The sequence below is a fragment of the Acerihabitans sp. TG2 genome, from assembly GCF_035013185.1.
GTDB lineage: Bacteria > Pseudomonadota > Gammaproteobacteria > Enterobacterales > Enterobacteriaceae > Acerihabitans.
On the sequence record NZ_JAYGJO010000019.1, the window covers coordinates 1 to 57,671 of the forward strand.

General features: G+C 48.7%; 48 protein-coding genes and 2 pseudogenes (1 of these 50 running past the window's edge). 18 read left to right on the forward strand and 32 right to left on the reverse strand.

What is annotated here, in order from left to right:
* Both SJI19_RS16110 and yecR read left to right on the forward strand, forming a co-directional pair.
* Positions 1-181: hypothetical protein (locus SJI19_RS16110; RefSeq protein ID WP_323479291.1), on the forward strand; the 181-nt coding region annotated here is incomplete at its 5' end.
* A gap of 82 nt (positions 182-263) precedes the next feature.
* On the forward strand, positions 264-509 hold the full coding sequence (gene yecR / locus SJI19_RS24875; protein ID WP_416347556.1) for a YecR family lipoprotein: 246 nt from the start codon (positions 264-266) through the stop codon (positions 507-509).
* 112 nt (positions 510-621) lie between these two features.
* Here yecR and SJI19_RS16115 read toward each other — a convergent pair whose 3' ends face one another.
* Positions 622-1,689 (reverse strand): glycosyltransferase family 9 protein, encoded by a 1,068-nt coding sequence (locus tag SJI19_RS16115; protein WP_323479292.1) that lies wholly within the window; start codon positions 1,687-1,689, stop codon positions 622-624.
* A gap of 850 nt (positions 1,690-2,539) precedes the next feature.
* On the opposite strand from SJI19_RS16115, the gene SJI19_RS16120 reads away from it, so the two are divergent.
* Entirely contained in the window at positions 2,540-3,514 is a 975-nt protein-coding gene (locus SJI19_RS16120) for a chemotaxis protein (RefSeq protein WP_323479293.1), read from the forward strand.
* A 111-nt stretch (positions 3,515-3,625) separates the two neighbouring features.
* Here the strand turns inward: SJI19_RS16120 and SJI19_RS16125 are convergent, their stop codons facing one another.
* The gene (locus SJI19_RS16125; protein ID WP_323479294.1) at positions 3,626-4,732 is read right to left on the reverse strand and encodes an iron-containing alcohol dehydrogenase family protein; all 1,107 of its coding nucleotides are present in this window, start codon (positions 4,730-4,732) and stop codon (positions 3,626-3,628) included.
* A gap of 137 nt (positions 4,733-4,869) precedes the next feature.
* Positions 4,870-5,943 carry a LacI family DNA-binding transcriptional regulator gene (locus SJI19_RS16130; RefSeq protein WP_323479295.1) on the reverse strand — a complete coding sequence of 358 codons (1,074 nt, stop codon included), beginning with the start codon at positions 5,941-5,943 and terminating at the stop codon, positions 4,870-4,872.
* A 340-nt stretch (positions 5,944-6,283) separates the two neighbouring features.
* On the opposite strand from SJI19_RS16130, the gene SJI19_RS16135 reads away from it, so the two are divergent.
* The 7 genes from SJI19_RS16135 (at position 6,284) to SJI19_RS16165 (ending at position 16,166) form a co-directional block, all read left to right on the forward strand.
* Positions 6,284-7,591, forward strand: coding sequence for an MFS transporter (locus SJI19_RS16135; RefSeq protein WP_323479296.1), 1,308 nt, complete (start codon positions 6,284-6,286; stop codon positions 7,589-7,591).
* 70 nt (positions 7,592-7,661) lie between these two features.
* The gene (locus SJI19_RS16140) at positions 7,662-10,034 is read left to right on the forward strand and encodes a glycoside hydrolase family 31 protein (RefSeq protein ID WP_323479297.1); all 2,373 of its coding nucleotides are present in this window, start codon (positions 7,662-7,664) and stop codon (positions 10,032-10,034) included.
* 924 nt (positions 10,035-10,958) lie between these two features.
* A complete protein-coding gene (locus SJI19_RS16145; protein WP_323479298.1) occupies positions 10,959-11,849 on the forward strand; it encodes a sugar ABC transporter permease in 891 nt (296 codons plus the stop codon).
* On the forward strand, positions 11,842-12,759 hold the full coding sequence (locus SJI19_RS16150; RefSeq protein WP_323479299.1) for a carbohydrate ABC transporter permease: 918 nt from the start codon (positions 11,842-11,844) through the stop codon (positions 12,757-12,759). The genes SJI19_RS16145 and SJI19_RS16150 overlap by 8 nt, the downstream gene beginning before the upstream one ends.
* 13 nt (positions 12,760-12,772) lie before the next feature.
* A complete protein-coding gene (locus tag SJI19_RS16155; RefSeq protein WP_323479300.1) occupies positions 12,773-13,900 on the forward strand; it encodes an ABC transporter ATP-binding protein in 1,128 nt (375 codons plus the stop codon).
* Between the two features lie 14 nt (positions 13,901-13,914).
* Complete coding sequence (locus SJI19_RS16160; protein WP_323479301.1) at positions 13,915-15,201, forward strand: ABC transporter substrate-binding protein; 1,287 nt, start codon at positions 13,915-13,917, stop codon at positions 15,199-15,201.
* Between the two features lie 266 nt (positions 15,202-15,467).
* The gene (locus SJI19_RS16165) at positions 15,468-16,166 is read left to right on the forward strand and encodes an oligogalacturonate-specific porin KdgM family protein (protein WP_323479302.1); all 699 of its coding nucleotides are present in this window, start codon (positions 15,468-15,470) and stop codon (positions 16,164-16,166) included.
* Positions 16,167-16,450: 284 nt separating this feature from the next.
* Here SJI19_RS16165 and SJI19_RS16170 read toward each other — a convergent pair whose 3' ends face one another.
* The 7 genes and pseudogenes from SJI19_RS16170 to SJI19_RS16195 all read right to left on the reverse strand — a co-directional run bounded on the left by SJI19_RS16170 (position 16,451) and on the right by SJI19_RS16195 (position 23,540).
* Positions 16,451-17,617: an oligogalacturonate lyase family protein gene (locus SJI19_RS16170; RefSeq protein WP_323479303.1), complete on the reverse strand. Its 1,167-nt coding sequence runs from the start codon at positions 17,615-17,617 to the stop codon at positions 16,451-16,453.
* A gap of 299 nt (positions 17,618-17,916) precedes the next feature.
* Complete coding sequence (locus tag SJI19_RS16175) at positions 17,917-18,411, reverse strand: DUF1198 family protein (RefSeq protein ID WP_323479304.1); 495 nt, start codon at positions 18,409-18,411, stop codon at positions 17,917-17,919.
* Between the two features lie 137 nt (positions 18,412-18,548).
* Positions 18,549-18,974: an aldo/keto reductase gene (locus tag SJI19_RS16180; protein WP_323479305.1), complete on the reverse strand. Its 426-nt coding sequence runs from the start codon at positions 18,972-18,974 to the stop codon at positions 18,549-18,551.
* A gap of 29 nt (positions 18,975-19,003) precedes the next feature.
* A pseudogene (locus SJI19_RS24880) lies at positions 19,004-19,201 on the reverse strand (oligogalacturonate-specific porin KdgM family protein); the annotation flags it as partial.
* 57 nt (positions 19,202-19,258) lie between these two features.
* Complete coding sequence (locus SJI19_RS16185; protein WP_323479306.1) at positions 19,259-20,515, reverse strand: oligosaccharide MFS transporter; 1,257 nt, start codon at positions 20,513-20,515, stop codon at positions 19,259-19,261.
* 43 nt (positions 20,516-20,558) lie between these two features.
* A complete protein-coding gene (locus SJI19_RS16190; RefSeq protein WP_323479307.1) occupies positions 20,559-22,391 on the reverse strand; it encodes a DUF2264 domain-containing protein in 1,833 nt (610 codons plus the stop codon).
* A gap of 300 nt (positions 22,392-22,691) precedes the next feature.
* Positions 22,692-23,540, reverse strand: a complete 849-nt coding sequence (locus tag SJI19_RS16195; RefSeq protein WP_323479308.1) for an AraC family transcriptional regulator — start codon at positions 23,538-23,540, stop codon at positions 22,692-22,694.
* A gap of 245 nt (positions 23,541-23,785) precedes the next feature.
* Between SJI19_RS16195 and SJI19_RS16200 the strand changes: the two genes are divergently transcribed.
* Positions 23,786-24,976, forward strand: coding sequence for a glycoside hydrolase family 88 protein (locus SJI19_RS16200; RefSeq protein ID WP_323479309.1), 1,191 nt, complete (start codon positions 23,786-23,788; stop codon positions 24,974-24,976).
* 156 nt (positions 24,977-25,132) lie between these two features.
* Here the strand turns inward: SJI19_RS16200 and SJI19_RS16205 are convergent, their stop codons facing one another.
* The 7 genes from SJI19_RS16205 to SJI19_RS16235 all read right to left on the reverse strand — a co-directional run bounded on the left by SJI19_RS16205 (position 25,133) and on the right by SJI19_RS16235 (position 32,856).
* Entirely contained in the window at positions 25,133-26,269 is a 1,137-nt protein-coding gene (locus SJI19_RS16205) for a sn-glycerol-3-phosphate ABC transporter ATP-binding protein UgpC (RefSeq protein ID WP_323479310.1), read from the reverse strand.
* 128 nt (positions 26,270-26,397) lie between these two features.
* Entirely contained in the window at positions 26,398-27,120 is a 723-nt protein-coding gene (locus SJI19_RS16210) for an HAD family hydrolase (RefSeq protein WP_323479311.1), read from the reverse strand.
* Positions 27,110-28,600 (reverse strand): CehA/McbA family metallohydrolase, encoded by a 1,491-nt coding sequence (locus tag SJI19_RS16215; protein WP_323479312.1) that lies wholly within the window; start codon positions 28,598-28,600, stop codon positions 27,110-27,112. The genes SJI19_RS16210 and SJI19_RS16215 overlap by 11 nt, the downstream gene beginning before the upstream one ends.
* A gap of 96 nt (positions 28,601-28,696) precedes the next feature.
* Positions 28,697-29,980, reverse strand: a complete 1,284-nt coding sequence (locus tag SJI19_RS16220) for an extracellular solute-binding protein (protein WP_323479313.1) — start codon at positions 29,978-29,980, stop codon at positions 28,697-28,699.
* A 6-nt stretch (positions 29,981-29,986) separates the two neighbouring features.
* On the reverse strand, positions 29,987-30,946 hold the full coding sequence (locus tag SJI19_RS16225; protein WP_323479314.1) for a carbohydrate ABC transporter permease: 960 nt from the start codon (positions 30,944-30,946) through the stop codon (positions 29,987-29,989).
* Between the two features lie 10 nt (positions 30,947-30,956).
* Complete coding sequence (locus SJI19_RS16230; protein WP_323479315.1) at positions 30,957-31,841, reverse strand: sugar ABC transporter permease; 885 nt, start codon at positions 31,839-31,841, stop codon at positions 30,957-30,959.
* Between the two features lie 133 nt (positions 31,842-31,974).
* Positions 31,975-32,856: a LysR substrate-binding domain-containing protein gene (locus SJI19_RS16235; protein ID WP_323479316.1), complete on the reverse strand. Its 882-nt coding sequence runs from the start codon at positions 32,854-32,856 to the stop codon at positions 31,975-31,977.
* A 414-nt stretch (positions 32,857-33,270) separates the two neighbouring features.
* Between SJI19_RS16235 and SJI19_RS16240 the strand changes: the two genes are divergently transcribed.
* From SJI19_RS16240 to SJI19_RS16255, 4 genes are all read left to right on the forward strand, one after another.
* Complete coding sequence (locus SJI19_RS16240) at positions 33,271-33,624, forward strand: type II toxin-antitoxin system RelE/ParE family toxin (protein ID WP_323479317.1); 354 nt, start codon at positions 33,271-33,273, stop codon at positions 33,622-33,624.
* Positions 33,625-33,628: 4 nt separating this feature from the next.
* On the forward strand, positions 33,629-33,931 hold the full coding sequence (locus SJI19_RS16245; RefSeq protein ID WP_323479318.1) for a helix-turn-helix domain-containing protein: 303 nt from the start codon (positions 33,629-33,631) through the stop codon (positions 33,929-33,931).
* A gap of 193 nt (positions 33,932-34,124) precedes the next feature.
* A complete protein-coding gene (hemB, locus tag SJI19_RS16250) occupies positions 34,125-35,105 on the forward strand; it encodes a porphobilinogen synthase (RefSeq protein ID WP_323479319.1) in 981 nt (326 codons plus the stop codon).
* A 230-nt stretch (positions 35,106-35,335) separates the two neighbouring features.
* Positions 35,336-36,901, forward strand: coding sequence for a methyl-accepting chemotaxis protein (locus tag SJI19_RS16255; RefSeq protein ID WP_323479320.1), 1,566 nt, complete (start codon positions 35,336-35,338; stop codon positions 36,899-36,901).
* Positions 36,902-37,096: 195 nt separating this feature from the next.
* Here SJI19_RS16255 and betA read toward each other — a convergent pair whose 3' ends face one another.
* From betA to betI, 3 genes are read right to left on the reverse strand one after another with little or no spacing between them, the layout of a single operon-like run.
* A complete protein-coding gene (gene betA / locus SJI19_RS16260) occupies positions 37,097-38,782 on the reverse strand; it encodes a choline dehydrogenase (protein ID WP_323479321.1) in 1,686 nt (561 codons plus the stop codon).
* A 23-nt stretch (positions 38,783-38,805) separates the two neighbouring features.
* Positions 38,806-40,278 (reverse strand): betaine-aldehyde dehydrogenase, encoded by a 1,473-nt coding sequence (gene betB, locus SJI19_RS16265; RefSeq protein ID WP_323479322.1) that lies wholly within the window; start codon positions 40,276-40,278, stop codon positions 38,806-38,808.
* 26 nt (positions 40,279-40,304) lie between these two features.
* On the reverse strand, positions 40,305-40,892 hold the full coding sequence (betI, locus tag SJI19_RS16270; protein ID WP_323479365.1) for a transcriptional regulator BetI: 588 nt from the start codon (positions 40,890-40,892) through the stop codon (positions 40,305-40,307).
* Between the two features lie 368 nt (positions 40,893-41,260).
* On the opposite strand from betI, the gene SJI19_RS16275 reads away from it, so the two are divergent.
* Positions 41,261-43,297 (forward strand): choline transporter, encoded by a 2,037-nt coding sequence (locus tag SJI19_RS16275; protein WP_323479323.1) that lies wholly within the window; start codon positions 41,261-41,263, stop codon positions 43,295-43,297.
* Positions 43,298-43,544: 247 nt separating this feature from the next.
* On the opposite strand, the pseudogene SJI19_RS16280 reads toward SJI19_RS16275, so the two are convergent.
* The 3 genes and pseudogenes from SJI19_RS16280 to SJI19_RS16290 all read right to left on the reverse strand — a co-directional run.
* A pseudogene (locus tag SJI19_RS16280) lies at positions 43,545-43,717 on the reverse strand (transposase); the annotation flags it as partial.
* A 194-nt stretch (positions 43,718-43,911) separates the two neighbouring features.
* On the reverse strand, positions 43,912-44,427 hold the full coding sequence (locus SJI19_RS16285) for a hypothetical protein (protein ID WP_323479324.1): 516 nt from the start codon (positions 44,425-44,427) through the stop codon (positions 43,912-43,914).
* A 513-nt stretch (positions 44,428-44,940) separates the two neighbouring features.
* Complete coding sequence (locus SJI19_RS16290; protein ID WP_323479325.1) at positions 44,941-45,612, reverse strand: class I SAM-dependent methyltransferase; 672 nt, start codon at positions 45,610-45,612, stop codon at positions 44,941-44,943.
* Between the two features lie 328 nt (positions 45,613-45,940).
* On the opposite strand from SJI19_RS16290, the gene SJI19_RS16295 reads away from it, so the two are divergent.
* Complete coding sequence (locus tag SJI19_RS16295) at positions 45,941-46,438, forward strand: Lrp/AsnC family transcriptional regulator (protein WP_323479326.1); 498 nt, start codon at positions 45,941-45,943, stop codon at positions 46,436-46,438.
* Positions 46,439-46,954: 516 nt separating this feature from the next.
* The gene (locus SJI19_RS16300) at positions 46,955-47,971 is read left to right on the forward strand and encodes a 1-aminocyclopropane-1-carboxylate deaminase (protein WP_323479366.1); all 1,017 of its coding nucleotides are present in this window, start codon (positions 46,955-46,957) and stop codon (positions 47,969-47,971) included.
* A gap of 62 nt (positions 47,972-48,033) precedes the next feature.
* Here SJI19_RS16300 and SJI19_RS16305 read toward each other — a convergent pair whose 3' ends face one another.
* The 9 genes from SJI19_RS16305 to SJI19_RS16345 all read right to left on the reverse strand — a co-directional run.
* Entirely contained in the window at positions 48,034-48,966 is a 933-nt protein-coding gene (locus SJI19_RS16305) for a LysR family transcriptional regulator (protein WP_323479327.1), read from the reverse strand.
* Between the two features lie 15 nt (positions 48,967-48,981).
* Positions 48,982-50,388 carry a M20 family metallopeptidase gene (locus SJI19_RS16310; protein ID WP_323479328.1) on the reverse strand — a complete coding sequence of 469 codons (1,407 nt, stop codon included), beginning with the start codon at positions 50,386-50,388 and terminating at the stop codon, positions 48,982-48,984.
* Positions 50,389-50,407: 19 nt separating this feature from the next.
* Positions 50,408-51,271 carry an ATP-binding cassette domain-containing protein gene (locus tag SJI19_RS16315; protein WP_323479329.1) on the reverse strand — a complete coding sequence of 288 codons (864 nt, stop codon included), beginning with the start codon at positions 51,269-51,271 and terminating at the stop codon, positions 50,408-50,410.
* The gene (locus tag SJI19_RS16320; protein ID WP_323479330.1) at positions 51,268-52,275 is read right to left on the reverse strand and encodes an ABC transporter ATP-binding protein; all 1,008 of its coding nucleotides are present in this window, start codon (positions 52,273-52,275) and stop codon (positions 51,268-51,270) included. Before SJI19_RS16320 ends, SJI19_RS16315 begins: the two co-directional genes overlap by 4 nt.
* A gap of 10 nt (positions 52,276-52,285) precedes the next feature.
* A complete protein-coding gene (locus SJI19_RS16325) occupies positions 52,286-53,209 on the reverse strand; it encodes an ABC transporter permease (RefSeq protein ID WP_323479331.1) in 924 nt (307 codons plus the stop codon).
* Between the two features lie 9 nt (positions 53,210-53,218).
* The gene (locus tag SJI19_RS16330) at positions 53,219-54,136 is read right to left on the reverse strand and encodes an ABC transporter permease (protein WP_323479332.1); all 918 of its coding nucleotides are present in this window, start codon (positions 54,134-54,136) and stop codon (positions 53,219-53,221) included.
* Between the two features lie 60 nt (positions 54,137-54,196).
* Complete coding sequence (locus tag SJI19_RS16335; protein ID WP_416347555.1) at positions 54,197-55,729, reverse strand: ABC transporter substrate-binding protein; 1,533 nt, start codon at positions 55,727-55,729, stop codon at positions 54,197-54,199.
* 562 nt (positions 55,730-56,291) lie between these two features.
* A complete protein-coding gene (locus SJI19_RS16340; protein ID WP_323479334.1) occupies positions 56,292-56,723 on the reverse strand; it encodes a PTS sugar transporter subunit IIA in 432 nt (143 codons plus the stop codon).
* Between the two features lie 55 nt (positions 56,724-56,778).
* Positions 56,779-57,671, reverse strand: partial view of a sugar porter family MFS transporter gene (locus SJI19_RS16345; protein WP_323479335.1) — the 3' portion only. Its footprint extends 505 nt past the window's final position; 893 of the gene's 1,398 nt are visible here — the last part of the coding sequence; its start codon lies beyond the right edge, outside the window — the gene reads right to left on this strand; it ends in the stop codon at positions 56,779-56,781.

Below are 57,671 nucleotides of genomic sequence, written 5' to 3' on the forward strand. Positions count from 1 at the left end.
ACGCAAAGTACGACTCTTGCAGTCGTGTACCACATTAACAACCGTCACCATGACCGTCAATGAACAACGCGTGCTGAAAAAAAAGTGTCTTGCTCCGATTGGGCTGAGATATGTCATGACAGCACAGACTATCCGCTTTTTTAAATCAAAATCGATTATTATAATGCGCAGTCTAGCTTAAGAATGAGAAAAAAATGATATTAAAACCAACCTTATTGCTTTTGTTCGTCGCGCTTTTGGCCGGATGTGTAAGCCATAAAAAAATGACTTTTGTCGGAGGGGATAAGACCGATGGTGTGGTCAAAGTAGCGTACGGATATCGGGTTTATGAAAAACCGATAGTCAATTTAACCGCTGGCAGACACATAGCGTTGGCTAAGTGCAATTCCTGGGGATATAGCGGGGTCAGTCAAGCAGACAAGACCATACCGGAATGCATTAGGCAGTCGGAAATAGCCTGCAACATCACCTATGTCACGGTTGAGTTTCAATGTAGTGGGAAAAAATAAGCTATTTGTTGTCTCGTTTTCATATGCTGGCAACAACATTATAGCCAGCAGATCTCTAATTGCAGGAATTAAGTCAACGCAACTGTAGTTCTACAGATGACCAGCATTTAGCCTAAATAATTCGCGCAGTAGGTCGATGGGTATCAATACAATCTAACGCGGGTTGTGCTTCAGTACGTTGTTTCAAACGCTGGACCGCAGCGAAAACAGTATCGACATCAAGCGATCCAACATCATGGTTTTCTGCCTGTAAAATTTCATGGGTCACTTTCCATGGTGCCCAAACTTCCGGGTCGCTATTACCAAATAGCGCAACGATAGGTTTGCCAAGTCCGGCGGCAATGTGCATGGCACCCCCATCGCTGGTAATGAAATAATCACATAACGAGACAGCGGCCATCAAATCTTCCAAGGTACTGGTTTGTATGGGAACCATTGGCAAATCCTGGCACAAAGAAGTGATGAGCAGCGCATTGGCATCATCCCCCGGATGCCTGGGATTATTGGCTACACCGGGTGACCACAATAATATCAACTTACAGGAATAGGCCGCAGCAATGCGATGAGCCAAAGAAACAAAGTGTGCGGCTTGCCAGCGTTGCAATATTTTTCTTGAACTAATTTGTAGAGCAAAAATGGTAGGGTTACGATCAATTTCATATAACGTACGCATCTCACGTACTTTTATCGGGTTGGCATAAAGGCACAGTTTTCCCGGTAAGCTATTGATACATAAAGGGCTAAGCAAACGATGAAATCGTTTGACTAAATGTTCAGTCACGTCCTTAGGTACAGTGACGAGATCGGTAATGTGGGGGTTTTTCTTGTCGCCTAAGGCAATGACTTTTTTCGCCTTGGCCAATCTGATCCATTGTAATATGCGTTTATCCCACTGACCTTTACCAATAATGATGACATCGTAGCGTTCTTTGCGTACTGACCAAATGACCTTTAACCGTTGTATGATAAGCGTCATTACTGATTCATTCGCCAAACGATGGTGCAATTTGCTGTAAATATAAACTTTTGAAACATTGTAATTGCCTTCAAGCGCTGCTGCATTGTAACTATTGGCTAAAACATCGACTTGATAATGTAGCTCTTCGGCTAAGGTTGTTATTAAAGGCGTAGCTAAAATCAGATCACCGATATTGTCTCGACAGATAACAATTGCTTTCATTTTTTCACCTGGAAACGTAAGGGTTTGTTTCTCATCAACGCATTGGCGCGTAATAGCAATCCATTGCTCAGGGATAGCTAAGTATTATTGATACAATTTAGTCAATCCCACGATAATCATGCCAATCAAACCTGTGCAGATCAAATGTTTTGTCATGGGTTCAGGCGAGAATTTCTTGGGCTACAGCTTACTATTTTATATGAGCATGAACTGTTAGTAATTGAAGGTGAAATTGAAGGATTTGCGTTAAAACAGTGTCCATTGGTGAATCTAGTTGTTAACGTGCTGGACATGAGATAACGACCTCCCGGGACGGGATTGTTTTGGCCGCATTCTCCACCAGATTTGTCTTTTGTCTTCGAGAGATCTGCCGGATCCAATTTCCGCGCAGCCGGGGTTGAGCGACTTCCAGCCAAGGGTGGTGCGGCCACAGCAGGGGTACGCGTGCCAGTGGTGATATGCCGATGTACCTAGGGTGGCAGGTCACCAGAATTTGGTTGATTGAACCGCGGGTTGTGGGGATGGGTGTTACTCAACCCGGTTAGACCGTGTTTCCAATAGTATCCTGATGATAAATTATCCGTTGATAATACGATGAACGTCTAAGTATTTTCGACCGGCGGCCGATAACAGTGTCAGTAGTGCTTATACCCTAAATAATTCGAGTGGCAGGATGGCGGCGGTAAAGTCAACCTCCAAGCGCTTACTGAGTCGTTGGGGTGAACGAGGAAAGCCAACACACCTGTAACTGAGAGCATGTCGGGGATAGTAGGATCGTATTCCTTATTTTCCGAATCATTAACAACGCCTTGTTACCGTACATCAATCAGTATTCGTATTTGGGGAAAGCATGGACAATTTTCAAAAAGAGATTGATGAGAGAACAAATCTTACTTCATCGAACAGGTTAGAGCTGTTGTTGTTCCGTTTGGGCACACCTCCGTCAGAACAACAATCCGAGTTGTACGGCATCAACGTATTTAAGCTTCGTGAAATTGTGCCAATGCCTTCGTTAACCAAAGTCGCTGGCATGGTGTCACCAATGATGGGCATGGCCAATATCCGCGGGGAAATCATCGCCGTAATCGATCTGCCAGCGGTGGTAGGTTGTGTGCCAAAAACCGGCTTAAATATTCTGCTGGTAACCGAATATGCACGCAGTACCCAAGCCTTTGCCGTCGAATCCGTTGACGATATCGTTCGTCTCGAATGGAGCCAGGTACTGGCCGCTGAATCTGGCGTGAAAAGTCGCAATATCACCAGTATTGCCCGTCTGGATAATGATAAAGCCAGTAACCGATTGGCACTGGTGCTGGACGTTGAACAAATTTTATATGACATCATTCCTGCCAATAGTCTTGTCCAAATGGATGAAGAGAAATCGAGAGCCTTCAATCTGAAACCGGGTACGGTGGCCATCGTGGCTGAAGATTCCAAGGTTGCCCGTTTGATGCTCGAACAAGGGCTGGAAATTATGAAAATTCCTGCTTCGATGCATGTTACCGGGCTGCAGGCGTGGAAAAAAATCTGTGAATTGGCGGAAGAAGCCAAAGCTGAGGGTAAGCCTATTTCGGATAAAATCTCGTTTGTGTTAACCGATTTGGAAATGCCGGAGATGGATGGTTTTACCTTGACGTTGAATATCAAACGCGATGAATTCTTGAAAAATATCCCGGTGATTATCCATTCTTCATTATCCGGTAGCGCGAATGAGGATCATGTCCGCAAGGTTGGCGCTGATGCTTATGTGGCTAAATTCGAAATTAACGAATTGGAAGCGGCTATCCATAGCGTGATGGAAGTGAAGGCGGTTGTGCGTTCGTAACCGGCATGATGCTGTAAGACATAGGATTGGCTGGATCTATCAGCTAATGTTGCGTTAACCCTGACATAGCCAATACTGTGACAGGGTTAATGCGATCAAATGTTATATTTGCTACTCGGTGCGGGTGTTGGTGAGGTGTTCCAGCGTGCTAATGGCAATGGCTATTTGTTCAGCCTGGACGTTAGGCACCGCCAGTCGGAAGGTTTCGCTATCGCGCGCAGCAAACTCGGCCAGGCCGCGGGCTGCTTGACTTGCGTCCGTGGTAATACCCAACGAACTGAAGCTGTAGGGAAAACCATTGTTTTTATAAAACGGCATGAGTTTTGCCACTTCCTCCATATCCCCGGTGGCCACCAATTGCACCAAAATACCGTAAGCCACTTTGACCCCATGCAACACGTCATGGGTTTCCGGCAGATAACTCATGGCGTTATGAATTGCGTGTGCGCCCGCCATGCGGCCATATTCTCCACCACATCCCCCCACCATACCGGCAACCGCGATCACCGCTTCGGCCACCCGCTGGAAGGCGGGTGTTACCGTCGCGGCATCCATGTCCACCAGTGCCGCTTTGGTATCGTCAAGTAAGGTATCCCGGGTTTCTTTCGCCGCTGACAGCCCCATTCTGACCATAATGGATAGCTGCTGGCTGTCGTAATGGCGGGTGATGGCTTCAGCTTCATACCATTTGGCCAACGTGTCGCCAATACCGCCCACAAAATAGTCTCTTGGTGAAGCGACAAGCAAGGACAAATCCAATAACACCAGATACGCCGACCGGTGATAGTAATCCACCGATTTAAACTGATGATTGGGATAATATACGGCGGAAAGCGGGGTATAGGCCGAGCAAGTCCCCATGATGGTCGGAATGGTAATGTATTCCACGTTCAGCAACTCGGCGGTGCCTTTAGCCGTATCCAACGCCCGACCGCCGCCAACGCCGATAATCACATCTGCAGTTTTTGCCAGCCCGGCCAGTCGTTGCATATCCTCATGACTGGCAGTACCGTCATACATCAGCACTGGAATATCCAACGAGGTTGGCATAAATGACCGCAGGGCGGCCAGAGAGTGCTCACCCCCGATGATGTAAGGTTGACTAAAAACGGTTAATTTTTCCGGTAAATAACGCAGGGCGCCCGCTTCACAAATATACTGACCTGGACCACTTCGCACTACCTGACTTAAACGCATTCTACCGCCCACTGTTTTCATACCAAAAAATCATCATATACCCACTATTTTATGCTATGGAAGTCTTTATCATGCAGTCGGCACAATTTCAGTTCATGAAGCAGTGTTGTTGAATACGTCAGACTCAGGTATCCGGGGGAGGATCCATTCGTGCCGCCTCACTCATCATATAACCCGAATTCTCGCGTAACGGGCGTTATTTTGTGGGTATTAATTCGTCGAACAGAGTTCCGCAGGATCAACCCGCCGTTAAGTAAAAGCGTTCTTGATATCATATTTGGCCGCATCAGCCTTTGTTGTAATAGTCTAACCGCCTCCATGCCCAACTCGCAGCAGGGAACTTGAACCGAGGTGAAGGGAACCTGATGGTCGGCAGTGGCATCGAAACCATCCATACTCATGATCGAGATGTCATGGGGAACCTGTAAACCGAACCTGGTTAGGGCGTTAACTGCGCCTTGGGCCATATAATCTCCGCCCGCAAGAATGGCCGTGGGCCGCTTGTGTTCCGGGCATTGCCTTAAATACCCAGCCAGACATTGTTCCGTCTCGGTCGTGCCAAAACCCTGAGTGGTGATGAGATGCAGTGACTCATCAAATTCCAGATTACATTCTTGCCAGGCTTCGCGGATACCGTTAAGGCGTAGTTCCATGGTGTAGCGACGCAGACACAGGATGGAAAGTATTCTACGATGACCTTGCTCAAATAAATACTGTGCCGAGAACCGTCCAATAAGTTGATGATCAGGCAAAACACCCGGCAATTGCATTCGTCGATCGCGACAATTGATAAGGATACAAGGCTTGCCGATATTTGCCGCTAATCTATAGATCTGGGGATCGTCAATGCCCACTAGCATCGCCGCCTCGGTGGCGGGATCGTTCATTTTTTCCATAAACAGAGTTGTATTGCTGTTCTCTTCCTCGATAGCACAATAACGCAATCGCACCTCATGGGGAGACAGGGCCTGCGCTATGCCCTGGATGACCTTGAAATAAAAAATATCGGAACGTGCGTCAAAGGCTCGCTGTGGGGCAAAGACCACTAGACTATTGAGTAACAGACGGCCGGTGGACATATGTTCCAATATCCCCTCCTGACGGGCGCAGTCCAGAATTTTCTGTTTTGCCCGTTCACTGGTGTTGGCTTTACCCGCCAATACACGGGAAACCGTACTGATGGAAAGCCCCGTTTGCAGCGCAATTTCGCGGATTTTTAACTTTCCATTCATTTTGTGATCTCCTTCAAATTTACCGATGAAAAAATTCTCATGGCGCTAACTTGACCTATTTCGCTGTCTCAAAAACAAATTTAACACGGTAATCCACATGGCGTGAAAATTTTTGCAACAAAGGGGATTCCATTACATCTTAATTCGTTTAGTCTACAAAAAGTGCCACGGAGCATTTAATAACAGGCCAATTATCTATCAAAAATAAATGACTTAATAATTTTTATTAAAAAATAAATTCGCAGTAAAACTTCGAGTATGGATAACCTGTGCCGATCAGTATGGCTATGAGGTTAACCTTTTCTTAAGTTTATTCGGCGATTTCCCTTGTGGAGGAAATATGAGTCTGGAATTGAATCAACTGCCTGAGCGGGTAAATGGAAAGCGTAAAGTAAAATATCTGCGTTGGTGGATGCTGGCATTATTTTTATTGGGTGTTACGGTAAATTATATTACTCGAAATTCACTGGGTATTCTTGCACCTGAATTAAAAACCAGTTTATCTATGACCACTGAACAATATTCATGGATTGTGGGTGCTTTTCAATTAGCTTATACCCTTTTTCAACCTCTTTGCGGTTGGCTTATTGATGTCATTGGTTTGAAGATGGGTGTTCTGATCTGCGCAGGGCTCTGGGCATTGATGTGTATGCTGCATGCTGGTGCCGCCAATTGGATCCAATTAGCCGTATTGCGTTTTTTTATGGGTGGGGCGGAAGCGGTCGCTACGCCCGCCACGGCTAAAACGCTGGGAGAATGGTTTCCCAAAAAAGAACGTCCGATCGCCGCCGGTTGGGCCGGTGTGGGTTTTTCAATCGGTGCGATGTTGGCACCGCCCATCATCGTGGTGGCGCACAGTTATTTGGGTTGGCAAGGCGCGTTTATCTTTTCCGGTGGGTTGGCAATGATCTGGGTTCTGCTATGGTGGTTATTATTTCAGACACCGGAAAAACATCCAAACCTCAGCAAAAATGAGTTGAGGTTAATTAAACAGGACCATGAGCCGGACGTTGCCAAACAACCTTTTTTTAAGACGCTACTTACGATTGGCCGTAATAAACGATTTTACGGTATTGCTATTCCGGCGTTTATGGCCGAACCCGCCTGGGCGGTTCTGAGTTTTTGGGTACCGCTCTATCTGGCAACTGAACGCGGCATGGACCTGAAACATATTGCCATGTTTGCCTGGTTACCCTTTTTTGCCGCTGATCTGGGCAGTATTGCCAGCGGTTATTTAGCTCGCCTCTATGGCCACCTATTTGGCTCTAGTCGTATAAATTCAGTGATAGCCAGTTCGGTAACCGGCGCTTTTATGATGCTTTCGTTAGCATTAGTGACGATTACCCCCAATCCCTATCTGGCGATTGCCTTGATTTCCGTGGGCGGCTTTGGTCATCAGATGATTTCTTGCATGCTCAGCGCACTGGTGGTGGAGTCATTTGAAAAAAATAACATGGCGACGGTTAACGGCATGCGGGGCTCTGCAGCCTGGATCGCTAGTTTCCTGTTTTCAATATTAATTGGTCTCACCGCTGACAAAATTGGCTATAACCCGCTGTTTATTGCCATGGCCTGTTTTGACCTTATTGGTGCCCTATTTATGGTGGCCTTTATTGCCGAGCGCAGCGGCTCTCGGGTCACTAAATAATGAAAAAACACTATCATCAGCGGCAACGAATTGGACGATGCTCGCAGATATTAAAGGAAATAGATGCGCTATGAAAACTTTAAAAAATTGGGTCTTGCAGCAACAAACGGCCAACTACATTGAACTGTTGGTGGATAATCATCATATCTTGCGATTGTATGTTCTGGAACCTACGCTGTTTCGTGTGTTGATTAAACGAAACGGTAAATTGGCGCTCAATCGCACCTGGAGCATTGCGCCGCAGCAAGACGTGCCCTGGCAAGGGCGTGAACGTGAAAGCGTTGCAGGATTCAGCCTGCCGGACTTTCAACTTGAACAACACACGCAAGGGTTGACCTTGAGCACTGATCTGCTGAGAGTCACGGTACATCAGCCCCTGTGGTTAGAGTGGGAATACCGTGATGCGCAGGGGCAATGGTGCATGTTAGCCTCGGACCGGCCGACTAGCGCCTATTTGCTTAGCGGCAAAGGTGAAAGTATCGCCCATTATCAGCGCCGGTTTGCCGGTGAGCATTACTACGGGCTGGGTGAAAAAACCGGCGATCTCAATCGCAGCGGCCGGCGTTTTGAGATGCGTAATCTCGATGCGATGGGGTACAACGCCGCGTCAACCGATCCGCTTTACAAACACATTCCTTTCACTATTACCCACAGTTCGTCGGTCAGCTTTGGCCTGTTTTATGACAACCTGAGCAACTGTTGGTTGGATCTGGGCAATGAAATTGATAATTACCACCTTCCTTACCGACGCTATCAAGCTGAAGCCGGAGATGTAGATTATTACCTGTTTTTAGGCCCCCGGATTCTCGATGTAACCAAAACAATGGTGCGCCTCACTGGGAAAACCCTGTTTGGTCCAAAATGGAGTCTAGGTTATAGCGGTTCCACTATGCATTACACCGATGCGCCTGACGCGCAGCTGCAGTTGATGAAGTTTATTGCGCTGTGCCGACAACATGAAATTCCCTGTGATTCCTTCCAACTGTCATCAGGCTATACGTCCATCAACGATAAACGTTACGTTTTTAACTGGAATTACGACAAAATACCGCAACCACAAGCTCTGTCTCGCGCTTTTCATGCTGCCGGAATAAAACTGGCTGCCAATGTTAAGCCCTGTTTATTACAGGATCATCCGCGTTATTCGCAGGTTGCGGAACAAGGATTGTTTATCCGTAATTCAGAGGGTAATGGTCCTGAACGTTCCTGCTTTTGGGACGACGAAGGTTCACATCTGGACTTTACTAATCCTGCCGCCATTCAATGGTGGCAGGATAATGTTACCGTGCAATTACTGGAAATGGGTATTGATGCTACCTGGAATGATAATAACGAATATGAAATTTGGGACGATGATGCTCTCTGCCATGGTTTTGGCGAAGATATCCCCATTAAATATATTCGTCCAGTGATGCCATTATTAATGATGCGTGCGTCAATGGAGGCTCAGCGGCGCTTCGCACCGCAACTACGCCCCTATCTGATATCACGTTCCGGGTGCGCAGGCATGCAACGCTACGCGCAAACATGGAGTGGGGATAATCGCACCAACTGGCAAACGCTGCGCTATAACATACGCATGGGTTTGGGAATGAGTTTGTCAGGGTTGTTCAATGTCGGCCATGACACCGGGGGATTTTCCGGCGTTAAGCCTGATGCCGAGCTTTTTGTCCGCTGGGTGCAGAACGGGGCAATGCATCCGCGTTTTACCATTCATTCATGGAATGATGATAACACGGTAAATGAGCCGTGGATGTATCCAGCGACAACGGCGGCGATCCGGGATGTTATCGCGTTGCGCTACCGGCTATTACCCTATTTTTATACGCTCTTATGGCAGGCATGTGCTGATGATGAACCTATGCTGCGCCCAACGTTCCTCGATCATGAGCACGATGAAACCACCTTCACAGAAACTGATGATTTTATGTTAGGGCGCGACCTGCTGGTTGCCAGTGTGGTCGAACCGGGAGAACGACGGCGGCAGGTTTATTTACCTCAAAATAGTTACGGCTGGTACGACTTTTATGACGGTAAATGGTACCAGGGGGGGCAGACCATTGTGCTGGACGCGCCGTTGGAACGACTGCCCTTATTGGTCCGCGCTGGCGCCGCACTACCGTTGTCTCAGCGTCTCAATTATGTTGATGCCGCACAGGATGATCAACGTGAATTAAAGCTTTTTCCGCCTAAAGGGCGTGGTGAGAGTACGGGTATGTTGTTTGACGATGATGGCGAGACATCAGGTTGGAAGAACGATGATGCTCTTTGGTTGCACTGGGATTTGCAGTGCGATGATGAACGTATTGATATCGTTTTTACCGTCTGCGGAAAATACCGGCCGGCGTGGAAAACCTTGGCGCTGACGCTGCCTGTGGGAGAGTGCCGGCGGTTGTTTATCAATAAGATAGAGGCGAATATCTATCCGTTGATCACAGTATAACATCGGCCACATTGGTCTAAATTGCAAAGAAGTCAGCCCAGGTTGTCTGCGGCCCATGGTCATAACCCATGGGCCGCGTTCTTGGGCAAGTCAAAGATTCAGGTGGTACTTTGCCAATAATACCCCAAGGCTAACACGAGCATTTTTATTCCATATCCTGCGTCACAAGCCATGCCATGGTGATATTATCGTTCCTTATGGTTTACTCCGATATCCCTATTTTGTTTCAATCATGCTGTCCGTTGTCTCCCATGGTTGTCGGCACCACGTTAAGACCGGCTGGACGACAGTAAGCAGGTGCAGCGCTGAGTGCAGCAAAATAGCGTTAGAATTGCGTAAAAAATATGCAACAAAATATGACTAACAACACATCATGTCATATTATTATCTGTTGTTACGCCGGTGAATGAGGCTTCTCATACCAAATCTAACGCCTCACGAACACATGTAGTTAACCCAGCTTCAATTTTCTTCCGCACTATGCATAAAAAAAACACAAATAATTGAGATCCAAATCATAAACTTATGAAAATTTTGCTGCAAAACGCAAACTGACCTGTTTATTTAAAAAAATTAAAACAACGTTTCTATCTTGATCACACTTTTATCAAGTGGTCGATGACGGATGCTAAAATAAAACTTATATTGAAACAATATTCCATTTGCTTGAAGTCGGAAGTGAGTTTTGGTCAGCACACTGGTGGCAACGACAGGCGATCCGGCCAGCAGGTTCGAGTAAGTGCTACTCCCGGGTAAATCGGTGGGTTACTTAAGCGAAGGGCTGAAATCACAAGGGTCTGGGTGGGGGTAGAACCCACTAAAAGTGCTGGCACGGTGGTGGGATGTTAAGTGTAGCAATGCTGTTAATGAGTTTTTTATTTGTGTAAACGAGTTCATTTCATGTAGTTAAAATAGGTAAGCGTGATGAATGAGAATCGAATGTTGGGGTTAGCCTATATATCACCCTATATCATAGGGCTGCTAGTGTTTACGGCTTTCCCTTTTGTATCATCGTTTTTTCTGAGTTTTACCGACTATGACCTAATGAATCCGCCGGTATTCAACGGGATAGAAAATTATCGTCATATGTTGTTAGAAGATGACCTGTTCTGGACATCAATGTGGGTAACGTTTGCCTATGTTTTCCTGACAATTCCGCTAAAGCTGGCCTTTGCCCTGGGTATAGCTTTTGTGCTTAATTTTAAATTGCGCGGTATCGGTCTTTTCCGCACGGCTTTTTATATCCCTTCAATACTAGGCAGTAGCGTGGCGATTGCCGTGTTATGGCGTGCCTTGTTTGCCATTGATGGGTTGTTAAATGGCTTTATTGGCGTATTAGGTTTTGACCCGGTTAATTGGCTTGGCGAGCCAGCTCTGGCGTTGACCTCTGTGACGTTGCTTCGAGTATGGCAGTTTGGTTCCGCCATGGTCATTTTTTTGGCAGCATTGCAAAATGTGCCGCAATCGCAATATGAAGCGGCGATGATCGATGGTGCCTCCAAATGGCAAATGTTTATGAAGGTCACGGTTCCACTGATTACCCCGGTGATTTTCTTTAACTTTATCATGCAGACTACACAAGCGTTTCAGGAATTTACGGCACCCTATGTGATTACCGGTGGTGGGCCGACGCACTATACTTATCTCTTCTCGTTATATATATACGATACGGCGTTTAAGTACTTCGATATGGGTTATGGTGCCGCGCTGGCGTGGATATTATTCTTGGTGGTTGCGGTGTTTGCCTCTGTTGCTTTTAAATCCTCCAAATACTGGGTTTTCTACTCTGCCGATAAGGGAGGGAAAAATGAGTGATATACAACATAATATAAATAATAAAGCAGCCAGGGTGGATGGCGACGCGGAAATGGAAATCAAACGTACGCTGCGCAAAGAAAAAATCAATGCGTTGATACGCTATATTATACTGATTGTTGTCGGGTTGATGATGCTTTATCCATTGTTGTGGATGTTCTCAGCAGCATTTAAACCTAATAACGAAATTTTTACTACTCTAGGATTGTGGCCTCAGCATGGTACTCGCGAAGGTTTTGTGAACGGTTGGAAGACCGGTACCGAATACAATTTCGGCCACTATATGGTAAATACGTTTAAATACGTCATACCCAAGGTATTGCTGACCATTATTTCCTCTACCATAGTGGCTTATGGTTTTGCGCGGTTTGAAATTCCCTGGAAGAAATTCTGGTTTACTACGCTGATTACCACCATGCTATTACCCAGTACGGTATTGCTTATCCCGCAGTACATTATGTTCCGGGAAATGGGAATGCTTAATAGCTATCTGCCGCTGTATTTGCCATTAGCATTTGCTACTCAGGGGTTCTTTGTCTTTATGCTGATTCAGTTTTTACGCGGTGTACCTCGGGATATGGAGGAAGCAGCACAAATCGATGGTTGTAATTCATTTCAGGTATTGTGGTATGTGGTCGTGCCAATTTTAAAACCGGCGATTATTTCAGTAGCGTTATTCCAGTTTATGTGGTCCATGAACGACTTTATCGGGCCGCTGATCTATGTTTACAGCGTCGATAAATATCCCATCGCACTGGCCCTTAAAATGTCAATCGATGTCACTGAAGGGGCTCCTTGGAATGAAATTCTGGCGATGGCCAGCATCTCAATCATGCCATCTATCATTGTTTTCTTCCTGGCCCAGCGCTACTTCGTACAGGGTGTCACCAGCAGCGGAATTAAAGGTTAATTGAGGTTATATCATGGCTGAGGTTATTTTTAGTAAATTAGGAAAAGTGTACTCCAACGGATTCAGGGCAGTACATGGCATCGATTTGACCATTCGCGATGGTGAGTTCATGGTGATCGTAGGCCCGTCTGGCTGCGCTAAGTCCACCACGTTACGTATGTTGGCCGGTCTTGAAACCATCAGTGACGGTGAAGTGCGTATCGGTGAGCGGGTCGTGAATAACCTGGCGCCAAAATCTCGTGGCATCGCGATGGTATTTCAAAATTATGCTTTATACCCTCATATGACGGTGCGAGAAAATTTGGCGTTCGGCCTTAAATTAAGTCGCTTGCCCAAAAAAGAGATTGAAGAACAGGTCGCTGAGGCGGCGAAAATACTCGAACTCGACGATCTGCTCGATCGTTTACCGCGTCAGCTTTCCGGCGGTCAGGCTCAGCGTGTCGCGGTTGGCCGTGCCATTGTAAAAAAACCCGATGTTTTTCTTTTTGACGAACCCTTGTCCAATTTGGATGCCAAGCTGCGTGCCTCAATGCGGATCCGCATTTCTGATTTGCATAAACATCTGAAAAGCAGCGGCAAGGCGGCGACCACCGTATATGTCACTCACGATCAGACGGAAGCCATGACCATGGGGGATCGTATCTGCGTGATGAAACTGGGCCATATCATGCAGGTTGATACGCCGGATAATCTTTATCACTATCCGGCCAATATGTTTGTCGCCGGATTTATCGGTTCACCGGAAATGAATATCAAACCCAGCACACTTAAGAAAACCGCAGGGCAAATCGGCCTGACGGTAGGGCACTATGTGTTGATATTAAGCCCAGAACAGCAAACCAAAGTGGAGTCCTATTGCGGACAGCAGGTCTTCTTTGGTGTGCGGCCGGAGTTTATTCATGTGTCGTTGACGCCGTTTGCCGAAAATCATTCTCAAGGTGAACTCGTCCGCATGGAGAATATGGGACATGAGTTCTTCTTGTACATTAAAGTTGATGATTTTGAATTGACCTGCCGTTTGCCGTCCGATGAAGCGCAGGCCATCATCAGCGAAGGTTTACACCAGACGGTGTATTTCCAGTTCGATATGGATAAATGCCATATTTTTGATGCAAAAACAGAAAAAAATATCTCTCTCTAACAGGAGTAGTACTAATGAAAAAAGCAATCCTAACGACACTGATTGCCTCTGCGATGGTTTTCTCGTGTCAGTCCATGGCACAGGATCAGGTCAATCTGCGCATGTCATGGTGGGGAGGCAATGGTCGCCACCAAGTGACACTGAAAGCGCTTGATGAATTCCACAAGCTTTATCCTAATATCAATGTTAAAGCCGAGTATACCGGCTGGGATGGGCATCTTTCCCGCCTGACCACACAGATTGCAGGCAATACCGAGCCAGATGTGATGCAAACCAACTGGAATTGGTTGCCGATTTTTTCCAAAGATGGGAATGGGTTCTATGATCTTTATAAGGTCAAGGATAGCCTGGACCTAGGGCAGTTTGCTCCTAAAGAATTGCAGCAAACTACGGTAAATGGCAAATTGAATGGTATTCCTATTTCGGTGACCGCTCGGGTATTTTATTTTAATGACCAGACCTGGGCCAAGTCAGGATTAAGTTATCCCAATACCTGGGACCAGTTGATTTCCGCCGGTGACGTGTTTAAGAAAAAACTGGGTGAAGAATACTATCCTATTATTCTTGAGCATCAAGATACCTTGGCACTATTGCGCTCTTATATGACACAGAAATATAATACGCAGGCGGTTGATGAAAAACATAAAAAATTCGCCTACAGCGAGAAACAATGGGTAGAGCTTTTTACCTTGTATAAAAAAATGGTTGACAGTCATGTGATGCCGTCTACCAAATATTATGCCTCATTTGGCAAAAGCAATATGTATGAAATGAAACCCTGGATCAATGGTGAGTGGGGGGGAACTTATATGTGGAATTCCACCATCACCAAGTATTCGGATAATTTGACCAAACCCGCCAAGCTGGTGCTCGGGCCTTATCCGATGTTGCCGGGTGCGAAAGATGCTGGACTGTTTTTCAAACCAGCACAAATGCTATCAATTGGGAAATCTACCAAACACCCGAAAGAAAGTGCCATGCTGATTAACTTTTTGCTAAACAGCAAAGAAGGTATCGATGCACTTGGCCTGGAACGTGGCGTACCTTTAAGCGCTGCAGCGGTTAAGCAGTTGCGGGCCAGTGGGGTTATCAAAGATGAAGATCCCGCAGTGTCTGGGCTGAACCTTGCATTAAGTTTGCCACATGAAATGAAAACATCACCTTATTTTGACGATCCACAAATCGTGTCATTATTCGGAGACGTGTTGCAATCAATCGATTATGGACAAAAAAGTGTTGCCGAGGCGGCAGAATATTTCAATAAACAGGGGGACCGTATACTCAAACGCGCAATGAGATGATGAAGTAAAACGAAAAATGTATATTATATTGTATGAACCTATGTTGCCATTAGCGCAATAGTGGGAAAATACAGGGTGATGATAAAATTATTTTATGTTTGTTTAATTTATTCAATGCCAGATATATACTTCATGAAAAATTTTATTGAATAATAACGTCCTTATAAAGAGACGTTCAATAAAGCAACAGGACGCTATAGTCATATCTATGGCGTACCTGAATGCACATAGTTTTTTTGACCAATTAATAACTCTGGGATATCAAAATGAAATTAAAAGTTACGATTCTGGCCGTGGCCTGTGCCATGAGTTTTAGTGCCGCTGCAACCACAATTGATTATCGGCATGAGATGAAGGATACCAGTAAGTCAGATCATAAAGATCGTTTGTCGATTTCCAATCGATTTGCCAATGGTTTTGGCTTGTCACTGGAAGGTAAATGGCGCCAACACAGTTCTGACTCTACACCTAATAAACCCTACCATGAACAGACCAGTGACGGTACGGAAGTCGTGGCCAGTTATGTGTATAAATTCAACGACACCTTCCAACTGGAACCCGGCTTTTCGTTAGAATCTTCCTCTGAATCCAATAATTATCGACCTTATTTACGAGGCAAGGTTAATATTACCAACGATCTTTCTGCCTCATTACGTTATCGCCCCTATTTTAAACGCAACCAGCCTAGTGAAACTAAAACTGATGAAAAGGGTTATGCACTGACTGCGGACCTTGGTTATAAATTCTTAAAAAATTATTCAGTGACCTATGAAGTGGAATATAAACGTTCAGAGGACGAAATTTTATCCAATAAAGAAAAGTATGACTGGACCCACGATGTCAAACTAGCCTATAAGTGGGATAAAAATTGGACACCTTATGTTCAGGTCGGTAATGTTTCCGGCAGTAAAACCACGGATGAACGCCAGACTCGTTTCCGGGCAGGTGTACAATATAGTTTCTAATGGAATAAACCTAATCGGGTATTAACTGAATCTTAATTGTCAATATACCAGGGAAACGGCTGTCATCGGTGCAGCCTTTCCCTTTTTTACTATTTCGAGGTACTGCTTTTTTTCGCGCAGTGATGTGAAGCATAATAATGAGCAGAGCATGACAACGGGTGTTGTATGGACCTGGATTGTGGGTACGTTACCCAGCGGTATGCGGTATGCGGTATGCGGTATGCGGTATTGTATCGAGCCTGCCGGACACTATCGTCGCCGGCAGGCCTGTTTAACGTGGGGGATTAAGCGTTGTTGCCATCCTGCAAACTCGCCAGATAGAGAGCCGGTTTGCCGTGCATATCAGAGGTAAATAACACTTGCCGATCGTCCGGAGTAAAAGACGGATGAGGATGGGTCACCTGCCGGTCACCGTCAAGTACAGCCCAAGACGTGTCATGTCGGGCAATCGGCCGTTGTGTCCCGTTCTTAATATCAAATAAATATAAAAACGGATCATTGGCAATGTCATAACCACCATTGTCCTGCACGTCCACCGGAGCATTGGACCCATCACCAACCATCAGTGAGCCGTCGTAATTGCTCATCAGATGAGAGCAGGCAGGCATCACGGTAATCCGCTGATTTTCCAAGGTTAACGGATCGGCACGACAAATATAACGTTCGGTACTGCCCTTCATATAAGAGACATAGACCAATGCCGAGCCGTCTGGCACCCAGAATTCATGGGTACAGCTTTCGCCGGCGGCGTGGGTTTTCACCTTGCGCAATTGACTGCCGTCGGCATTAATAAGCCACATCCGTGCATCCACCAGATCATGGGGCCCCTCATGGCAAAAGGCCACGGTATTATCATCAAAGGGGCGGTACAGCGGATGACCCAGCCAGCGATTCTCCTGCAGAATGGTGGTCGCCTGTCCGTTGGTCAGGTTAACTTTGACTAACCGGCAGCAGGGTTCGGTAAAGTAAAAATCGTGGAATTTTTGCCAGTCAGTTAGCGGCTGCCAATCTTGCTGTTTGATTTCGATGCCGACCATATGATCGCAGGTGGAATTTGCCACCCAGGTACCATAACCGACCCATTCGTCCGGTACCTGGTATACTACCGTTTCGTTCAAGGTCAGTAGATCGACTCGCACCAGCTTACGTCCGTCCTTCACATAAAATAGGGCGCTATCGTCTGGCGACAGGAAACCGCCAAAGGTATTGTCACCAAGCCCCTCGGTTAACTGTGTTGCTTCTCGCCGAGGAATATCCAGCAGATAATAGTTCCACGGCCCATCAAAGGACCCGCTAAATAGCAGCTTACTCCCGTCACGGCTAAAACATTTTTGGTAAAAGTAGTTGCGATGGCAGGTGATATCCGGCGGCGTTAGCCTGGTCACTTGTGCACCAGTAGTGGTATCAATATAGGTATAATACGACAGGGTAATGACTTGACCTTTTGCCATTGACCAGATCCTTTTCATAAAAAAGTGGAATTCATTTGCCTGAGTTTTGTGCTTCAGCAAATACGCAGTCATTATTATAGAAACATTGTTTCAATTTAACGTGATCATCGTTCTGTTTATTATTTTTTGTGCAAAATAAAGCGCCATTTTGCACGGGAGGACAGAGGAACACTGCCGAATCGCGAGCCATGTTTGAAAATCAACTCGCGCAGATTCAGGCAGTTTATGGTAGGGCAGGGTTGCCCTGATCAGGGGGCGTAGTTCACTGGTCTCACATGATGCGGCACAGAATGGGTGACTTAATTTTTCGGCGTAAAACCATCCAGATAATACACATTGCTTTTGGGGACAGGGGCTAGTTCAGGTTCAACGGTAAATAACGCATTATAACGTTGTCGAAAAGCGCTGAGTTCTTCAGCTTCCGGTTCTAGTTCACGTAAAAATGACAAGGCCATACGTGTATGTGTTGGCGTCAACTCACTGGGTAGCCGGGCCTTCCGCAGTAAAGATTGCCAAAACACCAGGTTCTGTTCCTCATCGTCAATAATAAAGGTTTGATAGATCAGCAGCACGCTGGCCGCGTTACCAATATGTGATTCGCTGTTATGCAACAAATAATTGACAAACTCACCACCTGGGATTTTTCCCATTTGGCTTAACATGGATTCCACATAAAGCGGCTCGATGTTCAGCCGATGGGTCAGCGCCTGAGACGCTCGGCGGGCGTCGGAATTCAATATACGAAAACCGATAATAAATACGACAACCAATGTCGCCAGTATGAGCCAGATCATGTGGCGTCCTTTAAAAACTAATGCCTATAACAGCAGTAAAGCATTTCTCTGGGCTGCAAACAATACTCTGGCGACATCACTGCCTGGTGCTGACACCGTTGGGCTGGCAATAAGTTCACATCGCCTGGTGATTAACCTCAACGCGTAAGACGCCCTTCAACCGGATAGTTCGGGTCGGTGTACCCCGGTGTTGAGCTATGACCTGGTATCACCAGTTGGTTGATAAACTGCTCGTCTTCAGGTGTTATCTTATAACTCAGCGCGTCGATATAGCCGTCCCATTGCTGCTCGGTCCGAGGCCCGGCGATGGTTGCGGTGATAAAACGATTATTCAATACCCATGACAGGGCAAAAGCAATGGAGGTGGTACCTCGACTGGCCGCATGGGCAGCAATTTTGTGGGCAATGCCGATGGACTCTTTGCGCCATTCGGTTTGTTGAATACGTTTGTCGCCACGGCCGGCGCGGCTTTCCGCTGGTGGTGGCGCATCAATGGAATATTTACCACTGAGCACCCCTCGCGCCAAGGGGCTATAGGGTACGATCCCGTCTTGATCACCCAAAAAAAATGCGTTTCATTTGGTTTAACGGTAATGGTAACATTAAAATCAGGGGTAAACTTATAATTAAAGTCAACATAAGGAGACACACTCGAACCTGCATTCATTGAGGTAACAATAAAAGCAGGAAGAATAGTAAATGCAGGAGTGACATGGAAAAAAGGATACCACCCTTCTAATTCATTGTAACTGTGTTTTAATTGATCAAGCGTTCCCCTGTGTACTATTATCTTATCATCAAATAATTCTTATCCAGATAGTTGTTTGCCTGTGCGTAGGTTTTCGACTTAACTATTATTCGCAACATTATTAATGGTCGGATGCCTAGTGCTGTGACACGCAGAGAGCGTAAATACTGATATCAGTGTGAACGTCAAGGCAATAACACCCATGATAATATAAGTATGTTCAAAGCCGATGCGATCATACAAATAGCCTGCTGGTGACGAGATGACGATAGAACCCACATAAATCATCGCTTGGTATCCGAGCAGATACATCGTCGAGTTGACCTTTTTATTAAAATGCTCAGCAATATATTTAAATACTGAAACCAGTAGTAAAGATTGTTCCAGTCCATACAGTGGTTTGATTACAGAGATAATGAGATGGCTATCGCACAACCCCGAAGCAATCAGGCGTAGACCCACCAATAGGCCGACAAACAGCAATCCTTTTTTTGCGCCAATGGTGTTAACGATAAAAGGAATTATCATATACATCAGGAACTCAAGTCCCGACTGTACGGTACTGAGATAGCCATAGACGGCATTTCCCTGTTCCTTAGTGGGAAAAAAGGTCACAAAAAAACGTGAAAATTGCTGTTCAGCAATAAACATCATCCAGGCAACGCCAGCCACATAGAGACAGAATGCCCAAAATTTGGGGTTTTTCAGCAGCGCGATGACATCGGCAAAGACGATTTTATCTTGAGCAATAACCTGGCTGGCCTCGGTGGTAGCGGTATTCACCTTCAGGCTTAGCAAAACCACCAACATAATGACCGATGCGCCGCTTCCCAATATAAAATTATAAGCGGGTGAAATATTGAATAGTACGCCGGAGAATGCGGCGGCGACAGCCCAACCCAAAGAGCCCCACATGCGCACCTGGCCGAATTCCAGGCCGTTAATACGGCTGAAACGGTCGGCGTAGGATTCGCAGGCGGCCACGCCAGCATACCAGGCAAAACTTAAATAAATGGCCCCTACAATAATTCCCAGCATGAGATGGCTTAATAACAGCGGTTGATAGACATAAATAAAAAAAGGTGCCATCAGGGCCGACATGACAACAATAAAATAGAGCAATGCTTTATTCATGCCAATTTTATCCATGATGTAGCCGTATATCGGTTTCATCATGACGGCAAAAATACCATTTACAGCAAAGACGGTGCCGATAACCGATCCTGATAGCCCTGATTTTTCCCCCAGCCATAAGGCCAGCAAGCCGACGCTGGCTGACCAGGTGAAAAAATAGAGAAAAATAATTGAACTCATTTTGTAATAACTCACTTTGTTTTCAGCAGTGATCGTTTTCATTTACACCTCGACGCTATAGATCATAATTATCCGCATGCTGCTACTAACGGATGAGTAGTGTTATTTCCCGGTGCTGCTGAATCAGTCGCACACTGTCACCTGATATGATGAATTCAGGTAGTGGGGCTTCTTGGTTTGATGGGGGAATAAGCGCCGTCACTGCACAACACAGCCAGTGGGTGCCCGTTTCCAGCCGACGTGTCAGCACCGGAATGGTGGCGCACTCGGCAAACATAATATTGCTGTTTGGCGGAGTAATGATTTTATCCGCGTTGCGTATTGTCTCAGTGCTGAGATCCACTATCACGCTGGTGCCGTTGTTTGCCTCCAGGCGGCAGCGGCGCTGTTGTGTTTTCTCGATGGTTTGTGGTCCATGCATAACGGCAAAACCACCCTCAACGGTGTCCAGCGTTCGGTCAGTCTTTATGCGATGAACCCGAATATGCCAACCATCCCAAGGAACAAGCCAGGTGGCGATGTTGACATCTGTCCAAGGGGCCCAACGCGAAAAGATAGCGTCCTCTTCGGTGATGACGTCGGTGCACTCTCTGCGCCCGCGATAGTAGTCGTCGCCTTCGCTTAGCAGCAGCATGGAATCGCATGCGGCATGTTTTAGACCGAAACGACCTCGTTCAAGGGTAAAACCCAAATGGCTGGAATAGGCAAATTTGGTGTATTTTGCTTCCGTATTGACATAGTTATTCAATTCTATTTGGCCGGAAGTCAGCATATAGGCATGGACCGTTCCTTGCTCGTGGCATAAAATCTGATTGGCTTCGGCCACCTTGCGCCGGGGGAGTAAAGACGGCAGAGCTGCTTCCTCCGCTTGCCAAAACGGGTGGGTATCCGGCAACGCCAGTATAAGAAAGAGTTTGAAGGCCCAATAGGGTGAACCTGGGGAGTTATAGTCCTCCGCCATAATCAAATTGGGGTAGGCGTAGCCGATAGTCAGAATACCATCACGATCGAATATAGGCTGTTTAAGCCACCAACGCAGATGGCGCAAAACGATACCTTTCATTTCTCCCGGAGATAATATATCCAAACCGGCAAAGGCCGCGGCGCTCCAAAATGCTGACTCGGCAAAACGGTAGGTCAGGCTGCGGCCAAAAGGAATGGCCGGTCCCTCACTGGAAAACATATAAATAAAATCTTCGGCAAAGCGTTTGGCCCGGTTACGCAGTTCTAGAGAGCGCTGTGGATCCTCTTGAGCCATCAGCGTTGCGTAGATCAAACCGTAGTAATGAAAAGCCATTGAGATATAATAATCTTTCGGCCGACCCAGACCATCTGAGTACCAGCCGTTGCCCAAGTAATAGGCTTCCATTTTGTTAAAACGCATATTTATTATTTCTGGATCGTAGGGTAGTCCGGCCTGCTTAAATCCGACTTGAACCAAAATGGCAAAATAATTCCAGTTGCTATCCGGCATTTCCGCCGTGCTGATTTGATTCAGCCAGTGATGTAGATTGAGTTTTTCTGTTTCGGTGAATTGGTCTGTTAATCGGTTCTTCATTAATGCAAGTCCCAAACCATAAACCGCCATTTCAACCAGTCGCTGGTCGTAAGGGCCGGTTTCACCCCAATAGCCCGCATGCGAGGCGTCCGTGCCGTGACGAATGGCATTAAGGTATTTAGGCCAAAAAGGGCAATCTTCGCCTGATGCCAGTAGTGGAAATAATCCCCAGAGAATACGAGAAAGACCTTCCATCTCGGCGATGTTACGGTCGTAGTGCGCGCACGTTTGTCCAAAGGAAATTCCACTGTCACCCTCGGTAAAACACACGTCTATCGATGCCAACATGGCATTTAAGCAATTAACAACCTGCTGACGTTGTGAAATAGCACAGTCTGGTGCGAGATAGTCTGAAAACATAAAACGCCTCTGGTATATGCTGAACATCAGGCGTTGTAATTATAACGCCTTATTTTTTAGCATATTGCTAAGTAAAAAGTAGGTTTGATTGCAAGTTGATTGGCATAGATAAAACTAAAAGAATGATTGGTTTTGTTAACAAGCTCTCATTTTTCATCTAATCGGTGATGACAACAGAAAAAGAATTACGGTAAGGACAATGATTCATAATAAAAAAGGATAAAACAACAAAATATTGTCCTGTAAGGTTTTAGCTATCATAAGGGTGAACGTAAGTGTTACCTCTGTGCCAGACACACATTACTTGTATCCTTTACGGTATTGCAATGGGGTTTTGCCAATTCTTCTTTTAAAGGAGCTGATAAAATAGGCAGTATCCGAAAATCCTGATTCAGCTGATATGCCCTGTATACTTAGCCTGCTGTCCCGTAATAATTCACAGGCCAGTCGGATGCGCCTGGTTAAGAGATATTCAGTGATAAGTTCGCCGGTCTCTTTATGAAAACGTCGGGATACATAGCTTTTGGAGAGTCCTAAATGCAGTGAAAGCGTGTCCAGATTAAATTTTTCCTGATAATTAACTTCAATCCATTGCATCACTTTTGCGGAGAGGGAGCTATCAAGCACCTCACTATTGGCGTTTTGGGTCGGTAAAAAGGTCAATAGCTGGATCAGTAGACAGGAGATATTTTCCGGATTGCAGCTATCGAAATTAAGAATGTCATTGTATTTAGTGAAAATAGCGTCGATGACAGGATGCAACTCGGCGATATCGTACACCGCCGCCTCACTTTGTCTATGGCTTAACTGCAACAGTTGAGTCTGATGACGAGGGAAATCCCTGAGATAATGGGCGATAACGACGTTATCTACATGGATGATGGTACGCTGATAGCGGTCGTTTTGGTCTTCGGCGACCATGACTTTATGCAATTTGAACGGTGGAAAAATAAACAATCTTCCGGGGCGCATCGTGTATTGCTGGTTATTAACCGCAATAATACCATAGCCCTGTTCGATGTATAAAATCTCCAGACACTGATGCCAGTGGTGATAGCGCAACGAATTGGCCCGTAAACGGCTAAAGGTTGCAGCGCGTTCATTAAGTGAAACCAGTTCCAGAAAGTCGTTTGGGCTTGAGTCTTTCATAGGACAATATTTTATAATATTTTGGAAGGATTTTTATAACGTAAACCACCATTTCATATAAATTCAAACAAACTTTTTAATATCATAAATTAGTGTGACATGGTTAACGTTTTCCCTAATTCTGATACGGGTAGTCTCGTTGCATGCTTCTCGATTCAATCACATATTATTGTCTTTACCCATAGGAAATGGCAAAAAAAATTGTGGAAAATTAATGAACTGATCTTTACCCAAAGGAAAGAAGTATGTTGAATACCGTAAAAAAAGAATTATTGCAGGACAGAAATACGACGCCTTTCGATCGTGAAAGAATCAATCGCCTTCTGCAGTTTGCCAGCACCCGCATTACGACAATTATCGATCGTAATTTGGCTGAATTTGGCGATTCTTTTCCTGGAGAAACCTGTGTTAACGGATTTTATCCTCTCACCGAAAATGTGGAATGGACGACAAGCTTTTGGACCGGCCAGCTTTGGTTAGCGTGGGAAATGACCGGCGCGGAAAAATATCGCATTGCGGCACAAAAACAGGTTCGTTCTTTTGGTCTGCGCATCGCCGGGCGGCAGGATACACAAACGCATGATCTCGGTTTTCTGTATACGCTTTCTTGTGTCGCTGCCTGGCGCCTGACCGGAAACCACGAGGCGCGTGGGTTTGCCTTGTTGGCTGCCGACGCGCTGATGGAGCGTTTTCATGCCAAAGCTAACATCATCCAGGCTTGGGGTGATCTGAGCGAGCCGGGACAGGCTGGCAGAATGATTATTGACTGCAATATGAATTTGCCACTGTTGTTCTGGGCCAGTGAACAGACCGGCAATCCCCGCTTTGCTGACGTGGCCAAGGCTCATGTCCGTCAGGCGGCTCGCTACCTCGTGAGGCCGGATGCGTCAACGTGGCATACCTATTATATGGACACCGTCACCGGCGCGGCGCGTTATGGCAATACGCAACAGGGCTACGCCGATGATTCATGCTGGGCGCGAGGGCAGGCATGGGGTATTTATGGTTTTGCGCTGAGTTACGCGTATACCGGCGATCGTGAGTTTGTCGATTTGTCAGCCAAGCTGGCAAACTACTTTCTTAATCGACTGCCGGAAGATGAGGTATGCCACTGGGATTTGGCGTTGCTGGGAACGGACGCTTATCGCGACAGTTCGGGTGCGGCCATCGCAGTGTGCGGATTGTTGGAACTAGCAAAACACCTGCCGGTGACTGATCCGGATCGCGCGACCTATGAACAAAGGGCGCTGTCCATCATGCTGTCGTTGACGGAACATTACCTATCTGAGGAAAAGGATGCAGGTAACGGGCTGCTAAAACATGCTGTTTATCATTTGGACGGTGGCAAGGGTGTTGACGAATGTTGCAGTTGGGGCGACTACTTTTATGTGGAAGCGCTAATGCGCCTGACCAAAGTGTGGAAATTGTATTGGTAATGGTGTGCTACGAACCCATTATGACGAATGGGCTGCCGAGATTATTATGTGTAATGGATGATGGCTTATTATTATGATCGGTGTCCATTCCGACGTTCCAGACTGTAATTGATGCCCTGTTTTGTGACGGAATGGGAAGGTCACATCATCAAAAGTTTATTTAATCAGTAGCGATTCCCCGGTCTCAATATCAAACAGGTGGCAATGGGACATATCAAAATGGAGCGGTTTATTTTCACCTCGGGTGACCATGCGCTGAGGGTCAAACGCGATACGTGATACGAGCTTATCCTTGCCGAGCGTAAAGTACAGATAGAGCTCATTGCCCATAGCCTCGACCAAGGTGATGGTGTGCATATCGATATTTTGTTGTAAGGCATCATCGTATTGGTTATCTGCCACACTGATGTGTTCTGGACGCAAGCCCAACCATAGGCGCCGGCCGATGTAGTCCTGTACTTTTGCTGCTTTATCCGCAGGCAGCAACAGTCTGCAACCATTTTCAAGCGCCATGCAGGTGGCGCTACCCATTAGCTCAACCGTGGCTTCAACCATGTTCATTGCCGGCGAACCAATAAACCCCGCCACGAATTTATTGGCCGGGTACTGATAAAGATTCATCGGCGTATCAACCTGAACGATGTGTCCATGGTCAAGCACACAGATGCGATCACCGAGTGTCATCGCTTCCACCTGATCATGCGTCACATAGATCATGGTTGCCGTCTGTCCTTCGGCCTTTAGATTGTGGTGCAACTGTGCAATGCTCACGCGGGTTGATACCCGTAATTTGGCATCCAGGTTTGATAAGGGCTCATCAAACAGAAAAACTTCGGGCTTGCGCACCATGGCCCGACCCAGCGCAACACGCTGACGCTGTCCCCCCGACATTTCACCTGGCTTGTTTTTGAGCAGATGCGTAATCTCTAGCGTTTCAGCGGCTTCTTTGATTCGACAGGCAATTTCATGGGTGCTCAGCTTCTGTTGCTTAAGGCCAAATGCCATATTCTCGTAAGCCGACATATGCGGGTAAAGGGCATAGTTTTGAAATACCATGGCAATACCACGATCTTTAGGCGGCAGGTCATTGACCCGTTTGGCGCCAATCATAATATCGCCATGGGTTATCTCTTCCAGACCGGCAATCATGCGTAATGTTGTTGATTTGGCACAGCCTGAAGGGCCAACAAAAACCATAAATTCACCTTCTTTGATGGTCAGGTTAATCCCTTTTACTGCGTTAAATCCGTTCGGATAGACTTTCTCTACATTGCGAAGTACAACGTCTGCCATGGTGGTTTTCCATTATGACGGCGGCTTTTGGCCGGTTTAATTCGGTGTCGCTGATCCCACCATCAGCGTCAGCATTGATGATTATAGTGGGATCACCGGGTGGTTGTTGAACTGCGTCGCCCGCAAACTTATATTCTGTCCAATAGGCCGGGCGTAAAGTCTGCCACCGATGAGATAACCATCCGGGCATGCGGAGCCAGTTCAGCGTGGGTTGCCGTTCCCGTGAGCACGCCGACACTGGTTGCCCCGGCATTTTGCCCAAATTTCATGTCAGAAACGGTATCGCCAAACATCACCACTTGCCGGGCCATCAATCCACAGGTGTTACAGAAGGCTTCCATCAGATCCGGGGCGGGTTTTGGTTCAATATCGCCATCTGAATAACCAATAAAATCAAAATAATCAAGTAACCCTGCTTGTTCCAATGAGTAAAGCGTTGCCGACTTGCTGTCAGCCGTGGCAATGCCCAGTTTTAAGCCACATTGTTTCAGTGTGATGAGCACTGCCTCAATACCTGGCAGGGACTTAATCAACCCCGGATTTTCCTTAACCGTTTGATTAAACAACGCCTTCACGTCGTCGATAAAATCGGCTTTCGAACAACCCGGCATCAGCATCTCAAACCAGGTTAATGCAATATCTTCAACGGGGTTGGATGCCAGCAAACCGCGGTTATCAACCCGGTCGCCATAGACACCAATGGCGGTCAGCAGGCTCTCGGCACTGGTCATCGCCGGTGTTGAATAGCGTGCTAACAACACCCCGACCACCGACTGTGAGACCGAGATCCACATTTGATGAAACTCCAGCAGAGTGCCATCTTTGTCGAACAACACACCTTTAATGTCCATTTCTGTTCATCGCTGCTTGCAGTTCGCCCCAGGTATTTATTTTGGGTTGAGCAAAATGCCCGCGTTGGCCATTAAACACCGGGTTGACCATTGCTTCGAATTCGCCGCCCACTTGTCCAGGAGCGTGGGGCAGGTCGCCACGGCGAATATCAATCCTTACCCAAGCGTAGTGCCGCATATCAGTTTTAAAATCAATGCCTTCTGTCATTATCTGACCACATGAGATCACCTTGCCGTCGGCAACACATTCGGCATAGTAGAGTGCAGTACGGTCAGTGACGGCGACATGTATATTCACTTCACGGTCTCCGACATCCTGGCCCGGCAGCACATGGCCCTGGTTGATATTGACCATGAGTCCACAACGCCGCTCAATATAGACATGGCCTTGACGAAGCCCGGTCAGGATGCCCTCGCCGCACAATCCGTGTGAAAAGACAAAGGTTGCAGGATCGCCGTAAATTGAGGGTTCGGTTGCTTGCGGATTACGCTCTTGGGGCGTGAGGTGGCTGTCGCTGCCACCCACGGCATAAATCCTCTGTCCGTTGTTCCACAGGGTACTCAGTACGTTAAGCGCAGATTCTGTCGCAGCGGGGGACGTAGACCAGGTAGGGTCACAGCAAATTTCCATTGTATGGACGTGTGACAGCGGCATTGATGCATATTGCCAATGCCAGGGTTTCATCATGGGATGATTGATACTGATATTGCCGTTCACCGCGTTTTGCATAGTACCCGGCTGCTGTGTGCTGTTGGCAATCGCCAATCCCTGATGGATCAATGCCTCACTGGAACAATCAGCATCACACATTGCCAATCCCTTCTGCGGGCCATGGACATTAAAATGACCTTTATCAGTGGTGATTTCTATCCCCGGTAACACCAGCGTATCCGCGCAGTCCGGCAGTGCAGGATGACAGATGTTATGCTCAGTCAGAAAGATAAAATCCAACTGCTGGCGCTTTATGATGGCTACCGCGGCCTCCAGCGTATTATGCCCATCAGAAAGCACCGTATGGGCATGCATATCCCCACGGTACCAACCGGAAGCCGGATTTTTTATCGCCCGGTAGTCAAAAATAATCTCGTTATCCGCATTCAGATTAGGTACCGTCGGTATAAGGATCCGGTCGAGTTCATCACCCGCGAGGTGCTCGGTTGTCACCTCAATGCGATAAAGCATGGGGTTGTGGTTGCGATCTTCGCCCTCAAGGTTGTAGATATGTACGGTCCAACGCCCAGGCGGGATCTCGCCGGCAATACCGCCCAACGACGCATTTTTATGGCCGATCACCACTGTTTTTTCTGGTTTTTGTAACAGTATGCTGGCCCTTAATTGTTGCCTGGCATCATAAAGGTAGACATACAAAAAACCTGGTTTAAGGGTGGTGCCTGAAAGGCACAACCTTTGGGTCCCCGTAGACACTTCAAACGTTTTAAACTGATGACCGTGAGTCAGTTCACCGGAAAACGTCAGCATGTGGGCCTCTCTTATACATGGAAATCGAGACAATCAGTTCAGCAGGCTCAGGATATTGGGAAAAACCCGCCATCCTGAAGCCTGCGTTTTGCCTGGTTAAGGTCGGTTAACGTGGTCCAGTGCACGTTGTGCACGTATGGCCGCCTGTTTAAGTGCTTTTTCGGCGGGGATGTTTTCGATTTCGACCTGATCTGCAGCGATAGACAACGCATCAACAATTTGGCCATTGGTCGGATCAAGGAAATTTTTGCTGGCGATCGAGGCCTGTTTCAACGGGATTAAGGCCTGTGGGTTATGCTGGGTGTAATTTTGATATTCAGCCACATCTTTCACACTTTGCCGCACCGGAATATATCCGGTAAACATTGACCAACGCGCCGTATTTACCGGGTTGGTGTAGAACGTCATAAATTTGAAGGCCCCCTTGGCGGCGTTATCGTCAGTGCCTTTTGGCATCACAAAAACCAGGGCGCCGGCCTGAGGCGCCGCAGGGTGATTACCCCAGCCGGGCTGTGTGGCCGCGGCAAGTTTGGTAAAGTCCAGATCACCCTGATCGCCAGATGATCCGGTATAACCCAGCGCGCGATCTTTCATCACATCATCAATGGTCTTGTACCAGTACTCCCAACCCTGGCCACCGTGGTGGATACGCATGGTCTTATCTTTATGCAGCCACGTGCGGAAATTTTCCCATACGCTCACCCATTGCGCAGAATCGATCAGCACGGTTTTGCCATCATCACTCAACACTTTAGCCCCGTTAGACAGCGCGGCGTCCACCAGATTGTCTTCGCCCCACATAGGCTCCCAGCCGTAATAGAGGGTGTTGCCCTTGGCGTCTTTTTGGGTCACTTTGGCCGCGACGTTGGCGACACCCTGCCAGGTGGCCAGATCGGCTGGGGTGAAGCCGTATTCGGCCAACTTCGCCTTGTTGTAGTAGAAAATCTGTGTGGTTCCGTAGGCGGGCATGCCATAGATGTCACCCCCTGGGGAAGTGACCTGCTGACGGAAAGCACTGATGAAATCAGCAAAATTAAAGGTCTTATCCATGTAAGGTCGAAGACCGCGCACCAATCCCCGGTCTGCCATAGCGTTAGCCTGATTCGCGTCCAGCAGGGCAAATGCCGGTGCCGTTTTTGACGCCATACCCGCCTGCAGTTTTTGGTAAGTCTCTGCGTAACTGCCCTGAAGTGCCCCTTTAATGACATAGTCATGCTGACTGTTGTTAAATTCTTCAATCAGTTTGGTCATCATTTGTTGAGGTTTGGTACCGCCTGAGTACCAAAAATCGACTTCAGTTTGGGCGTTTGCCTTTCCTGCCATAGCCAGTGAACCCATAGCAAAACCGGTAAATACTATTGCAAGTTTTTTCAGTTTCATCTTCATTCACTCTTTTACACCGTTATCGGCGATGCCGGATAAGATCGTTTTTTGACATACCATGAAAATGATCAGCAGAGGTATGACGGCAATACTGCTAGCGGCCATAATTTGCGACCAGTTAAGACCATAGTTACCCTGTGCAATAAAGAACTGGCGTATTCCTGTGGCGATGAGCGCCCGCTGCTGAGTGGTGATCACCAGATTCGGCCACAAGTAGCTGTTGTACTCCGTAATGAAGGTGATCAGGGACAGGGTGGTGATGGAGGCTTTGCATTGTGGCAGGACGATTGCCCAGAGGATTTTCAACTCACTGGCGCCATCAATGCGCGCAGCCTCCACCAGTGATGGATGGATTTGTAAAAATACCTGACGCAGGTAGAACACGCCGAAGACACTGGCGGCGCTGGAAATAATCAGTCCGGTGTGACTGTCGAGCAACCCCATTTTGGCCAGGATGATATACGACGGGATGTAGGTCACTGCACCGGGTAGCATGTAACATGCCATGACCAGCAAATAGAGCAATGTGCGTGAGCGAAAGCGCAACTGAGTGATGGCATACGCAAACATTGCCGAATTAATAATAACCAGCAACGTGGTGAAGAAGGCGACGGTAAAACTGTTGAAAATATACAGGCCAAAAGGGGCCAGTTGGAACGTTTTGATCACGTTTTCCCAGTAGAAATGTTCCGGAAGAATGTCCAATGGATTGCTGAATATTTCATCATTGGACTTCATCGATCCTAACAACATCCAAATAAACGGGAATACCATGATCAAACCTGAGAAAATAAGTGCTACGTGTTTGGCCATGGCCGTTTTTCGCAGCGGTTTGCGCGTGGCGGCTTTTCTTTCCTGATCCACGGGTCCTGCTGTTGCGGCGTTTTGTCCTTGATTATCTGACCTTACATCCGCCTTGCGCTGGCGATGTCCAACCAACATATCACTAGATTGCATCGTCATAATGTGGCCTTTAGAAAAATACCCAACGTTTCCCCATCAGGGTATTGAGCAGGGTGAGCACCCCGGTGATCAGCAATATAATCAGCGAGGTCGCTGCGGCTGGTCCCATGTTGTATTGCTCGAATGCCTGCTGATAAAACAGATAAAGCAAGGTTCGGGTGGTCCCACCTGGACCGCCTTGAGTTAACATCTGGAATTGATCAAATGCCTGTACAGCCGTGACCATATTAACGATCACCAAGAAAAAGCTGGTGGGCGAAATAAGCGGCAAGGTTATTTTAAAAAAACGTGTCAGCGGGCTGCAGCCATCAATCAATGATGCTTCAAACAGTGACACCGGGATCTTATTCAGTGCGCTGATATAAAACAGCATGGTCCAGCCAATGGCCTGCCAGACCGTAACAATGATCACCGCGACCATCGCGCTATTACCGTTTTCCAGCCAAGGCACCGGGGCAATATGCAACGCCGTCAGCAACCCATTAAGCAAACCACCCTTGGTTTCGAAGACCCAGGACCAAACGATAGACACCGCCACTGTGGGCGTGATCCACGGGGAGAAAATAACCGCGCGGTAAAACTGGCTACCGGAAAAATTCTTGTGAAGCAATAGGGCAAAGATCAATCCCAGTCCCACTGTTGGGATCACCACCCCGAGCGAGAACCAGAAGGTATTAAATAATGCTTGGTGAAAATCACTGTCTTCCAGCATGTACTGATAATTTTCAAAACCGACAAAATGGTAGCTTGGCGAAATATAATCCCAATCGGTAAAGCTGATATAAACACTACAGATAAACGGAATCACCCAGAATGTGATAAGCGGCAGCATCAAAGGCATGATAAACAGCAAGACCTTACCTTTTGACATGAGCGATTGAACACGTATTTTCATGATCCCGGCCGCAGCGTGATGTGTTTGCGCTACTCTATGAAACGCGTATGACAAGTTTGGTGGTTACAACGTCATATTTTCCGATGCCTGCCATAACATTTTCTTGGGTCTGCGGGTGCGAGCGTTAGCTCGTTTAAGGGAGGTCAACGGTGTTTTGTTGGTGCAGCCAGTCACAGAAAAAGTTAACTTTGGCATCCCGTTTATTGGTCGTGATCAGATAATGGCCGGATTCGGCAGGCATCGAACCTGGCAGTGCTTGTACGACACTACCTGCCTGAATGTCCCGTGCTGCAACCAGCGAACGTACCAACATTATTCCCATGCCCTGTTTAACAGCTTCCAGGCCATGCAGGGAGTTACTCAATGCCAGTTGAACATTGGGGGCAACCGGCACCCGTTGGTTATGGGTTAGCCATTGCATCCAGCTCTCTTCGTAGCCTTTAACCTGAATTGCCGGTAACGCTGACAACTCGCCTTTTAATAACGCGCTTGCATGCTGGTGTTTAAAGCCAGGTGAACACACCATTAACCACTGTTCCTGCAATAATCGCTCTGCATGCGTGTTTTCGCTTTCGATAAAACCGTTAGTGATTTCGACATCGGCATCAGCACAGGGCTCACGGGAGGGCCAGTCTACCGAGGTGAGATCGAGGCGAATAAACGGGAATCGGGCAGTAAAATCTGCAAGTTTCGGGATCAGCCAGTTATGGCCAATGGAATGGTTGACTTTGATGCGTAACACATCAGGTTGTTGCTTGCCGAACAGCATTTCCGTCTGTAGCCGCAGGTGCTGCAAGGAGCCGGTTACCACAGGAAGATACTGCTGAGCAGCCGCTGTCAACACGACACCGCGGGGGTTGCGTTTAAACAATGCACAACTGAGATAGTGCTCCAGGCTTTTTAGCTGCTGGCTCACCGCCGCTTGCGTAACATGTAACTCCCTGGCGGCGGCCCCAATAGACCCCAGTCTGGCCACAGTCTCAAAGGCGACCAATGCACGAAGTGGCGGTAACATATTTTATGTTGTACCTGCAGATAAAAGGGCAACATAAAGCATGTTATTGACAGTAAAGTTGCAGCCATGTGACGGAGCAATGACATCATGCGATCGGTATTTCGCCCTCACTACCCCAAATTCTGCCCGACAATACCTTTGCCGTGACCGCGTTCTGGTTTGCCCCCATTCTGAAGTGCTTAGCGATGATAGCCTCGCCTGTCGGTTCGGTCGGTCGGTCGGTCGGTCGTGTGATCCTGTGATGTGCGGTCTAGTTCGCAACATGTCAGCGGTTTTTTTTCACTTTCACGGAAAAACCTGAAGGCATCTCCTGAAGCCTTATATCTGCGGGTGCATATTTTTTTTCAGCGTTGCACAATCAAATTATAGGTTTACACCTATATCGTATTTAGCCTATATTACTCAGGAGGTTCCGTGTGGTTGATTGAAACAACAGACAGGTTTGACCGCTGGTTCAGTACGTCGAACGACAGCAACCGGGCGAGTATACTCGCGGCGCTTATTGTACTTCGTGAAAAAGGCCCAAACTTATCCAGACCTTATGCTGATACGGTCCAAGGCTCCCGCTACAGCAACATGAAAGAGCTGCGCGTTCAGAGTCGGGGGGATCCCATACGCGCCTTTTTCGCCTTTGACCCATGCCGTACCGGTATTCTGCTTTGTGCTGGTAATAAGGTGGGTAACGAAAAGCGATTTTACGATGTGATGATCCCGGTTGCCGACCAGGAATTCACACATTATCTTAAAAAAGTTGAGAGGAAGGATTAACATTATGGGCAGAACGCTCGAGCAGCTCCTCGCGGATGAACAACCTGAAGTCGTGGCCGAGGCGCAGGTTATCGCGGCGGATGTACTCCTCAATATTCACCTTGCCGACCTGCGCGAGAAGGTGCAGAAAACACAAACTGAAATTGCGCAGGCGCTTGGCATCAAACAGCCCACCGTGGCGGGAATGGAAAAACCCGGCCGAGACCTGAAGCTTTCCTCGCTTAAACGTTATGTAGAGGCCGCAGGGGGTAAGCTACGACTTGATGTTGAGCTACCTGATGGTTCTCACTACGGATTCGCTTTATAAGTGGTCTGTTAAGTGGCATTAAGTGGCATATTGCCTGCGGATAACCCCTCCTGAGGTATATACTTGAGTATCGACGCGGTTAGCGTGTTTTTTGCTGCAGTAGGTTTTGTTATCGCTTGTTTCAGGACCGTATTTACCTGGACCGTATTTACCAGGACCGCATTTCTCAGGACCGCATTTATCAGGAGTAGCCATGCCAAATCAGTATCCCAATTTACGCCTTCGTCGCCTAAGACAGTCCGACTCTCTCCGCGCCATGTTTCAGGAAACCCAGTTCAGCCTTAACGATCTGGTGTTACCCATCTTTGTTGAAGAAGACACCTCCGAGTATACGGTCATTGAGACCATGCCCGGCGTCTTGCGCATTCCTGAATCCAAACTGGCCTTTGAAATTGAGCGTTTTGCCAAAGCCGGGATTCGTTCAGTGATGACCTTTGGTATTTCGCACCATATGGATGCGACGGGTAGCGATACCTGGAATAAGCAAGGGCTGGTGGCGCGCATGGTGCGGATTTGCAAAGACACGGTGCCAGAAATGATTGTCATGTCAGATACCTGCTTCTGTGAATATACCTCACACGGGCACTGTGGTGTACTGCACGATCACGGCGTGGATAATGACGCTACGCTGAAAAATCTAGGCAAACAAGCCGTGGTTGCCGCCGCTGCAGGCGCAGATTTTATTGCCCCATCGGCGGCAATGGATGGTCAGGTGCAGGCGATCCGCAGTGCGCTTGACGACGCTGGGTTTATCGATACCTCTATCATGGCGTACTCGACCAAATTTGCGTCGTCACTGTACGGACCTTTCCGTGAAGCCGGCGGCAGTGTGTTGCAAGGTAACCGTAAAAACTACCAGATGAATCCAATGAACCGTCGTGAGGCGATTCGTGAATCGTTAATGGATGAGCACGAAGGTGCAGATGCGCTGATGGTGAAACCCGCAGGTGCTTATCTGGATGTGATCAGTGATATTCGCGCCGCGTCGCGTTTACCGCTGGCGGCATATCAGGTGAGCGGCGAGTATGCGATGATCAAGTTTGCAGCCCAGGCGGGTGCTATCGACGAACGCAAAGTGGTACGTGAAACCCTGGGCGCGATCAAACGTGCGGGTGCCGACATCATTCTGTCCTACTTTGCGATGGATCTTGCCGAGCAGGGCGTCGATTATTGATTTTGTTTTGTAGAGTAAATAAAGCCTGGCTTTTATGTCAGGTTTTTTTGTGTGCGAGCCATTAATGTGGTTAAAGGTTCGGACGATCAAAAGATGCAATGCCAATAATAAAAAACACTATAATAAATAGCACGGTAATTAGTTTCTGGACATAACCTTTCGTCCTAAAGTTATTCTGGTATTGTGCCGATAGTTAGGCAATGATTTCTGGAAAATAAAATGAGACCCTTGTGTTTAAAAACATAAAAATTACTTCAGGTATTGCAATGATCCTGATTATATTCAGTTTATTGCAACTGGTTTCCGGTGGTTTGTTTTTTTTCGCCATCAAAAATGATAAAACTAATTTTGTCGAGTTCAGCATGCTCTCTAGCCGCCAGGCGGAGTTGAGTGACGCCGTGCAGACACTGATGAAAACCAGGATCACGATTAATCGGGTTGCGATTCGTATCCTGAAAAAACAGACCGATCCGGCGACGCTGGAATCCATTAACAGACTGTTGGCTGCGGCCAATGCTTCGCTGGACAACGCTGCGAGGCATTTTAGCAACTACAAAACCCTGCCCGCGATTGCAGGGCAAAATAAAGAAAATGAGGCGAGTGTTGAAACAAACTATCTGCAGATGTATGACATTCTGAAATCGTCTGGACAATTCCTTCAGGACAATAATTACTCGGCCTATGGCAACTTAGATGCCCAACTGGCTCAGGACAATCTGGAAACCGCTTATAATCAATGGCGTGAACAAAGTAGGCAACTGCTGAAAAATGGCCTCACTGAAAACAGTAATGGTTTCGAACGCATGAAGTGGGTATTTGCGTCCATCGCCTTGTTGGTTATTGCCATGGTGATCAGCGTCTGGCGGCTTATCGGGCATATTTTGCTACGGCCATTAAAGCACTTACAGACACAAATTTTGCGTATTGCCGGGGGCGATCTTTCTGAAGCACTGATTATTACCGGCCGTAATGAACTGGGTCTGCTGGAAAACAGCCTGGGCTCCATGCAGCAATCGCTGATTTCTATTGTCAGCAATGTACGGGACAGTTCTGAAGCCATTTTGACCGGCTCCGGGGAAATATCAGCGGGCAATAATGACCTGGCATCCCGAACCGAGCAACAGGCCGCTGCACTGCAAGAAACCGCAGCCAGCATGGAGCAGCTTACTGCCACGGTGAAACAGAACGCAGAAAACTCCCATCAGGCGGCGCATTTGGCTAAAAGCGCGTCCGTAACCGCTGAAAATGGGGGGCAAGTCATTGATAGTGTAGTGAAGACCATGAGTGAAATTGCCGAAAGCTCAAAGAAAATCGCTGATATTACCAGCGTCATCAATGGCATTGCCTTCCAGACCAATATCCTCGCGCTGAACGCAGCGGTAGAGGCCGCTCGGGCGGGAGAACAGGGGAGGGGATTTGCGGTGGTGGCAGGGGAGGTGCGTATTTTGGCACAACGCAGTGCCAACGCCGCGAAGGAAATAAAAACCCTTATTGAAGATTCGGTTAGCCGGGTCGATACTGGCTCGCAACAGGTAAATCATGCTGGCGCAACCATGCAGGATATTGTGGGTGCTGTTGGCCGCGTAACCGGCATTATGGGTGAAATATCTGCGGCATCCAATGAACAAAGCCATGGCATTGAACAGGTTAGGCAAGCGGTTAACGAAATGGATCGTGTCACCCAGCAAAATGCCTCGCTGGTACAGGAATCTGCTGCGGCCTCGGCATCGCTTGAAGATCAGGCTATGCGCCTGACGCAGGCGGTATCGATATTTAAAGTGGGCGCGGTAGCCTGACCATAAAGCGGATGAGATACCGGGTTAGGGTGCTGACCTCTGCCACAACGGCTCGCGCGGGCATGGGAACTGCTTGGCAAGGTTGTTACCTCATCGTTGTTGCCAAGCAGTAACTGTGCCTATTGGTGGGTGAGGTCACTGTGCTGGGGGAATACAACCAGGACCATCCCTGGTTGTAGGGGGTAACCGACTCCGTCAGGCGATGTCTCTAACCGGGGGCGTTCTGGCTGGCGTATCTCCGGCGACGAAATATTTCGCCGTGCTTTTCGCCAGCGGCTGATGACCTCGTATGCGATCAGCAATCTTTTCGGCCATCATGATGGTAGTGGCGTTAAGATTGCCTGTAATGATTTGTGGCATGATAGACGCGTCGACAATCCGCAGCCCTTGAATACCATGCACGCGTCCCTGACCGTCCACCACCGCCATGTTATCCTTACCCATCTTGCATGAGCATGACGGGTGAAATGCTGTTTCAGCATGTTCCCGGATAAAGGCATCCAGTTCTTCGTCACTTTGTACCTGTTCACCGGGGCTGATTTCCCGACCACGATAGGGATCCAGTGCCGGTTGCGCCATGATTTGGCGGGTGATGCGGATCGCATCACGAAACTCTTGCCAATCCTGCTCTGTCGACATGTAATTAAACAGAATACTCGGATGCTGGCGCGGATCCTTTGACCTGACCTGCACACGACCCCGGCTCGGCGAACGCATCGAGCCAACATGTGCCTGAAAACCATGCTCTTTCACTGCATTACTGCCATTGTAGTTAATGGCCACCGGTAGAAAATGATACTGAATATTTGGCCAGGCAAACGCCTCGCGGCTGCGGATAAATCCACCCGCCTCGAATTGATTGCTGGCCCCCACCCCGGTGCCTTTGAATAACCATTGCGTACCGATCTGTGGCTGATTGAACCACTGCAACGCCGGATAGAGTGATATGGGTTGTTTACAGCTATATTGCAGGTACATTTCCAGATGATCCTGCAGGTTCTCGCCGACCCCGGGTAGATCGTGTATCAGTGGAATATCCAGCCGGTTCAGCAGCTCAGCCGGCCCCACGCCGGAGCGTTGCAGTATTTGCGGCGAGGCGATAGCACCACCGCACAACAGGACTTCCCGGCGGACACTGGCATTGCTGGCATGCTCTCCATGACTGTTGAAATAGCTGACACCGATGGCCCGTTTGCCATCAAACAAAATCCGGTCGGTTAAGGCATGAGTGACAATGGTCAGGTTTTTGCGCTCACGGGCCTGATCCAGATAACCTCGGGCAGTGCTGGCGCGGCGCCCTTTTGGTGTCACGGTGCGATCCATTGGACCGAAGCCTTCTTGCTGATAACCATTGAGATCGTCGGTGTGCGGATAACCTGCCTGAACGCCGGCTTCCACCATCGCATGGAACAGCAGGTTGTTGCCGTGCTTTGGTGTGGTAACACTCACCGGGCCCTCACAACCGTGAAAATCATCCGGGCCGCAGTCACGGGTTTCTGCTTTGCGAAAATAAGGTAGGCAATCAAGATAACTCCAGTCTTCCAGACCGGCCAGCGTGGCCCAGTTATCAAAATCCAGTGCGTTGCCACGGATGTAACACATACCGTTGATCAATGACGACCCGCCCAATCCTTTACCCCGTGCGCACTCCATGCGACGGTTGTTCATGTGTGGTTCCGGGTCGGTTTCATACGCCCAGTTATAGCGCTTTCCCTGTAACGGGAATGCCAGTGCCGCCGGCATCTGGGTGCGAAAATCCAGGCGATAGTCTGGCCCGCCGGCTTCCAGCAGCAGCACCGTTATGCTTGGATCTTCCGTCAAGCGGGTTGCCAGCACGTTGCCGGCCGAACCAGCACCAATAATGATGTAGTCGTATTCCATCGGATATTCCCTCCTATTGTGGATTAGAAAACCGAGTCAAAATTACCCAACTCAATCTGTATCGATTTGATTTGTGTATAGTGTTCAAGCGTAGTCATGCCATTTTCACGTCCCACGCCAGAATGTTTGTAACCCCCAACCGGCATTTGTGCTGGGGATTCTCCCCAGGTATTGACCCAGCAGATACCGGCCTGAATCTGATGAATGACCCGGTGTGCCCGGTTAATATCCTGAGTGACCAGTCCCGCAGCCAGACCGTATTCAGTCGCATTGGCACGGCGAATCACCTCATCCTCATGTTGATAACCCAGAATGCTCATCACCGGCCCGAATATTTCTTCACGCACGATCTGCATCTGGTCATGGCAGTCGGTAAATACGGTCGGTGCGACATACGCGCCTTGGGCCAATGGGCCTTCCATCAGACAATGTCCGCCGGTCAGCAGCGTTGCGCCTTCACGTTTGCCACTATCGATGTAGCGCATCACTGCATCCCGGTGTGCAAAACTCACCAGCGGACCAAAGTTGACTCGCGGGTCGCTCGGATCGCCAATACGGATGCGGTTCACCCGGTCAACAATTTTTTGTTCAAAGGCGCGTTGTAATGACTGCGGCACAAACACTCGTGTGCCGTTGGTACAAACCTGTCCTGAGCTATAGAAGTTGGCCATCATGGCGATGTCCGCGGCTTTATCGAGATCCGCGTCGTCGAAAATAATCAGCGGAGATTTCCCCCCCAACTCCATGGTGACCTCTTTGAGCGTTGATCCCGACGCATTGGCCATCACCTTTTTGCCGCTGACGACACCGCCGGTGAAAGACACCTTGGCAATGCCCGGATGTTCCGTCAGCCATTGCCCCACCTGTCGACCACTTCCGGTCAATACGTTGAACACGCCATCGGGTAATCCGGCCTCGGTGTAGATTTCCGCCAGCTTGAGGGTGGTCAATGATGTGACTTCGCTGGGTTTAAAGATCATCGCGTTGCCGGCGGCCAACGCCGGGGCCGATTTCCATAAGGCTATCTGTATAGGGTAGTTCCATGCGCCGATACCTGCGACAACACCGAGCGGTTCACGGCGAGTGTAGACAAACGCGCTGTCACGCAAGGGGATCTGTCGACCCTCCAGCGCGGGGATCAGTCCGGCGTAATATTCCAGTACATCAGCGCCGGTCACAATATCAACCGTCTGGGTTTCGCTTAGGGGTTTACCGGTGTCGGCCGTTTCTATCGCCGCCAGCTCATCGTTGCGTTCGCGCAGGATATCCACGGCCCGTCGCAGGATGCGCGAACGCTCCATGGCGGTCATCGCTGCCCAGATTTTCTGCCCGTGCTCGGCGGCGGCCACTGCTTTGTCAACATCCGCCGCGCTGGCAGCCTGGATTTGCGCAATGATTTCGCCGTTGGCCGGGTTTATGGCATCGAAAGTGTCATCACCTGTACTGTCGGTATATGCACCGTTGATATAGAGTTTTTGTAAGCCGTAGCGGGACATGGTTTCTCCAGTATTGTTCGTTGCAATTAAACGCCGTTCAGTTGCTGTTCGATGTACTGATGGGTGATCAGTAGGGCTTCGTCGTGGTTGAAGATTTGCTCGCTCAATGCGCTGCGTAACCACAAGCCATCGATGAGGCCAGCCATTCCCTTAGCCGCTAATCGTGCATGATCGTGCGGCAGACAACGTTTGAATTCGTGGCATAAATTTGAGTATAGCCGGCGGTTATTAACCCGTTGCAGTCGGTGGAGCTGGGGACTGTGCATACTGCTGGCCCAGAATGCCAGCCAGGTTTTCATCGCAGCGCTATTGGTTTGACTCTCATCGAAATTGCCTTCAATAATGGCCTGCAAACGAGTACGTGGTTCATTGTTCTGCAGTGCGCTAAGCCGTTGTGTCACGGCTACGCCAAGGCGACTTAGCAGGTAACGCATGGTCGCTTCCAGCAGGCCATTCTTGTCACGGAAGTAGTGGCTGATAATGCCATTGGACACGCCGGCCCGACGTGCAATCTGCGAAATTGATGCGTCGTGCATTCCTACTTCGTTTACTGCGGCCAGGGTCGCCTCAATTAATTGCTGCCGTCTTATCGGCTGCATTCCTACTTTGGGCACCGGTTTTACTCCCATCATTTCACTCAATAAAGACCGTCAGAAAAGGGTTTTCTGATGAACATCCCGTCGTCGATTATGTTCATTAAACTTTTTTTTGATTGAATGTTCAATCAAAAATGAATATATTTTATTAACACCGCGTTAATAAGTTGTATGATTTATGGTCGCTGGTTGTTGGATTTCAGACATTAATGGCTCATACAGGATTAATGATTTTTTTGGTTCATGACGATTGGCAAAGGCAAGTGTACTCAGCAGATCTCCCGTAATTAGCCTGGTGTTATTGGTCTTTTTATCTTGATATGCGCTAAGGCACGCTTACCCAACCCACTCTGGAGCTTTAACTTTAAACCTATGCAGGGGAAACGATGGCGACCTCAGACATCGACACAAAACCGCAAAAGGATACGATAAATCCGGTGGTGTTTTTTACTTCCGCGGGACTGATCATCGCGTTCACGTTAATGACTATTTTTTACCCGGTATTTTCCAATAAATGGATCGGCATTGTTCTCAATTGGGTATCGTCCACGTTCGGCTGGTACTATCTGTTGGCGGCAACGCTGTATATTGTTTTTGTGATTTATATCGGGGCTTCACGTTACGGCACCATCAAACTCGGGCCTGAACAATCCAAGCCAGAGTTCAGCCTGTTGAGCTGGGCGGCCATGTTGTTCGCCGCGGGCATTGGCATCGATCTGATGTTCTTCTCCGTCGCCGAGCCGGTAACGCAATATATGATGCCGCCGGAAGGTCAGGGGCAAACCCTGGAGGCCGCGCGTCAGGCCATGGTCTGGACCTTGTTTCACTACGGGCTGACCGGTTGGGCAATGTACGCGCTGATGGGGATTGCCCTGGGTTATTTCAGTTACCGCTACAATTTGCCGCTAACCATTCGTTCGGCGCTGTATCCGATTTTTGGCAAACGTATCTACGGCCCTATTGGCCACAGTGTCGACATCGCTGCCGTCATCGGTACCATTTTTGGTATCGCCACGACACTTGGGATCGGGGTTGTGCAGCTTAACTATGGCCTCGACGTTTTGTTCCATATTCCGGAAAGCCTGACGGTGCAAGCCGCGTTGATTATGCTGTCTGTGGTGATGGCAACCATCTCGGCAATCTCGGGTGTTAACAAAGGTATCCGTTTTCTCTCCGAGCTCAATGTACTGTTGTCTGTGGGACTGATTCTGTTTTTGCTGTTTTGGGGCGATACGGAGTTTTTGCTCAATGCGCTGGTGCTCAATGTGGGTGACTACATCAACCGCTTTGTGGGCATGACACTGAACAGTTTTGCGTTTGATCGACCGACCAAATGGATGAATAGCTGGACGCTGTTTTTCTGGGCATGGTGGGTTGCCTGGTCACCGTTTGTCGGTTTGTTCCTGGCACGAATTTCGCGTGGCCGGACTATCCGTCAGTTTGTGGCGGGTACGCTGGTTATTCCATTTATCTTCACTTTGCTGTGGCTGTCGATCTTCGGCAATAGTGCGCTCTATCAGGTTATTCATGGCAATATCGATTTTGCCAAAGAAGTCATGGCCTATCCGGAGCGCGGTTTTTACAGTCTGCTGGCACAATATCCTGGATTTACCTTAAGTGCATCAGTGGCAACCATCACCGGCATGCTGTTTTACGTCACCTCGGCGGACTCAGGCTCGTTAGTGCTGGGGAACTTCACTTCTCGCCTGAGCGACATTAATAATGACGCGCCCAACTGGCTGCGGGTTTTCTGGTCGCTGGCCATCGGTTCGCTAACGTTGGGCATGTTGATGACCGACGGCATCACCGCTTTGCAGAACACCACAGTGATCATGGGCTTGCCGTTCAGTTTTGTGATGTTTTTTGTCATGGCCGGATTATACAAGTCGCTGAAAGTGGAGGATTATCGCAAGGCCAGCTCGCAGCAGGCATCGGCCCCAACGGTCGTGTCCGGGGATGCTGTCCTCAACTGGAAACAGCGTCTGTCGCGGGTGATGAACTATCCTGGAACCACCTACACCGAGCAAATGCTGAATACGGTTTGCCGTCCGGCCATGCAGGACGTGGCCAGTGAGTTGAAATTGCGCGGTGCGAAAGTAGAATTCAACGAACTGCCGCCGCTGGAAGATGAGCGGCTGAACCATCTCGAATTACTGGTTCGGCTGGGTGAGGAAGAGAACTTTGTTTATCAGATTTGGCCTCAGCGCTATTCGGTACCGGCATTTACCTATCGGGCTCGCTCGGGTAAATCCCATTACTACCGTTTGGAAACCTATCTTACGGAAGGAACCCAGGGTAATGATCTGATGGATTACAGTAAGGAACAGATCATCAATGACATTCTTGACCAATACGAACGCCATATGCAGTTTCTGCATATTTATCGTGAAGCACCGGGAAACACACTAAACTTCCCGGAATAATAGCCTCTAGTGGCCTGAAGCGTCAGCGTTTTTCTCTGATCCCGCTTCAGACCCCGGTCAGGTGTTAGGCAAGGCGGTGGTGGTGCGTCAGGCGATAGATTTTGCGATAGATAAAAAATTCATCGTTGATACCGCCACTCTTGGTTACAGTAACATCGCCCATTCCTATATTCCCGAAGGGGCTCTTTCTCATGTGTGCCGTAAAACCTCGGCCTTCAGGCTGGGGATATAAGGCACGGTTTTTCACCTAACGTGGTGTTTGCTGTTGCTCAATGTATTGCCGGATATTGGCGCACCACCGCAGCTGCTGGTAAAGTAGCTCGGGGTCCACAGAACACCTTTGTAGTAATGCCGCAAAGCAATATCTGGGCGATCGCAGCGAAGTCATCGACTGGATACCCCTTTGAGGCTGTTGACCAAACAAAGCTGACGCTCAACTATCTGGTTAACGCCGGTGACGAAGTGGATGAACAAATCAACGTTAAACGCCCGCTTAAGCAACACCTAAGCGGGCGTTTGTGTTGTTGCCGGGCACTGCGCACGGTGACAATGAATCTGGGTTAGCCGGGGCCAGATAATGCCACCGGGTATATAGTTAACTATTTTTTAACGGGTTAAGATTTTTTGCCTGGGAGAAACAACCATAGCAGCAAAGACAGCATACCCAGGCCGAGGCCACCGACGCCGATCTTGACACATATTTCAACCAGCAGAGCATGATGGGCGGCTGCACGTCCTATCTGAGGCGCATAAAAAAACATAGCAAACCATGCCATAGGATAAAAGAACGACAATCCCATCAGGATAGAGGTGACCTGTTTACGGCGATTCGACATATCTGTCAGCGCAGTAATGGTGATCATGCCCAGCACAAAGGCCGCGATGCCACCGGCATGGAAATGCGCTCTTTCAACCCAGCGCCAGATGATGTCTTGATCCTTGGCCGGATCGGTGAATAAAGACGGATGAGCCGCTATGCCTGCATGGATATAGTTTTGAAAATAATCCTCATGAACGCCGAATAAAATACCTAAAAAGATGTTCATCAGGATCATCAAAAACACTAAGGCCAAGCCGATTTTTACCGGTGAAAAATCGACCGACAAAGCCACTTTGTTACCTGTTGCCATAAATTAATTCCTCTCAATTGAATATTTAATTTTCAAAATAAAACTCGAAAAACGCAAAATATTTTTAGTATTGGTACATCTGCATTTTAATAAGGCTCTATTTTTATTAAAAATAAAAGAAGGGGATAACATTCAGTTACGTAATGCTTGGATCTGGATGCGGCATAACATGACCGGGTGTTTGAAATCGATAACAAAAAAATAGTTATTTTGGTAATTCAGATTTTAATCTTGAGTTTTGTAAAATTTCATCATGAAAATCTCGTTTATTAACATATATTTATTTCCATAACCAAATGATAAAAAATATTACATTTATTACTGAGTATTTATATTCCGAGGTAAATGAGAATGTAATTTATTTAGTTAATAACAACTATTTTGTCACCGTCGGGTGAGGATCCTGCGAGAACCGCTTTGCGGGATGGGCCGCGGGCCGATGTCTGTGGTCAACCCGGTTAATGTGTCACTACCGTCAAAGGACATCTGGAGGAAAAGGTGTTAACGCTGGTGCTAGCGTGATTTCCTGCAAACCAACGTGGCGTGATCCCACCAGGGATTTTGCTGTACATCAGTAAACACGATAGCAAATCCAGCGTTGATAATTTCTTGCTTAAGTAACGCCAACGGTTTGATGGTGCGCCATGGCAGCCCCTCTTGCATGAGTAAATAATCATGCGGATTAAAATTGGCGCTATCCTTGGCCTGCTTAGGTATTCCACACATGGAACTTATCACAACCACCCCGTCAGCGTTAAGTAACCGCTTCATTTCCCCGAGGCAATCCAACCGATCGGCACCCTGTATGCAGTGCAGGCAACTGCCGTCGAAGATGATATCGAAACTGTCTGATGGAAAGGGTGAAAGATGACACACATCCCCCACAGTAAAAACACCTTTCAGCCCTCGGGACGTGAATCGCTCTGTAGCCCATTGAATCGCCGTCGCTGAGATATCAACGCCAGACACCTGGTATCCCCGATACGCCATCAGCTGTGAGGACATCGCACCATTGCCGCAGCCCAGTTCAAGGAACGTTGCACCTGCTGGCGGTAACCAGTGTCCAGCCTCAAGTGTGTCGCAAATCTTGTTGAGCTGACCCCACGCACGTTCATAACCGTCGCCGGTCCACGCCGGTGAATCCTCCGCTTTAAGAACTCGGTATCTTTGCTCATACACGTTCATATTTATCATTTCCTCAAGGCGGTGACGGTCACCGACGTTAGGTACTTAATCATGTTTTATGTCACATTTTCCAGCGCTGTTTTTGATTTATCCGGATTTGCCATCACCACCGCGACACGCTGTCATGGGTAGCCCTGTTTTGACCTGCGTCCCGGTCTGCTCTTTTTTTATTTGCTTCATCTCAAGCTTTTTGGTTGGTCAACAATTGATTTTTTTGCCTTCGAATGACAGGATGCAGTTAGGGCACTATTCACGTAATTCACCTACGGTAAGTATAAGAATATATTATGATAAAGATCGGTATTTTGTATTATAGAAGGCAACACTAGTGGAGCAGCAAAAAAACGCAGAAGTCGCGGGCAGTGATAAAGCACTGGATCGCTTTGATATGGCAATATTGCGTATTTTACAGCTTGATGGTTCGGTCTCCAATGTGGCGCTGGCGAATAAAATCAATCTTAGCCCACCGGCCTGTTTACGCCGGGTCGAACGCTTAAAACAACTGGGTTTTATTAAAAAATATGTGGCATTACTCAATCCACAGACGCTAAATGCCGGGCTGGTGGTCATGATTGGTGTGGTACTGGATCGCTCAACGCCGGAATCCTTTAAGGATTTTGAGGGCGCGGTGAGTAAAATAAGAGGCTGTATGGAATGTCATATGGTCAGCGGTGAATTTGACTATATTATGTTGATTCGTACCGCAGATAACCAAAGTTTTAATAAACTCCATGCCGAACAATTGTTATTTTTACCCGGCGTGCGTCAAATTCGTTCTTTTATTGGGTTGCGTGAAGTCTTTTCTACTACGCAAATCCCATTATAATTCCATAATCTATTTTCCCGCCCCAATACCACGCTGTCGAGCGAATAAGCCATGATCCTGCCAGCAGGGACAGCGGCAGGTGTTTATCCGAGTCAATACTAAAATCGGCAATCCAGTGTTCGGCGCACATATCGCATCATTGACGAGACGTTAACCCATATTGACTGCCGCCAGTAGAGTCAATCCGCGTAACCGGATACTGGTAATGAAATGCCGTGTAAGTCTGTACGAAAATGGCAAAATTTTTCATTTTAACTAATTGAATTTTAAGGTTAATATTATTTTTATTGAGGTTTTTTTTTCTCATTCACCTGGCGATGATTAATTTTATTGTGCATAATTTAGATAAAAAGAAATTTTAGTAAACTATTTTTGTTTATACGTTTATTTATTACGTAAAATAAGAAAAAAACGAAATTTACAAAAATCACCACTCCGGTATTGTTAGTGGGTAAACCGAAACTGCTAGCGCTGCAGAAATGAATAGCAAGCCATTCCTGATACCGGAGATAAATGATGAATCTGGAAAAATTCCCTCGTTACCCTCTGACTTTTGGTCCATCGCCCATTACGCCAATGAAACGCCTGAGCGCTGAATTAGGGGGGAAAGTTGACATTTATGCCAAACGTGAGGACTGTAACAGCGGCCTGGCATTTGGTGGTAACAAAATCCGTAAATTGGAATATCTGATCCCCGAAGCGCTGGCACAGGGTTGCGATACTCTGGTGTCTATCGGTGGTGTCCAGTCAAACCAGACCCGCCAGGTTGCCGCGGTAGCGGCGCATCTGGGCATGAAGTGTGTGCTGGTTCAGGAACACTGGGTGAACTATGCCGATGCGGTGTATGACCGCGTTGGCAATATTGAGCTTTCACGCATTATGGGTGCCGATGTGCGTCTTGATGCTGCCGGTTTTGATATTGGCATTCGTGACAGTTGGAAGAAGGCGATGGATGAAGCGGCGCAAAACGGCGGTAAGCCGTTCCCCATCCCGGCTGGCTGCTCAGAGCATCCCTACGGTGGCCTGGGTTTTGTTGGTTTTGCACAGGAAGTTCGCCAGCAGGAAAAACAGCTGGGTTTTACCTTTGATTATATCGTGGTGTGTTCGGTGACCGGCAGTACTCAGGCTGGCATGGTGGTCGGTTTTGCCGCTGATGGTCGTTCACGTCAGGTTATCGGCATTGATGCCTCGGCGAAGCCGGAGCAAACCAAAGCTCAGATCCTGCGTATTGCGCAGCACACGGCAACCCTGGTAGAACTGGGTCGCGACATTACCGAAGAGGACGTGGTGCTCGATACCCGTTATGGGGGCCCGGAATATGGTTTACCGAACGAAGGCACCCTGGAAGCGATTCGTCTGTGCGCCCGTACTGAAGGCGTACTGACCGATCCGGTTTACGAAGGCAAATCCATGCAGGGCATGATTGATATGGTGCGTAACGGCGAGTTTCCTGACGGTTCCAAAGTACTGTATGCCCATCTCGGCGGTGCGCCGGCTCTTAGCGCCTACAGCTATATTTTCCGTGATGGTTAAGCAGTCACGGTCTCTGACGGCTGACAGTACCCGGCAAGGGATTGCCGGGTACTGTTTTTTGTTTAGCGAAATTGTAAGGCAAAATCCTGACGACACTGCTGATCGAGGGTGTGCAACTCCTGCTTGAGAAAAGAAAAAAAGGTATTGAGGATGGCCGTGCGCGGTTTGCCCATTTCGGTCTGTAGCTGCAAGGTGCGCTGACTGAGCTGATCGCGATTAATGGTTTTTATCGTCATACCATCCTGACGGGCACTGCAAAGAATGGAATAATGGCTGCTAACGCTAATGGCATTGGGGGTTTGACGTACAAATTCATACAGGGTGGAAAAATGGTTGCTGGTGAATATCGGATCGATAAACACATTGTTCATGCGACATGAGAGATCGAATAACTGGCGGATAGTCGCCGACTGATCGGGCAACACGATCGGCCAGGCATTGAGGTCAGCCAGTTGGATATCACGGGTTGCCAGCGGGTGATCGGCTTTCATAAACACCAGCACCGGCGACGGAAACGAGGCCAGCACTTCCACACCACTTTCAGGCGCCAGACTGAATTTAATCGCCAGATCGCATTCGCCATTACGGACTAAATCCGGCACCTGCCTGGCGGTGCCGACCGAGAGAAAGAAGCTGACGCGGGGGTGCAGTTGGCGAAAACGCGCCATCAGATTTGGCAGTAGAGTAAATGCCAGACCGTCAGTACAAACCACCCGAATCGTGGTTTGATCCGCTGCCTTTATTCCTTTGAGTTCGGCCATCACCAACTCCATATCCGCCATACTGCGACGCACATGGTTGGCCAGAATATGTCCGGAGTCGTTTAACTGCATCCCGCGAGGACTGCGTTCAAACAGTGTGACCCCCAGCCGGTTTTCCAGCCGCTGGATTTGCCGACTGATGGCGGAGATGGCGACAAACAGTTGCTGACTGGCAGCGCTAATGGAACCGGTACTGACCACCGCCATAAAGTAGCGAATCTCGGTGTTGTGCATTTAACCTCCGTTCTATCAGCCATGACGGTCGCACGCCAGCGCCTGCACCTGTTCGGTAAGATCCCAAAACAGGCCGGTCATCATTTGTAGTGCTTCGCAGGCCACATCGGCCAACAGGTGTTCATTGGGTGCGTGCTGAGAGCAGGCCGGGTAGGAATGCGGGATCCACAGCGTCGGTACACCAAAGGTATCAAGGAAGCAGGCGTTAGGTAAACCACCGCCGAAATTAGGCAGTACCGCTGCGGTTTTACCCACGGAACGGTCAATGGAGGCGACACTCCAGCGCACCCAGGCATTGTCGGGGTCGATGCGGGTGGCTTTAAAACAGTTTACCGGCCCGAGGATGGCCACATCACTAAAACCGTGGCGGTCCAGATGGTGCCGGATATGCTCGGCAAAGTGATCGACATCGCTACCCGGGACGTAACGCATATGACAGTGTGCCAACGCCGACGGCGGGATGGCGTGGGCGGGTTTAGCCGGGTTGCCGGTGGTAAACGCCAGCGTCTCCAGGGTGTTCCAGCCATACAGCTTCTCTGCCGCGCTTAAACCGGGTTCTCCCCAGCATGGCGCGATCTGGGGGTCACCGGGTGCCGTACCCAGTTCCAGACCTGCCAGGTGATGGCGTATCGTTGCGGACAGTGGCGCGGGCAGCAGTTCTGGCACCTGAATACGGCCATTGGCGTCCACCAGGCAGGCAATAGCATGGGCCAGGCGGATGCCTGGATTACTTAACAGGCCACCCCAATTGCCAGAGTGATGCGCGCCGTCACGCAGTTTGACCTGTAACGAAAAATTAAATACCCCACGGGAACCGAGAAACAGCGTCGGTCGTTCCGCCGAGACGCGCGGGCCATCCGAAGCGATAAACAGGTCTGCCGCCAGCCAGTCGCGGTATTGTTGACATACCTGTTCAAGGCCGGGAGAGCCACCTTCTTCACCCATTTCAAAGATGAGTTTGACGTTGTAGCCCAGTCGTCCGCCACGGGCGTTGAGCACGATAGCCAGCGCTGCAAGGTTAATGCTGTGTTGTCCCTTATTATCGGCGGTGCCGCGACCATACCAGCGGTTACCTTCGGCGTGCAGTTCCCAGGGTGATAGGCCGAGATGCCAGTTGGCGTCATCACCCAAAACCACATCGCCGTGGCCGTAGGTTAGCAAGGTGAAATCGGCGTCCGCTTCCAGGCGACGCGCCAGCAGAAAAGGGTTTTTACCGGTTTGCGGATTGGCGATGATCTGGCAGCTAAATCCTAGCGATTCCAGCTGCGGAGTTATCTCATCGCTAAGATATGCCATTATCGCTGGAGCCTGCTGCGGATTCTCGCTCTCGGTCTGGTATGCGATGCGGCGGGTTAGCGTTTTGCGAAATTCACCGCCGTGAAAATAATCCAACGCTGCCTGCACAGTGCTATCACGTGTCACATTTTGCTCCTATTGGTCATTAGGGGATAATCGTAATGTCCGGGATCCCCAATCCTGGCTCAGGGGTCAGTACTGATGCCAGCAGTGCCTGGGTGTAGGGGTGTCGCGGCTGGCTGAAAATCTGTTCTCGCGTGCCCTGTTCAACAATTCGCCCTTTGCGCATGACGGCTACATGGTCGACAAGATGCTCCACTACCGACAGGTTGTGACTGATAAACAGATAGGTCAGGCCGAACTCCTGTTTCAGCGCCAGTAGTAGATTGAGGATTTGTGCCTGTACCGAGACATCCAGTGCCGAGGTCGGTTCATCGCAGATCAGGATGTCCGGCCGCAGAATGAGCGCCCGGGCAATGGCCACGCGCTGGCGCTGCCCGCCGGAAAGCTGGCCCGGATACTGACTGTGGGTGCGCGATGGCATTCCCACTCTCTCTAGCATGTCGCGTACCTGTTTTTTTCTTTCTGCCGGGGTGCCGATGTTATGCAGCCGCAGCGCCACTTCCACCACATCGGATACCGTGCGACGCGGGTTGAGTGACGAGTAGGGATCCTGAAAAATAGGCTGAATATGTGCACTCATTTCGCGCCTATCCACCGTGTTGATCTCTCGGCCTTCAATCAGTACATTGCCGGCGGTGGGGACCAGCAGGCCCAGCAGCATTTTCGCCAGCGTGCTCTTGCCACAGCCCGATTCGCCCACCAGACCCAGGGTCTCACCGCGCCGGATACGCAGCGAAACATTGTCCACCGCCAGGATCTCGCCGGGTGCCTTAAATAACCCGCGATTCAGGCGAAAACTGCGGCTCAGGGCGCAGAGTTCCAGTGCAATATCACCGTTACCCGCAATATGCGGCAATGTGCGGCTGGGTTCGGTTATCGTTGTCATACCGTCTCCCCGAGGGGCAATGGCCGGACACAACGCACCTGATGGTGTGCGCTCACCGGCAGATAAGGGGGATTCTCGCAGCAGTCATCCTGACACTGATGGCAGCGGTTGCGAAACGCGCAACCCTGTTGTGGGCCGGTGAGATTCGGCACTACGCCGGGGATGGTTTGTAATGGTTGACCGGGCAGGGTACGGCCGGACCGCGGAATACATCCGAGCAAGCCACGGGTATAAGGATGCTGAGGTTGATGGAACAGCTCCATCACCGGTGCGGTCTCCACCACCTGTCCGGCATACATCACCGCCACCCGATCGGCAATTCGCGCCACTACCCCTAAATCGTGAGTAATAAAGATCACCGCCATCCCCAATTCCTGCTGCAACTGGCGCAGCATGCGCAGTATTTGCGCCTGAATGGTCACATCCAGTGCGGTGGTGGGTTCATCGGCAATAATCAAATCCGGTCCGCACATCAGCGACATGGCGATCATAATGCGCTGACGCAGCCCACCGGAAAGCTGGTGCGGGTACTGTTTCAATCTATCTGCCGCCAGCGGGATGCCGACGCGCTCCATGAGGTAGACTGCACGATCGCGCGCTTCGGCGCGGGAAACTTTACGATGGGCCAGCAGTGTTTCACACAGCTGCTCGCCCAGGGTGTATGACGGGTTAAGTGAGGTCATGGGTTCTTGAAAAATCATCGACATCTCATTCCCACGCATTGCCGTGCGCTCGCGACGCTTCAAGGAGAGCAGATCCGCACCTTTAAACCGCAAACTGTCGGCGTGGCGCTGAGCATTGCGAGGCAATAGATCCATCAATGCCAGTGAGGTCATTGATTTACCACAGCCCGATTCGCCCACCAGACAGAGCATTTCGCCTCGTTGTACCTGGAAATCAATGCCGCGTACCGCGTGCAGGGTGCCGCGCGACGTGTGCAAATCGACCCGCAGATTTCTCACCTCCAGCAGCGGCGCCTGTGGGCTGATATCATATTGACTCATAGTGTTACCCTTAATTGCGGCCGTCTAATGCCGTGACATCGCGCAGGCCGTCACCCACCAGATTAATACTCAGTACCAGCAGTGCCAGCACCACGCCCGGGATCAGAATCACCCAGGGTTGAAAGAACATATATGCCTTACCTTCTGCGACCATCAGTCCCCATGAGGGCATTGGCGGTTGGACGCCCAGGCCGAGAAAAGACAGGGTGGCTTCGAGCAAGATGGCGTGAGCAATTTCCAGGGTTGCGACGACGGTAAGTGGTCCAATCAGATTGGGCAGAATTTCCCGCAGCATAATGAACAGCGATGACGCACCCAGGGTTTTGGCGGCAGCGATAAACTCTGCCTCGCGCAATTGGTGGGTGACCGAGCGTGATACAATCAGAAAACGATCCCAGAGCAGCAGCCCCAGCAAGACAATCACCACCTTAACGGAGCCGCCAACCAGTGATGCCAGCGCCAGCGCCACCAGGATCACCGGCATGGCCAGGCGTACGGTGAGAATATAGCTGACCAGCGCATCAATCCGGCCACCGAAATAGCCAGCCAGCACACCCAGGGTAATGCCGATAGATCCTGACAACATTACCGATACCAGGCCGATGGTCAGCGACACCCGCGCGCCATATAACAGGCGGCTAAGATAGTCGCGACCCAGTTTGTCGGTACCCAATAGATGCTCCCAACTGCCTTTTTGTTGCCAAATGGGTGGTATCAGACGATGACTCACATCCTGCGCATAAGGATCGTGCGGGCTTATCAGTGGTGCCAACATCGCCAGTAACATAATAGTGCCGAGTATCACCACCCCCAACGTCATGCTGTGGTGGCCAAGGATTTTGCGGCACCAACGCGGCCATGGCCCAGGCTCCGGCAACAGATCGGTATGTGGGGCGACGCTGTTTTTCATCGTTTCTGCCGTTAACGTTTTCATCGTTGCTCCTTATTTACTCCGTAACCGGGGATCCAATAGCGCATTGAGCACATCTGCCAAGAAGGTCAGACCGATGTAAAATACGGCGATGATCAGCACGATGGCCTGGACGACCGGGAAGTCGTTACGGGATATGGAATCCCAGGCAAGTTGTCCCAGACCCTGTAAAGAAAAGACGGATTCAATAACCACCGACCCGCCAAGCATGAAACCCAGTTCCACAGTAGCCAACGCAACCACGGGAATAATCGCGTTGCGCAGACCGTGTTTCACCACCACTTTAAACGGGCTCAACCCTTTGGCGTGAGCGGTGCGGATATAATCGGCACCCAATACATCGAGCATGCCGGAGCGGGTCAGGCGCATCAGTGAGGGCATGGCGTAGTAACCCAATGCCACCGCGGGCAGGACAAAGTGTTGCCAACTGCCGTTTCCCGCTACCGGTAACCACTTCAGATCTACCGCGAAGAGTAAAATCAAGACCAGCGCAAACCAGAAGTTTGGTATTGCCTGCCCCAGCACTGCGATAAACATCGCACAGCGATCGACCCAAGTGTCACGAAATACCGCCGCCAGCACACCAAGCGGGATAGCCACGATCAGCGCCAGCAACAGTGCCACACCACCGAGCCGCAGCGTGATCGGCATGCGCTGGCCAACCAGTTCCATCACGGTATTGGCAAAATAAAACGAGCGACCAAAATCCAGATGCAGCGCTGACCAGAACCAGTGGGAGAATTGTATCAACAGCGGCTGATTCAGCCCGTTTTGGATGCGGATCTGTTCGACGGCATCCGCGCTGGCATCAGGACCGGCAATCGCCATCGCCAGATCTCCGGAAAGATGCAGCAGCGAAAAGCTGACCACCGCAACCGTAAACAGCACCGCCAGTGCCACCACCAGCCGATGAAAGATAAAACGGACCATTGCTAGCTCCTTATGAGGCAGGGCGGGTCGGGCAAACTATCAGTCTTGCCCGACAACACATCACTTCCAGCTGGACAACGCGAAACGCGGCAATTCATCCGGCCAATCCTGAAAGTTCAGATCAGCGTTAAACGCGTAATGGGTGGAGTAGGAGAACAACGGTGCCAGATAGGCCTGGGAAGAAATGCGACCCAACGCCTGTGCATATTGCTCGCTACGCTGTTGTGGATCGACAGTGGCGTCGGCCTTTTTCAGCATCGCGGTCAGTTCGCTGTCTTTCCAGATATCACTGCCTTTACCACCAAAAAAGGGTGTGGTGAAGGCTGAAACATCATTAATCGAGAACGAACCCCAGGTATTAAACGCCATGGGTGCCTGGCCGGAGCTCAGGGCACTCGCCATAACTGAATATTGCACAAAGTGCAGACGGGCACGAATACCGACTTTACGCAGATCGCCGATAATGGCTTCCGCGTAGTCGCGATCGCGATAAGCCCACAGATCGGTATCAAAACCATTGGCATAACCTGCCTGTGCCAGTAACTGTTTGGCTTTGGCCGGATCGTAGTTATAGCGGATCACTTTACTGTCATTACAGCCGACCTGAGTGCGAAAACACGCGGAGTACACCGGCTGACTGCCACCGCGCACCAGATTATCGACAATCCCTTGACGGTTGATCGCATAGTTAATTGCCTGACGCACCCGAAGATCTTTTAACGGCATACCGGTGGGTCCATTGGCATGGATATTCAGGTCGAGGAAACCGACGCGCATGGTTTCGCCACTTTTTACCGCGATATTCGGCATCGTAGATAACGGCTCGATCTGATCGGCTGCCACACGCCAGATCCAGTCCACCTGACCGGTCATCAGTTGGGCGACACGGGCCTCCGGATCGCGGATCACCACAAAGTTCACCTTACCGATCTTCGGTTGCCCCTGTGGACTCGCTTTGAAGTAATCTGGGTTTTTTACCATATCGACCTCTTGTCCGGGAATGATTTTGACAATCTTGTAAGGCCCGGTGCCGATGGGGGCTTTGCTAAAGCCTTCGAGTTTCACCTGTTGGAAATATTTCGCCGGATAAATTGGCGTCGGACCGGCGAGATACTCCAATGCTGCCGGAAAAGGCTGTTTCAGATGCAGACGCACGGTGTAGTCATCAACTTTCTCGACATGATCGATCCAGTCGACACTTTGCGGTATCACGGAGGCGGTATTAGGGCCGGCGATGTTCTCGAAGGTGTACACCACATCATCAGCGCTAAAGGGATCGCCGTTGTGGAAGGTCACGCCTTTGCGCAGATGCAGTAGCAGCACGGTCGGCGATTCCCATTTCCAGTCCGTTGCCAGCTCAGGTTTGTATTCACCACTTTTGGGATCACGATAGAGTAGTGTGTCCCATACCATGTGCGCGAGGATAACCCCTTCACGTAAGTTATTATGGTAGGGGCTGACATTTTCTACCTCGTTATCAGAGGCATAAACCAGAGTGTCGTTCTGTTTACCCGCATAGCTGTAAGTTGTGCAACCCAACAGTAATGCGGTTAATGCATACTTGCGAATCTGTCTTGCCAGGTAACGAGTCATGCCATTCTCCATCGATAAATTAAAAGGTAATCAACGAAAGTAGATGGCATAGCTGTAGCAAGAGCAGCGCCAACGCGCAGAAAGCATCATTACTGATTTTCGACACTAGGTTTCTCAAAATAAGAAAGCTCCGGGGTGGCCTGCGTTGGCAGACAGCGAAGCATGTTGCTTACCATAGAACAATTTCGACTCACCGCTGGCAACCGCAACCCTTGAATGACAAGGTTGGCACCGTCAGAGTGCAAAAATGCATCATTCTGCACTCTTTGCGTGAGTGTCATCTGGTGGCATGGTGTTTCTTATTTTGTGAAAGCATTGTTGTTGAAACGAAAAGGGGTGCGGTCACAGCGTGTTGACAGTGGAAAAAGGCCGTCGACCCCATAAGCGCTGGCAAAGTGGTTGTGTGTCAGGCGACAGATTTTGCGATAGATAAAAATCTTTCGTTGATACTGCCATGTTACCTGTTATGCCGCGTTACGCGAGAAAATACGGAACAAGGAAGACTCATAGATATCGGCCAGTTGGCCGGCATCTATGAGTATGTTGGTTATGCAAAATGCCATTATCCTCGATTGATAATACGAAAAAAATCCTCTTTATTTGAGATGAGCGAAAGTGCATTAGCAATAATTTCATCACTAAATATAGATGCAACCTGTTTTAGTACATCAATATGCTCCTGTTCTTTAGCGATAACACCAATGGTAATAAACATTACGGTGCTTCGATCCCACCTGATACCATCAGGAAATTGAAAAATCTCAATGCCTTTTTTTACAATAATACTAGTGGCCGATTTAGGCAGGTGGGGAAGGGTAATGCCATTACCCAAGAACGTAGAAACTTGCCGCTCTCTTTCATTAAGAAAAGCAATACAGTCCTGATCGACATATCCCTTTTCCATAAAAATTTTACCGACCATATCCAAGACGGCGGCCTTATTTTTTGCTTGACAGCCTAAATGAAGATTATCAATTGAAATATTATCTATCATACTCTGTCTCCATAGCGATATAATTTATTTAATTATCATGAAACACTCTTTTTTACTATCTTCCGGCAGACAGTTCTTCCTCTAATTGCTCTAGTGATTTGTTCGATGTTTCCGGTAAGGCGGTGACCACAAATATAATGGCCAGATAGTTGATGACCGCAAAAATCAAGAACACTGGCCCCAACCCGAATTTCGCCTGAAGTACCGGGAACAAGTAACTGACAATGGCATTCATTATCCACATAAAAAACACTGAAATTCCCATAGATAACCCACGGAATTTTAATGGGAAAAGTTCAGCTAATACTACCCAGGTAAGAAAACCCATCGTACCCTGCATAACGCCGACAAATAAGGCCCCTAGCAGCCAAATTGCCGTGGCTTTTATCTCACCGACCAGAGTATAGTCAACACCTGCTATGATCAGATGTAATGTTGCCATAAGGGCGAAACCGGCAATAATCAGTGTCTTGCGTTTAAACCGGTCAACAAGAAACGCAACCCCGATGATCATACCGCCGACGGAAAAGACGCCATTCAGAACATTACATATCAGCGAAGTTCTTTCGGAAAATCCAGCAGTTCGGAGTATTTCCGTGCCATAATACATAATAACATTCACCCCGGTTGTCTGTTGCAAGGCTGCCCAAGCGATACCAATCAGGATTAATTTTAAGATCCAAGGTGTATTGAAAATAACTGACAGCGATCCTTTCGAGTGCAATTTCTTTTCTGCTTCAATACTTATTAATGTTACAATATCTTCAAATTCTTTGATCGCTCTTTCGGGTGGTCTAATTTGTTTTAAGATTGCTAATGCTTCTTCTCGACGATTTTTGCTCACCAGCCAACGAGGACTTTCTGGCGCACGCCACATGCCAATTAGCAAACTTGTGGCCGGTATTGCCTGAACGATTAACATATACCGCCAAACATTGGGTTGTTCTC

Coding starts and splice junctions, on each gene's coding strand:
- yecR (WP_416347556.1), top strand. CDS start 264: ATGACTTTTGTCGGAGGGGATAAGACCGATGGTGTGGTCAAAGTAGCG.
- SJI19_RS16115 (WP_323479292.1), bottom strand. CDS start 1,689: ATGAAAGCAATTGTTATCTGTCGAGACAATATCGGTGATCTGATTTTA.
- SJI19_RS16120 (WP_323479293.1), top strand. CDS start 2,540: ATGGACAATTTTCAAAAAGAGATTGATGAGAGAACAAATCTTACTTCA.
- SJI19_RS16125 (WP_323479294.1), bottom strand. CDS start 4,732: ATGAAAACAGTGGGCGGTAGAATGCGTTTAAGTCAGGTAGTGCGAAGT.
- SJI19_RS16130 (WP_323479295.1), bottom strand. CDS start 5,943: ATGAATGGAAAGTTAAAAATCCGCGAAATTGCGCTGCAAACGGGGCTT.
- SJI19_RS16135 (WP_323479296.1), top strand. CDS start 6,284: ATGAGTCTGGAATTGAATCAACTGCCTGAGCGGGTAAATGGAAAGCGT.
- SJI19_RS16140 (WP_323479297.1), top strand. CDS start 7,662: ATGAAAACTTTAAAAAATTGGGTCTTGCAGCAACAAACGGCCAACTAC.
- SJI19_RS16145 (WP_323479298.1), top strand. CDS start 10,959: ATGAATGAGAATCGAATGTTGGGGTTAGCCTATATATCACCCTATATC.
- SJI19_RS16150 (WP_323479299.1), top strand. CDS start 11,842: ATGAGTGATATACAACATAATATAAATAATAAAGCAGCCAGGGTGGAT.
- SJI19_RS16155 (WP_323479300.1), top strand. CDS start 12,773: ATGGCTGAGGTTATTTTTAGTAAATTAGGAAAAGTGTACTCCAACGGA.
- SJI19_RS16160 (WP_323479301.1), top strand. CDS start 13,915: ATGAAAAAAGCAATCCTAACGACACTGATTGCCTCTGCGATGGTTTTC.
- SJI19_RS16165 (WP_323479302.1), top strand. CDS start 15,468: ATGAAATTAAAAGTTACGATTCTGGCCGTGGCCTGTGCCATGAGTTTT.
- SJI19_RS16170 (WP_323479303.1), bottom strand. CDS start 17,617: ATGGCAAAAGGTCAAGTCATTACCCTGTCGTATTATACCTATATTGAT.
- SJI19_RS16175 (WP_323479304.1), bottom strand. CDS start 18,411: ATGATCTGGCTCATACTGGCGACATTGGTTGTCGTATTTATTATCGGT.
- SJI19_RS16185 (WP_323479306.1), bottom strand. CDS start 20,515: ATGAAAACGATCACTGCTGAAAACAAAGTGAGTTATTACAAAATGAGT.
- SJI19_RS16190 (WP_323479307.1), bottom strand. CDS start 22,391: ATGTTTTCAGACTATCTCGCACCAGACTGTGCTATTTCACAACGTCAG.
- SJI19_RS16195 (WP_323479308.1), bottom strand. CDS start 23,540: ATGAAAGACTCAAGCCCAAACGACTTTCTGGAACTGGTTTCACTTAAT.
- SJI19_RS16200 (WP_323479309.1), top strand. CDS start 23,786: ATGTTGAATACCGTAAAAAAAGAATTATTGCAGGACAGAAATACGACG.
- SJI19_RS16205 (WP_323479310.1), bottom strand. CDS start 26,269: ATGGCAGACGTTGTACTTCGCAATGTAGAGAAAGTCTATCCGAACGGA.
- SJI19_RS16210 (WP_323479311.1), bottom strand. CDS start 27,120: ATGGACATTAAAGGTGTGTTGTTCGACAAAGATGGCACTCTGCTGGAG.
- SJI19_RS16215 (WP_323479312.1), bottom strand. CDS start 28,600: ATGCTGACGTTTTCCGGTGAACTGACTCACGGTCATCAGTTTAAAACG.
- SJI19_RS16220 (WP_323479313.1), bottom strand. CDS start 29,980: ATGAAACTGAAAAAACTTGCAATAGTATTTACCGGTTTTGCTATGGGT.
- SJI19_RS16225 (WP_323479314.1), bottom strand. CDS start 30,946: ATGACGATGCAATCTAGTGATATGTTGGTTGGACATCGCCAGCGCAAG.
- SJI19_RS16230 (WP_323479315.1), bottom strand. CDS start 31,841: ATGAAAATACGTGTTCAATCGCTCATGTCAAAAGGTAAGGTCTTGCTG.
- SJI19_RS16235 (WP_323479316.1), bottom strand. CDS start 32,856: ATGTTACCGCCACTTCGTGCATTGGTCGCCTTTGAGACTGTGGCCAGA.
- SJI19_RS16245 (WP_323479318.1), top strand. CDS start 33,629: ATGGGCAGAACGCTCGAGCAGCTCCTCGCGGATGAACAACCTGAAGTC.
- hemB (WP_323479319.1), top strand. CDS start 34,125: ATGCCAAATCAGTATCCCAATTTACGCCTTCGTCGCCTAAGACAGTCC.
- betA (WP_323479321.1), bottom strand. CDS start 38,782: ATGGAATACGACTACATCATTATTGGTGCTGGTTCGGCCGGCAACGTG.
- betB (WP_323479322.1), bottom strand. CDS start 40,278: ATGTCCCGCTACGGCTTACAAAAACTCTATATCAACGGTGCATATACC.
- SJI19_RS16275 (WP_323479323.1), top strand. CDS start 41,261: ATGGCGACCTCAGACATCGACACAAAACCGCAAAAGGATACGATAAAT.
- SJI19_RS16285 (WP_323479324.1), bottom strand. CDS start 44,427: ATGGCAACAGGTAACAAAGTGGCTTTGTCGGTCGATTTTTCACCGGTA.
- SJI19_RS16290 (WP_323479325.1), bottom strand. CDS start 45,612: ATGAACGTGTATGAGCAAAGATACCGAGTTCTTAAAGCGGAGGATTCA.
- SJI19_RS16300 (WP_323479366.1), top strand. CDS start 46,955: ATGAATCTGGAAAAATTCCCTCGTTACCCTCTGACTTTTGGTCCATCG.
- SJI19_RS16305 (WP_323479327.1), bottom strand. CDS start 48,966: ATGCACAACACCGAGATTCGCTACTTTATGGCGGTGGTCAGTACCGGT.
- SJI19_RS16315 (WP_323479329.1), bottom strand. CDS start 51,271: ATGACAACGATAACCGAACCCAGCCGCACATTGCCGCATATTGCGGGT.
- SJI19_RS16320 (WP_323479330.1), bottom strand. CDS start 52,275: ATGAGTCAATATGATATCAGCCCACAGGCGCCGCTGCTGGAGGTGAGA.
- SJI19_RS16325 (WP_323479331.1), bottom strand. CDS start 53,209: ATGAAAACGTTAACGGCAGAAACGATGAAAAACAGCGTCGCCCCACAT.
- SJI19_RS16330 (WP_323479332.1), bottom strand. CDS start 54,136: ATGGTCCGTTTTATCTTTCATCGGCTGGTGGTGGCACTGGCGGTGCTG.
- SJI19_RS16335 (WP_416347555.1), bottom strand. CDS start 55,729: ATGACTCGTTACCTGGCAAGACAGATTCGCAAGTATGCATTAACCGCA.
- SJI19_RS16340 (WP_323479334.1), bottom strand. CDS start 56,723: ATGATAGATAATATTTCAATTGATAATCTTCATTTAGGCTGTCAAGCA.